Below are 56,197 nucleotides of genomic sequence, written 5' to 3'. Positions count from 1 at the left end.
GGCCGCCGCTGTGTGCGGGCTGCTCTTCCTGGTGACTCTCATCTGGCCCGACTGGATCGAGGAAGTCTTCGGAGTCGACCCCGACCAGCACAGTGGCGCGCTGGAGTGGGCGATCGTCGCCGTGGCACTGCTCGCCACGGTGACGTTCTCCCTGCTCGCACGCGGCGAATACCGCAGGGCCCGGACCCTGTCCACGGGATGAGCCCGGTGGGCCGATGAGGCGGTGTCACGCCGTGGGCGAGAGGTCGCATCACTCGACGGCGGTCCCCTCGATCTCGATCATCTGGCCGGGGATGGCCAGCCGTGTCACCCCGAGCATCGTGGTGGTCGGTGCCACCCCGGCGGCGCCCAACCGCGACGCCAGCACGCCATAGTGCGGGAACAGCAGATCGACGTCGGTGGTGTAGACGTTGAGCCGGACGAGGTTGGCGAGGGACATGCCGGCCGCACCGAGCACAGCCTCCAGGTTGTCGAGGCTCAGCGCCAACTGTGCGGCCATGTCACCGTCGTGCTGTGGCTTGCCGTCGGCGCTCATCGCGGTCTGACCGGAGCAGTACAGGGTCCGGGTGTGCCCGGAGACGATCTCACCCTGGTTGAAGCCCATCTCCACCGACCACGTCACCGGGTTGACTGCCGTTCGTTCCACTGCCACATCAGCTCCATTGGATTCATTGGGAGTGCGTACGCGCATCGGCGCGACAACCGCCATCGTGTTGACGTCGGTGCTCACGAGCCTTCCAACAAATCACGACACCCTTGGTCATGTATTCGATAGGGTTTTCGCATGCGCGCCGATCGGTTGGTCTCGCTGGTGCTGCTGCTGCGTCAGCGCGGTCGGCTGACTGCCGACACGCTGGCCCGCGAGCTGGAGGTATCCACCCGTACCGTGCTGCGCGACATCGAGGCGCTGTCCGCAGCCGGCGTCCCGGTCTATGCCGAACGCGGCCGGCACGGCGGGTTCGCGTTGTTGCCCGGTTTCAGGACCGAGCTCACCGGACTGAACCATGACGAGGCCCTTGCCTTGCTGACCGCCGGATCGGGGCACGGCGAGCGGGTGTTCGGCCTCGGCTCGGCGCTCGCTTCGGCCATGCGCAAGGTGGTTGACGCGCTGCCGGAAAGCAATCGGGCCACCGCGAGCGACGCGGCCCAGCGTTTTCTCGTCGAACCGGAGACCGACCTGCTTTCACGCCGGCCCGCGACTGAGGAGGTGCCCGGCACGACAATGATCGAGATCCGGCGCGCGGTGCTGGCCGGGCGCAAACTCCGTATCCATTACGCGGCCACGGACCAGACACCACAGTGGCGCACGGTGGACCCGATCGGCCTGGTCACCGTACGCGACCGGGGCTACCTGCTGGCCACGAGATCCGGCGCGGACCGCACCTATCGACTGTCACGTGTGGTGGCCGCCGAGGAACTCCCCGAGCCGGCACAGCGACCGAACCGAGTCGATCTGGACCTGCTCTGGCGGGAACGCTGCGCGCAATTCCTTTCCAGCGACCATATCTCTGTGCTGATACGGGTGAACCCGGAGCGCCGCGAAGACCTGCTGAGCACCGCAGTGGCCGTCCGCGCAGCAGCACCCGACGCAGACGGCCGACTGCGGCTGGAGGTGACGTTCCAGGACTTACGACACGCCGAGTGGGCGCTGTGGCAACTCGGCACGGACGCGGAGGCTTTGGACCCGGAGTCGTTGCGCACCTCACTGCGCAATCGCGCCGTCGCGATTGCCACCCTGTACGAAGACTCACCTTGAGAGTTGGCCAGGGCGCGCAACGAGGGCGGCATCGACCAGCACCTCGGCGATGGATCGCGCGCACCCGGCGGTGTGCGTGCTGTTGACCCCGGTGCCGCGTGCCGCCGCGCCGACGAAGAGCAGCGCCAGTTGCTCGCCGAGGACTTTCCGGATCGGCGGCCCCGCCGTCCCGCGCGATGTCCGCAAGCCGACTGGCGGACTCCCTCTTGTACGCCGTGGGCAGTTGATGGGCGGGTGCCCCGGGTCGGGCACTTCGACGCTGACGTTCAGAAACGGACACCCTCGGAACGGATCGATGGTTTCCGGGCGCGCCCAGTCGAAGACGGCGAGGAGCCGGTCCCGCGGGCTCGATGTCGAATCGTCAGGCGACTGAGGGACAGGCAGCAGATCGTCCATCAGTGACTTCAGGTACGCCCCGATGAGCTCGTCCTTGCTGGGGAAGTGCACGTAGAGCGTGCGCTTCGACACGTCCGCGGCGGTCGACAACTGATCCATCCCGGTCGCATTGATCCCCTGGGCCGTGAACAGCTCCGTGGGTCCACTTCCCCGATGACCTCACACCCATGGAGGAAATCCTGCGCGGACTGAACGACTTGGTCAGCTCCGGCAAGATCCTCCATGCCGCCCTGTCCAACTTCCCCGCATGGCGCGTCTCCCGCGCCGCCACCCTCGCGGATCTGAAGAACTGGGCACCGGTCTCGGGCATCCAGATCGAGTACAGCCTCGTCGAGAGGACCGCCGACCTTGAACTGCTGCCGATGGCCGCGAGCCCGGGCCTGGGCGCCGCGCTGTGGTCCCCGCTCGGCGGGGGGCTGCTCACCGGCAAGTTCCGCCGCGGCCCGGAAGGGCGGCTGACCGATTTCAAGACTCTCATGCACACCGAGAGCACCGAACAGAAGACCGCAGTCGTCGACTCCGTCGTGGCTGTCGCCGAGGAAGCCGGCGCGACGCCCGCCCAGGTGTCGGTCGCCCGGCTCCGTGAACGTGCCGCCCAGGCGGCCACCTCATTCGTCCCGATCATCGGCCCGCGCAACCTCTCCCAGCTCGACGACCATCTGGGCGCCCTGGACGTGCAGCTCACTCCTGAGCAGTTCGCGCGCCTGTCCGAGGTCAGTGGAATCCCCCTCGGAGTGCCCACGAGGCGACCGCCGCCGCCCGAAACAACGTTCAGGGCGGTGACGCCTCCCTCGTCAACCAGCCTGCCGTACCCACGGCCTGAGCCACGTAACCCGCCGTCGCGTCGGCCACTTCCCCCGTGCATCGTTGGCCTGGGAGAGTCGCCATGCGGTGCGGACCATCCTGGATGTCGGAGTGCGGCCGGAACGCTTCGCGGCGATGTCCGGGCCCCTTGGCAGGCAAAGGTCACGAGACCGATCCGAGTGCCAAGGGGCCCGGCGCCGTTCGCTACATGTTGATCATGTGGCCCGCGAGGCCGTGGACCGCTTCCTTGACCGCTTCTCCCAGGGTGGGGTGGGCGTGGACGTTGCGGGCGACCTCGTGGACGGTGAGGTCCCACTGCTGGGCCAGTGTCAGCTCCGGCAGCAGTTCGGTGACGTCGGGGCCGATGAGGTGCCCGCCGATCAGCTCTCCGTGCGTGGCATCGCTGATCAGTTTCACGAAACCGGTCGCATCGCCCAGGCCGTGGGCCTTGGCGTTGGCGGTGAACGGGAACTTGGCGACCTTGACGTCGAATCCCTTCGCCCTCGCCTGCTCCTCGGTGTAGCCGAAGCTGGCGATCTGGGGCTGGCAGAAGGTGGACCGCGGGATCATCACATAGTCCAGCTCCATGGTCTCCGCGCCCGCGAGCGTCTCGGCGGCGATGACGCCCATCGCCTCGGCGGCATGCGCGAGCATCAGCTTCGCGGTGACGTCACCGATGGCGTAGATGTGCGGGACGGAGGTACGGCAGCGGCCGTCGACGTCGATCGCGCCGCGCTCGGTGACCTTGACGCCCGTGTTCTCCAGGCCGTAGCCGGTCACGTTCGGCGCGAAGCCGATGGCCTGCAGGACCTTGTCGGCCTCCAGGACCTGCTGGGCGCCGTCCTTGCCGGTGACCGTGACGCGGACCTGTGCGCCCGACTCGTCGATCGACTCGACGCGGGTGGAGGTGAGCACATCGATGCCCGACTTCCGGTACTGCTTGGCCAGTTCGGCGGAGACCTCGGCGTCCTCCAGCGGGGCGACCCGGTCCAGGAACTCGACGATCGTGACCTTCACACCGTAGTTGTGCAGGACGTACGCGAACTCGATGCCGATCGCGCCGGCGCCCGCGATGACAATGGACTGCGGAAGGTCCTCGGCGAGGATCTGCTCCTCGAACGTCACCACCCGGGAGGTGCGGCGGGTGCCGGGCAGCAGCTTGGGAGTCGCGCCGGTGGCGATGATGCACTGGTCGAAGCCGATGGCCCGGGTGTTGCCGTCGTAGTCGGCCACCTGGATCGTGTGCGGGTCGAGGAACGTGCCGCGACCGCTGATTTCCGTGATCTTGTTCTTCTTCATCAGGTAGTGGACGCCCTTGACCCTGCCGTCCGCGACCTTGCGACTGCGGCGGAACGCCTCGCCGTAGTCGAAGGAGACCTCGCCGTCGACCTTGATGCCGAAGGTCTTCGCCTCGCGCGTGAAGATGTGTGCCAGTTCGGCATTGCGCAGCAGGGCCTTGGTGGGGATGCAGCCCACGTTCAGACAGACACCGCCCCAGTACTTCTCCTCGACCACCGCGACACGCTTGCCCAGCTGGGCGGCCCGGATGGCGGCAACATATCCGCCGGGGCCCGCGCCGAGTACGACGACGTCGAAGCGCTCACCCTGCTCGTCCATGGACGGTTCCTTTCCGCTGGGGCGACCGGTCCCCCCGCGAGGGGCGGCTCGCTCCCGATCGAACAACCTGTCATCAACTCAACAACGGTGGCTTGCGCTACCGCCCGCCGCAAGCGACCGCTGCAGGCGAGGGAGGCGACCGCACGGTCGACCGCCTCGGCGGCAGTCACCCGGGGCCTCCGCTTCAGCGTCCCAATGGCGTGATCTATGCCCGTACGGCAGTCATCAGCGGCGGGCCGACGCAGCGTCGACCTCGTGCACCCCGGCCTCCATGGCACCGAGCCTGAGGGTGTCGAGCCCGAAGGCCGCGACCGGGCCGTGCGCGCCGGGCTTGAGGACCGCATCCGGCGCCGCCGCGTGGACGGCGCCCCAGGCCAGGAGGGATCCCGTCATCTCGTACGGATCCGGACCGGTCAGGGCCGTCGTCGCCAGGGGCCTGCCGTCGCTGTCGCGGGCGACGGCGATCACCAGGGAACGGCCGTCGGGGTCCGGTTCGCGGTCCGATGCCGGGAGCCGCTCGGACCACCGCGCCAGCGCTGCCCGGACCTTCGGCGAACGCAGCAGCGGCGCCTGGAGCGTGGCGGCGATCCGTACCGGTCGCGTCCATCGGCCGAACCAGCCCAGCCCCACCTCGACACTCTCCAACTGCGGGAAGATCTCCGGCAGTCCGAGATGCTCCGTACCCGGGACGGTCATGGCGACGCGCTTCACACCGCCGTAGTGGAAGGTACGCACTCGTTTGGCGGGGCGCTCGTCGACCACGCGGGCGGACATGCCGGGGCGCGGGCTGCGATAGGCGAACCCGTCCTCGGCCGCCGCGCCGACCAGCGTCTGTCGCGTGCCCCCCGTGGTGAGGGTGAAGGCGTCGCGCAGAGTGCTGCGGTAGCGCAGGTCGTCCCCGCGCCCGGGACGGGTGATGAAGTAGCCGGTCTCCACGTGGCGGGCCCGCTCGCCCGCCCGCGTCAGGGCGAGCGCGCCGGCGAGGTTGCCCGGCACGTAGTCGTAGCCGAACGCGGGCACGAGGGCCGCTCCCCGGTCCGCCGCGACGGAGTCCAGCTCCAGGAGGACGCGGCGGGCGAAGGTCCCCTCCCCCGTGGAGTCGAAGTAGTGCGCACCGGCTCGCGCGGCTGCCGTGACCGTGGCCATCCCGAGCTGCATGAACGGCCCGATCGTGGAGACGACCACGTCATTGGGCTCCAGGAGGCGCGCGAGTTCCGTTGTCGAGGTGACGTCGACCTCGGCCACGGCCAGGTCCGCCCCGAAGCGCTCGGCCAGGGTCAGCATCCTGGCTCGGCTGCGCCCGACCAGGGTCGGCTTCTCACCTCTGGCCAGCAGCTCCCGGAGCACCCGTTGCCCGGTGTATCCGGTTGCGCCCAGCACCACGATCCTGCGCTTTTCCACGGCTCCGCCAACCTTCCGGAGGACGTCGTCCTGACCGCCATCGACTGACCGAGAGTCATTCACTGACCTCAGGTCATCGAATATACGATGGTGGGCATGAGAGGGCCAAACCGACGGCAGATGTACGCGGAGCAGACCCGGGCGGACCTGGTGACGGCCGCCCGCAAGCTGTTCGTCGACAATGGATTCGCCGACACGTCGGTCGAGGCCGTCACCGGGGCCGCGCTGGTGAGCAAGGGCACCTTCTACCACCACTTCCCGGACAAGAAGGCGATGTTCGCCGAGCTGTACACGGAGCTGCTTGAGCAGGTCGGGGCCCTGAGCGACGAGACGTCGGAGGCGGTCCGCGCCATGCCGGACGGTTCCGCGATGACCGCCGTGTCCAACCTGGCGTACGTCTTCCTGCGGCGGACCATCGACGACCCTCTGCACCGTGAGCTGATGGCCCAGGCGCCCTCGGTCCTGGGAGAGCGGTACCGGCAGATCAACGACGCCGTCGCCCAGCCGCCGATCGAACGACTGCTGACCGCTCTGGCCGAACGCGGCGATCTGAAGCCGGACGTACCCGTCGCCACCACCGCACGCCTGCTGCTGGCCGGTCTGTGCGAGGGCAACCAGATCATCGCCGCCGCGACGGACCGGGAGTCCGCCCTGACCAGGACGTTCCGGGCGATCTCCTTGCTGATGTCCGGCCTGGCGGCCGAAGGCGTCAGCGCCACGGTTGACCTGAACCAGGGCCTCCCGGACAGCGCCGACGCATAGCGGTCCTCCTCGGCGGCGTGATCCGCGCCTACCGTGCCGCCCCGGCCTCGATGTCCCGGACCAGCTCGATGGCCCGGCCCAGGGTGGCGAGCCGGGCTTCGAGGGTGTCGCCGGCGGGGTAGAAGCGGACGGTGTCGACACCTGCGTCGCGCCATACGCGCAGTCGCTCGCGCACCATGTTCTCGGTCCCGATGAGCGTGGTCGCCAGCACCATCTCGTCGGTGACGAGGGCGGCCGCGCCGTCCCGGTCCCCGGCCTGCCAGCGGCTGCGGACGTCGGCCGCGACCTCGGCCCAGCCCTGGCGGCTGTAGGCGTTGTTGTAGAAGTTCGTGGTCGCGGATCCCATGCCGCCGAGGCTGAAGGCCAGCTCCTTCTTGCGTCCGGCCACCATCACGCGAAGCGTGTCCTCGTCATCCGCGAAGGCGACCTCGGCACCCTGGCAGATGTCGAGGTCCGAGCGGCTTCGACCGGCTGCGGTCAGTCCCTCGTCCAAGTGGTCGAAGTACGCCGCCTTGGCGCCCTCGGGTACGAAGCTGGTACCCAGCCAGCCGTCCGCGATCTCACCGGTCAGGTGCAGCATCTTCGGCGAGAGCGTCGCGAGGTAGACCGGGATGTCGTGCTCGGCTCGCATCGACAGACGCATGGGTTTCGCCTCGCCCGGCAGCGGGATCCGGAATTCGCGCCCGCCGTAGGAGATCTTGTCGCCCGAGGCGGCCTGCCGCACGATCTCGACGGTCTCGCGCATCCGGGAAAGCGGCCGGTCGAAGGGCACGCCGTGGAGTCCTTCGACCACCTGCGGTCCCGAGGGGCCGAGTCCGAGGAGGAAGCGCCCCTGGGAGATCTGCGACAACGTGATCGCGGCGCGGGCGATGGCCATCGGGGTGCGGGTGCCGAGTTGGATGATGCCCGAACCGAGAAGCAGGCGTTCGGTCTTGGCGGCGAGGTAGCCCAACGGCGAGGGTGCCTCCGAGCCCCACGCCTCGGCCACCCAGCAGATGTCCAGACCGAGCTTCTCGGCTTCGGTGACGTAGTCGACGATCTCCCGCCAGTCGCCCCCGGACGCTTCGATCGTGGTGGAGGTACGCATCACAGGCCCGCCTTGTCCGAGGCCTGGGCGCTGCTCTCGGCCAGCTTCTTGATCTCTTCGATGGTGAAGGCCATGTTGACTTCGAACTCCCGCATACGCACGAAGACGATCTTCTGCTCCTTCTCCGGCATGCGATCGATGGCGAAGGAGAGGCCCGAGCGGGCGGGACCCATCTGCATCCATTCCCGCAGCAGAGTGCCGCCGTTCTCCGGCTCCAGCGTGAACCCCCATAGCGCGGTGGGGTGTTGGGGATCCTCGACCGCCCAGGCGAGCACTCCGGGCGGCTCGTACTCGACGATGTGGGAGGTGGTGGTCCAGTCCCCCAGCGCCTCGTGCTTGCTCCGGCCGATGAATCGGGCTCCCAGCGCGGGGCCGCTCCGGCCGTCCAGCCATTGCACCGACTGCAGCTCGGAGCTGTTCCGCGGCATCAGCTCGATGTCGCACACCAGCGACCACACCCGTGTCGGCGGGGCGGCGATCCAGGTATGGACCTCCGCTGTCGGCTTGTCCGCATAGCGCGCACCCGTCCACTCCATGACTCCGCGGCCTCCCGTCACCGACAACTCTCAGGTAAGTAACTGACCAGCAAAGTTGCGTAGATAGACTTACTTGTCAAGGGGAGGCGCCCGCTCCGCGCCATGACAAGTCAGCCCGCGAAACGCTCCCGCACATCCGGCCGCTCGGCCAGATGCGGCGGGTAGCCGGGCCCCATCCGGGGGTGAGTGTTGTCCGCCGTCATCGGATCTCCGCAGGCCGCGCACACCACCTCGGCGTGCGTCTCCTGCCCGCACGCATCGTGATGCATGGCCACCGGCGGGCCCGCCTCGCCGGCCAGCCAACGGTCCCCCCACCGGTTCATCACCAGCAGCACGCCGTAGAAGTCGCGGCCCTTCTCGGTGAGCACGTAGTCGTAACGAACGGGCTCCGTCTGGTAGGGCCGCTTCTCCAGCAGCCCCTCCTCCACCAGGCGGCGCAGCCGGTCGGTGAGCGTGTTGCGGGCGATCCCCAGCGAATCCTGGAAGGCGTCGAACCGCCCGATCCCGTAGAACGCCTCCCGCAGCACCAGGGGCGTCCACCAGTCCCCCAGCAGGTCCATGGTCCGGGCGATCGAGCAGGGCCACTGCGCAAAGGATGTCCGCCTCATGACAGCCAGCATAGGTTCGTCCGGTCAGGAGACCCAGCAGGTCAGCACGGCGCCGATGCGAACGACGTCTTGCGCTCCATCAATAACGAAGTTATGTTGCCGCCATGAAACGTGACTTGCTGGGCAGAAAACTGGTTGTCACCGGAGCGGCACGCGGCATCGGCGAGAAAGTGGCCCGCCTCGCCGCCGCCCGAGGGGCACGAGTGACCGTGATCGGCCTGGAGCCCGATCGGTTGCGCGCCCTCGCTGACGACCTGGGCCCGACCGCATCCTGGCGGGAGGCCGACGTACGCGACGGCGCCGCTCTACGGTCGGCGATCGACGAGGCAGCGGAGGTCATGGGCGGCATCGACCTCGTGGTCGCCAACGCCGGCGTGGTGGCGTACGGAACGGTGCGACAGACGGACGAGGCGTCGTTCGAGCGGGTCCTGGACATCAATCTGAACGGCGTCTTCCGCACCCTCAAGTACGCGACGCCGCACCTGGAGCGCAGCCGCGGCCACGTGCTGGTCGTGGCATCCGCACTGTCCTTCATGCCGCTCGCCGCGATGGCCTCCTACGGCGCGAGCAAGGCCGCGGCTGAACTCCTCGCCCTCACCTACCGCCAGGAGGTGGCACACCTAGGGGTCACGGTCGGCCTTGTGCACCCCTCCTGGATCGACACGGACCTCGTCCGCGGCGCCGAAGTGGACCTCCCGTCGTTCCAGAGCCTGCGCCAACGGCTGCCCTACCCGGGCAACGTCACCACGAGCGCCGACCGGGCGGCTGCCGCGATCGTCGACGGGCTCGTGCGCCGACGCAGCCGTGTGTACGTCCCGCGCGCGGTCGTCGTGGCCAACTGGGCGAAGGCGGCGCTGAACTCGCCGCTGGCGTGGCCCTGGGCGAGGCGCTTCGCGGCCCGGTCGGTTCCCTCCCTCGAACGGGAGGTCGCGGCGCTGGGGAGGCATGACCAGCTCATACCGGGCAGCGATGCCCGCGCTGCGGAGACCAAGCCGTAGCCACACACGGCACCACCCGAACACCCTGGCCTCAATCGAGCTTCAACGCCTTCAACGACCTTCAACGAGCGAGTCGTAGAGGAGCGCGCCGGCCTGGTGCGAGGCCTCGGCACGTTCCCGCGAGTCGCCCAGGCCGACGGAGAAGTTCACGCCCAGCGGCTGCAGGACCTGCACCACCGCGTCCTCGAACTCGACGAAGTGATCGGCCAACTCAAGGGTGATGTAACCGTGGACCAGGCTCCACAACTGCGCGGCCACGACCTCGGGTTCCTGCCGCTCGACCCGGCCGGAGTCCACAAGCCGTTCGCACGCAGCGGTGACGTGAGCGTAGGCGTCCCGAAAAGCCGGCGAGCGCCCACTCAGGCGAAGGTCCGCATCCGACAGGGGCCGGTACGTCGCACGAGTGGACAGCCCGAACATCAGGTCGTAGAGGTGAGGGTTCTCGCGAGCCAGCCGACGACAGGACAAGGCCATGACAAAGAGATCCGCAATCGGGTCCTCCGTCACCGGCACCCGGACAAACGCTCTGCCGAGTTCCTTGAACCCATGGTCGACAACGGCGCCCATGAGTTCAGGGATCCCACCGAAGTGGCTGTAGACCACCATCGTCGACAGTCCGCTCGCGGAAGCCACCGCACGCGCCTTGACAGCCGAAGGTCCCTGCTCGGCCAGCAGACCGATGGCCGCCTGCACAAGCCGCTCCGGTGCGTCATCGAGCCTCGCCCGCCCTGCCATGTCTCGCACGCCTCCACCATTGACACGCCTGAAATAACTTGGTTATCTGATTCTTCAGGGCAATAGTACACATCACACGCGACATGCCGACCCGTATACAGGCGCGCACCCCTGGACACGTCATCACGCACTGTCCCAGACGCTGCCGCCGGTGCGGACACGGCCCGCTGGGACCGCCCGATCCCCCTCGCCGGGAACGCGTCCGCGAATGTCCCGACGCATTTTTCACCCTCATGGACTCAGCACGGGAGCAGAATTCATGCCGTACAAAGACAAGGGCCAACTGGAGATCGAGGACCGGGGAGCCGTCCTGGTCGTCCGGGTCGACGGTGGCCCGCACCAGGTATTCGGACTCGACATCGCCAATCAGCTGGACAGGCTGGTGAACCGGGTCGAACGCGATCCGGGCATCCGTGCCGTCGTCTTCACCGGCGCGCATCCGGAGCGGTTCGTCAGTCACGCCGCCGTCCAGTGGCTTCAGGAAGGGGGCGCCGCGAGCCCCACGGTCGGCCGGCGCGGTGCCGCCGCCGTCGTACGCATGGCCAAGCGCGTGGACCGCTCACGTCTCCTCCGGTCCGTGATGCGCAGGACCCCGATGCGGGGAGCCCTCCAACTGGAGCGCCTGCACAGGACCTTCCTCCGGATGAACAGCAGCGGTGTCCTCTTCGTCGCCGCACTCAACGGCTCCGCCCTGGGCCTCGGCGCGGAGTTCGCCTGGGCTTGCGACCTGCGGGTCATGGCCGACACGGACTGTTTCATCGGCCAGCCGGAGATCCTGCTCGGCATCATCCCGGGCGGGGGCGGCACCCAACGGCTGACCCGTCTGATCGGCACCCACCGGTCTCTGGCCGCGATTCTCGAGGGCAAGCCGTTCACGCCCGCGGAGGCCCTCGCCAACGGGGCGGTGGACAAGGTCGTCGCGCAGGACAAGGTGGTCGCGGAGGCGGTCGAACTGGCCGAGCACTTCGGCAAGCGGTCGAAGGGCTCAGTCGCGGCCGCCAAGAGGTCGGTGTACTTCGGCGGATCCATGTCGCTGGAGGACGGCCTGCATGTCGAACGCGCCGAGTTCTTCGCCCGGGCCATGTCGAAGGAAGGCCAGGAACTGATGCTCAACTACATGGCGACGACGGACGTCACCGGCGAACTCCCGCTCTACAAGCCGGGCACCTACGCGCAGGCACTCGCCTCGGGCAGTGTGTCCGGGCGCCACTCGGCGAACGGACGGTGAGCCGACGATGACCACCCCGCACTCCTTCACCCGCCACGACATCACGTTCCCCTCCGGCGACAGCAGATGCGCCGGCTGGCTCTACCTCCCCACAGGCGTCACCTCCCCGCCCGTCGTCGTCCTCGGCCACGGCCTCGGCGCCACCCGCGAAATGCGCCTGGACGCCTTCGCGGAGCGTTTCGCACAGGCCGGAATCGCCGCCGTGGCCTTCACCTATCGGCACTTCGGCGACAGCGGCGGCCACCCCCGCCAGCTCCTGTCGATCAAGCGTCAACTCGCCGACTGGGATGCCGCCCTCGCCTACGTCAAGGCCCGCCCCGACGTCGACCGCTCCCGTGTCGCGGTCTGGGGCAGCTCCTTCGGCGGCGGCCACGCCATCACCGTCGCCTCACGCCATCCCGAACTGCGCGCGGCCGTGGCCCAGTGCCCGTTCACCGACGGTCTCGCCTCCGCACTCGCACTGGGCCCCCTCGCCTCGCTCAGGATCACTCCAGTGCTCGCCCGAGATCTGGCGACACGGATCCGCGGGAAGGCACCCGTGATGGTGCCCATCGCCGGCGCCCCCGGTTCGCCGGCCCTCATGAACGCCCCCGACGCCCTGCCCGGATACCAGGCGCTCCAGCCCACGGGGACGACGTTCCGCAACGAGGTGGCGGCAAGGGTCATCCCGACCATCGCCGCCTACCGGCCCGGGCGTGCGGCCAAGAAGGTCGCCATGCCGATCCTCTTCTGCGTCAGCGACACCGACTCCGTCACCCCTCCCGCCCAGACCCTCCGGTATGCGCGCACCGCGCCCAAGGGAGAGATCAGAAGGTACGAAGCCGGCCACTTCGACTTCTACACCGGCGAGACCTTCGAGGAACTGGTGCGCGACCAGGTCGAGTTCCTCAGCCGTCAGCTGGCCCCGGCAACCGCCGCGTCGGCTCCGTGACCGGATCGCATCACACCGAGACAGGTACGCTCGCCATGAATTTCGCTTCTCTGCCCGACCGCCGCGCGGCTTACGACCCAGAGGGGGCCGCGGTCTCGGACGGCCGCCAAACCCTCACCAACGCTCAGTTGCTGCGTCGCGTCCGAGCGGCGGCTTCTCACCTCCGGGACCTCGGGGTCGGTCCCGGTGACGTCGTGGCCCTCAAGCTGACGAATCGCGTCGAGTTCGTGCTCCTGCTGTTCGCCGCCTGGCGGCTGGGCGCCACCATCACGCCGGTCAACCCGAGCATGACCGACGTCGAGGTCACCCGCCAGATCGCCGACTCCAGCGCACGCCTGCTCGTGGTCGAGGACGGCGGCACCGGTGTCGGGGACGGTCTCGCCACACTCGCCGTCGGCGAACTGTACGAAGAGGAACCCGCGGATGAGGATCAGCCGCCGGGTGCGGACCCGTCCGCGCTGGCCCTCCTCATCTACACCAGCGGCACCACAGGGGTACCCAAGGGCGTGATGCTCGACCACGCCAACATCGACGCCATGGTGGAGATGGGGCGTCAGTCCCTCCAGGTCGGACCGGACGACCGGTGCCTGCTGATCCTGCCGCTCTTCCACGTCAACGGCATCGTGGTCAGCGTCCTCACGCCGTTGCTCGCGATGGCGAGCGTCGTCATCGCCGACAGGTTCAACCCGAAGTCCTTCTTCGACGTCGTCGAGCGTGAGCGCCCGACGTTCTTCAGCGCCGTCCCGACGATCTACAGCATGCTCGCGGCGCTCCCGGACGACGTCCGGCCCGACACCTCGTCCCTGCGCTTCGGAGTCTGCGGCGCGGCACCTGCCTCCGCCGAGTTGCTGACCCGGTTCGAGGCCCGGTACGGCTTTCCGCTCATCGAAGGTTACGGACTCTCCGAGGGGACCTGCGGCTCCACCATCAACCCCGTCGCCGGCCCTCGACGCGCCGGAACCGTGGGACTCCCTTTCCCCGGGCAGGAGATCCGGATCCTTGACGTCGACGGTACGGAGCTGGCCCAGGGCATGGACGGTGAGGTCGTCGTGAGGGGCCCCAACGTCATGCGTGGCTACCTCGGCCGCCCGGACGAAACGGCCAAGGTCATCGTCGACGGCTGGTTGCACACGGGCGACGTGGGCCATCTCGACGCCGAGGGCTATCTGAGCCTGGTCGGGCGCTCGAAGGACATGATCATCCGTGGCGGGGAGAACATCTACCCCAAGGAGATCGAAGACGTACTCGCCGGCCACTCGTCGGTGCTCGAGGCCGCCGTGATCGGCGTGTCCGACGAGAAGTGGGGAGAGGTGGTCGTCGCCTACGTCCAGCCTCGACCGGGTTCGACCGTCGATCCGTCGGCGCTCAACGACCTCTGCACACGAAGCCTCACCGGCTACAAACGCCCGACCGCGTTCTTCGTGGTGGAGGCGATCGCGAAGAACGCGGTCGGCAAGATCGACAAGGCCTCACTGCGGGCTGCCCACGCCGCCGCGGTCTCTGCCGGATCCTGATGTACCCCGACGTCGTTGTGGGCCGTCGCGGTGGCGGCCCGCAATCCCGTCTGAGGGGCGAGTTCCGTTGCGGGGCGGCCCGTGGCTGCGCAGACTTCACCGTGCGGGAATCGACGGGATTGCACGTTGCCTGATCACCCGTCACCCGAGCCGCAGTTCTTGACGATTGCTCAATGCAACAGCGCCGACGGAGCTACGCTTCTGTGTCGTGCAGGAGACGCGCCTCGACACTGCTCGGATCCGGGCTGCTCGCCGGGTGATCGACCCGATTTTTCTCGACACTCCGCTGTACCGCTGCGAGGCGATGGAACCCGACCTCGGGTGCACCGTGAGCATCAAGCTCGAAACGGCGAACCCGGTCCGCAGCTTCAAGGCCCGCGGCACCGAGGTCGTCGCTTGCCTGCTCGCCGACAAAGGTCCACGAGCCGTGGTGTGCGCCAGCGCGGGCAACCTCGGCCAAGCCCTCGCTTGGTCCGGTCGCGACCGGGGGCTCGACGTGACCGTCGTGGCATCCCGCTTTGCGACTGCGGCCAAGCTCGATCGCATCCGCTCGTTGGGCGCCAGGCTGGAACTGGTGGACGGCGACCACGAGATGGCACGCGAGCGGGCGGCAACCATCGCGCGGTACGACGGCATCCGACTGCTCGAAGACAGCCTGGACATCGAGACCTGCGAGGGTGCGGCGACCATCGGCCTGGAACTGGTGGACACCGCGCCGTCGTTCGACACCGTCCTGATTGCCCTCGGCGGCGGGGCACTGGCCACCGGCGTGGGTCATGTCATGAAGTCCTTGGCACCCGAAGTCGAGGTGATCTGCGTCCAGCCGCTGGGCGCACCGGCGCTGACACACTCGTGGCGCAGCCGTCGTGTCATCACCACCGACTCGACCGACACCATTGCTGACGGCGTCGCAGGCCGGCGTCCCATCCCGGCCGTCCTGGACGATCTACTCCTTGTCGCCGACGACGCCGTCCTGGTCCAGGAGGCGTCGATCATCGCCGGTATGCGGATGCTCTTCGACCATGCCGGCCTCGTCGTCGAACCCTCGGCCGCGCTCGGCATCGCGGCGATCCTCGAAGACCGTGACCGCTTCGCCGGCCGACACGTAGTCACCATCGTGTGCGGCAGCAACGTCGACGTGGACGCCTATCACCGCTGGGTAAGTGCGTCCGGGCCCTGAGCCGGCTGCCGGGTCCGGGGACGTCTGCGTCGGGTCGTGTCGGGTCGTGGGATCCGGAGGATTGCGGGCGGCGCGCCGTCCGGCACGTGCCCGTCCCCTTGACGCTTGGTGCGCGGTGCCGACAACGACGAGCCTCGGGCCGCGAGTCGGCCGGTACCCACATCCGCGGCTCGGGACCGTGCGGGGCAGTGTGCGCCATGCTCCCTGCCTGCGTGCAGGCCGGCCCAAGTCACCGCTGCGGCCGGCTGTCGCGCACCCGTACATGCGTCGTCGTCAGTTCCCGCCTCGTACCGAACCTCTCCGTACCTGGCACACACATCGTGCCCCGCATTAACTCCCGGAAAAAGTCAGGCGGGAGCGAGGTGAGGTCGATGCCGACGAGCTCAGCCGGGAGGGGACGATCCGCGGACAGGCCGCAAAAGCCGCTGATGACCCAGGACCGCGCATCCTCCTCGATCTCCTGCTCCGCGACAGCGCCAGGAAGCGCGAAGTACTCCTGGTAGAACAGCACTGATGCGGGGCGAGAACGCCGGAAGGGTGATCGTCAAGCTCTGAGTCCGCATTGAGCTGACGACGTGAGGGGCCTGCCGGACGCGGCAGGCCCCTCACGCGTGCGGCAGACCCCTCGCGCATTTCGGCAGGCCGCTCGCCCAGTGCGCTTGCGATCATCGACTCACCTCCTTTAGTCTTACGGTCATACTTCAATGAAGTCGAGTCCTCTTCTCTCCGATGACTCAGATCCCCCTCCCGGCCCGACCGCCTGTCTTGCGGCCGCCCGGCAACCCCCACTTCACCAGGAGCTCTCCATGGATCTCTCCACCAGCACCGCCCTAGTCACCGGAGCCAACCGGGGCTTCGGCCGAGCCCTCGCCGCTGAACTGCTCAGCCGCGGCGCCACCGTCTACGCCGGCGCCCGCAACCCCGACCAGGTCGACCTGCCCGGCGCCAAGCCGATCGCGCTCGACATCACCGACCCTGCTTCCGTCGCAGCCGCCGCAGCGGCCACCGGCGATGTGACGGTCCTGGTCAACAACGCCGGGTCCTCCACCGGCGCCGATCTGCTCACGGCCGACCTGGACGACGTACATCTGGAGATGGACACCCACTACTTCGGCACACTGTCGGTAGTCCGCGCCTTCGCACCTCAGATCGCGGCGAACGGCGGGGGAACGATCCTGAACATCCTGTCCGGCCTGTCCTGGGTCAGCTTCCCTGAACTCGGTGCCTACAGCGCCGCCAAGTCCGCAGAGTGGTCGCTCACCAACGCTCTGCGCGTGCAGCTCGCCGACCAGGGCATCCGAGTGGCCGGCCTGCACGTCGGCTACATGGACACCGACATGGTCCGGGCGGTCGACGCGGCCAAGTCCGACCCGGTCGACATCGCCCGGATCGCCGTCGACGGCATCGCCTCCGGCGCCTACGAGATCCTCGCCGACAACGCCGCCCGCCAGGCGCAGGCAGCACTGTCCGGGGGCGTCTCCGTGCTCTACCCACACCTTCCTTGAGGATCCCTCTCCCAGGAATCCGCACCGGCCCGTGAACACCGGCGCCCGGTATGGCACGCCGCGCTCTCCCGCCCCGGCGTCCCCTCCATTGATCAATCGCCAGGTACGTCCGACAAGGGATCGACATGAAACAGCACCGCCAGCAACCGAGTCGGGGCGGCAGCGCCTTCTGGGCCGTGGCCATCACCAGCATGGCCGGATTCATCACCGCGCTCGACAACCTGATCGTCACCACCGCCCTCCCCTCCATCCGTGAGGACCTCGGCGGCGGCCTCGAAGATCTCGAATGGACGGTGAGCGCCTACACCCTCACCTTCGCGGTCCTGCTCATGTTCGGTGCGTCTCTCGGCGACCGCTTCGGCCGTCGAAGACTGTTCGTCACGGGTCTCGCGATCTTCACCGGCGCCTCGGCAGCGGCCGCACTCGCCCCAGGGATGGGAGAACTGATCGCCGCCCGTGCGGCTCAGGGCGTCGGGGCTGCGATCGTGACGCCGCTGACGCTCACCCTGCTGGCGGCGGCCGTCCCCGCCGAACGGCGCGGCGCGGCGTTCGGCATCTGGGGCGCGGCCAGCGGCATCGCCGTCGCCACCGGACCGCTCATCGGCGGCACACTCACCGAGCACCTCTCCTGGCAGTGGATCTTCTGGGTGAACGTCCCACTCGGCCTGGCGCTGATTCCGCTGGCACTGTTGCGTCTGGACGAGAGCCACGGTCCGAACCCGAGCCTTGACCTCATCGGCACGGCACTGGCCAGCGGTGGACTGTTCGGAGTCGTGTACGCCCTGGTGCGAGGGAACGCCGACGGCTGGACCAGCACGCCGGTGCTGGGCGGATTCATCGCGGGTACGGCCCTGCTCGTCGGCTTCGTCCTGTACGAACTGCGGGCCAAGCATCCGATGCTGCCGATGCGGCTCTTCCGTCACCGTTCCTTCAGCGCCGTCAACGCCGCCAGCCTGCTGATGTTCCTGGGGATGTTCGGGGCGATCTTCCTGCTCAGCCAGTACCTGCAGACCGTCGGCGGCTACTCACCGATGGAGGCCGGCGTACGGATGCTGCCCTGGACCGCCATGCCCATGATCGCCGGGCCGCTGGCCGGTGCACTGTCCGACCGTATCGGCGGCGCGCCCGTCGTCACGGTGGGCATGGCCCTGAACGCGGTGGGGCTCGGGCTCTGGGCACTGGCCGTCGAGCCGCAGGTGTCGTACACCTCGCTGCTGCCGGCGCTGATCGTCTGCGGAATCGGCATGGGCATGTTCTTCGCGCCCAGTGCGAACCTCGTCATGAGCACGGTCCGCCCGGAGGAGCAGGGCATCGCCTCCGGTGCCAACAACGCGATCCGCGAGGTCGGCGGCGCCATCGGTGTCGCCTCGCTGGCCGCGGTCTTCTCCGCTCAGGGCGGCTACGGGTCCCCCTCGCTCTTCGTGGACGGCCTGGTCCCGGCGCTCTGGGTCGGGGCGGGTGCGGTCGCCCTGGCCGCGGCTCTCGCTTTGCTGATGCCCCGGCAGCGCAAGTCCGATGGTCCCGCAGCGGGCCTTGCCTCGGGGGACACTCAGACCGCCGCCCCGGTCGCCCTCTGAGTCCGCGCTCGGGGTGAGGCCGACCTGGACCGGTCGGTCTCACCCATTGGGGCGCCTGGTCGGCGCTCGGACGCAGTGGCCCGCGTCCCGCGTCGGCAGTCCGACCGCCGTCCACCCTCTGGGGTCACGGCTCGCTGCCGGCCGTGACCGTCATCGCGTGGAAGCCCGCTACGCGGCCGGCTGGTCGGCCAGGAAAGGCCGCAGATGCGCCAGCATCTCGTCCGGACGTTCCTCGGGGATGAAGTGGCCGCATTCGCGGATTTCGGCGCCGATTGCGTTTTCGGCGTACTCGCGCCAGATCTCCAGCGTCGGCAGACGGGCGGGCAGTCCGTGCGAACCCCACAGCGCCAGTACCGGCATCGTGAGGCGCCGGCCCTCGGCGGCATCCAGGTCGTCGAGGGTGACGTCCTGCTCCATGGCGCGGTAGTCGTCGAAGCTCGCACGCAGGGCGCCCGGGCGCGAGAAGGCGCGGACGTAACCATCGACCGCTTCTGGTGTGAGCCCGTGGCGGTTGTAGGTCCACCGCTCGAAGAAGTACTCGAGATACCCGCGGATGTCATGGCTCACGAGGCGCTCGGGAAGGTCGGGCTGCATCTGGAACAGCCAGTGCCAGTACCCGGAGGCGAGCGAGGCGTCCAGCCGGCGGAACATCTCCCGGGTCGGCACGATGTCGAGCACGGCCAGCCGTTCCACCTGCTCCGGGCGGTCCAGCGCCCAACGGTGGCCCACCCGGGCACCACGGTCGTGGCCGACAACGGCGGCACGTTCAAAACCGAGCGCCTCCACGAGGCCGGCCATGTCGGCGGCCATCCGCCTCTTGTCGTAGCCGGTCGTGGGTTTGTCGCTCAGCCCGTAACCACGCAGGTCCGGTGCCACGACGGTGTGGTCGGCGGCGAGATCGGCCAGCACGGGCCGCCAGCAGTCGGAGGTCTGCGGCCAGCCGTGGAGGAGGACGAGCAGGGGCCCGGAGCCTGCTCGAAGGTAGTACAGGCGCACGTCGTCCACCTGCGCGACTCCGGTCGCCACTGTCACAGGGCTCATGGACAGCCTCCTTCACCTCGCGGGGAGCGGATCCCGAGGGGCTGACGCCACCTCGCGAAGCTCACCCGGAGTGCTTCATGCGAAAGGCAGGGCCGGGGAGGCTCTCGATGTCTTCCGCTTTCACGGAATGGCCCTGTTCGCAGCGCAACTGCACATCGACGTGCGCGCCGCATTCGCGGTGCCGCGACAGAACAGCGGGCCCCTCCGGGTCGGCCCGGTATCGGTCGCCCCACTGCAGGAGTCCCATCACGGCCGGGACCAGATCCGCGCCTTTGGGAGTGATCACGTACTTCGGCCGACTACGCGAGCCGGGCTCCTTGTAGATCTCGGTGGCGAGAATCCCTTCCTCCACGAGCATGCGAAGCCGCGTCGCGAGGAGGTTGCGAGGACAGCCGAGGACGCGCTCGAACTCACTGAACCGGGACGAGCCGTACCAGACCTCGCGGAGGATCAGGATCGTCCACTTCTCGCCCACGACCTCAAGGGTCCGTGCGATCGAGCAGTTCGACACGTCCCGGTCGAGACGGGTGTCCATGCCGGTGTCCTGGAGAACTTCGGTCCACGCATCCATGCGGGTGATTCTAACCTCACCTGAGTTTACTTTTCCATACTCAGACAGTAGCGTCATGACCACGGATCAACCCGGCCGCACGCGCGCAGCTTGCCTTGCTGGTTTCCCGCATCACCTCCCCGGTCCACGCCGGCGCAGCGGTTCACATCGACCGCCAAGAACATACCGAGCACAGCACAGAGAAGGGTGGCTGACATGAAGGCATTCGTCGTCGAGAAGTACGGCAAGGACGGCGCACGCGCCGCGGAGGTAGCCGAGCCCACCGTCGGGGACCGCGACGTCCTGGTCAGGGTGAGCGCCGCCAGCATCAACCCGCTGGACAAGATGGTCCGCAACGGGGAGTTCAAGCAACTCCTCAAGTACAAGCGCCCGTTCGTACTCGGCCACGACCTGGCCGGCGTCGTGACGCGGGTCGGCTCCGCCGTACGCGGCCTCGAAGTCGGCGACGAGGTCTACGCCCGCCCGCGCGACCTGCGGATCGGAGGCTTCGCCGAGTTCATCGCGATCGACCAGGACGATGTCGCGCCCAAGCCGGCCTCGCTCTCGCCGCAGGAGGCAGCCGCGGTGCCGCTGGTGGCCCTGGCCGCCTGGCAGATCCTCGTCGACCATGGCCGCGTGAAGCCGGGGCACAAGGTGCTCGTCCACGCCGGCGCCGGCGGCCTCGGGTCGACGGTCATCCAGCTCGCCAAGCACCTCGGTGCCACGGTGGCGACGACCACGGCCCCCGACACGGAGAAGCTGGTCAGGAGCCTCGGCGCCGACGTCGTCGTCGACTACACCAAGGAGGACTTCTCGAAGGTGCTGTCCGGCTACGACCTGGTGCTGGACTCCCTGGGCGGGGCGAACCTCGAGAAGTCGCTGACGGTACTGAAGCCGGGCGGCCTGGCCATCGGCGTCGCCGGGCCGCCGGACTCCGGTTTCGCCAAGCAGCTCGGCGCCCCCTCGTTCATGGGTCTCGTCATGAACACCCTGAGTCGCAAGGTCCGTAAGCAGGCCAAGGCCCTGGGCGTGCGCTACCAGTTCTTCTTCATGCAGGCCAACGGCTCGCAGCTGCGCAAGCTCAGCGCCCTTTACGACAGCGGGAAGCTCCGCCCCGTCATCGACCGGGTCTTCCCGTTCGACGAGACGCTCGACGCAATGGCGTACGTCGAGCAGGGACGCACCAAGGCCGGCAAGGTCGTTGTCTCGATGGTGCCCGACAGCAACTGAGATCAGGCCGGCCGCGGAGTTTGCGTCCGGCACGGTCACCGGAGGAGCCGAGGACCGGTGGCGATCCCATGGCAGTCAGGCGTACGGAGGGCCGCGCCGTCGGCACCTCCGTCGCGTCCACGGGGGATCACGCCTCCGCGTTCAGCAGGTCCGCCAGGACCTCGGGCCTTTCCACAGCGATGAAGTGGCCCGCTCCCGGCACCTGCGTGAACTCGGCGGCGGGCAGGAGCTTCTTGTTGGCTTCGCGGTCCGAGGGCCGGGACCAGTCCTTCTCGCCGTAGACGAGGTGGATGGGGGCCTTGACCTCGGGGTAGCGCGAGCGGGCGGCGATGAGGCTGGGCAGGGCCTGGTACACGCCCCGGGCGACGGCCGGGTAGCCAGGTCGGCCGCCCACCCGGAGGAGCTCGTCCAGGTAGTCCTCCTGCAGTGCGCTCTTGTCACCCAGGCCACCCTGCAGGACCCTGCGGAGGGCGGGCTTGGGCTCGACCCGGGCGACCACCGGGCCCACCCCCGGCGCGAGAACACCGCCGACCACCACACGGGCGAGGAGGCTGGAGCGGGCGATGCCGTCGCGGAAGTCGTAGGTGTTGACCGCGACGACGCGCCGTACCCGCTCCGGCAGATCGGCCGCGGTGGTCAGGGCGAGCACCGCCCCCATGGACTCCCCGACCAACGTGACGTCGTGCAGGTCGAGTTCGGTGAGGAGCCGCTCGACGCCCGCGCGCATCGCCGGCTCGTCGTAGGACGCACCGGGCACGATCTCCGAGTAGCCCATCCCCGGCAGGTCGAGGGCGTACACGGTGTACCGGTCCGAGATCAGCGGGATGAGGGAGCGGAAGTGCTCGGCCTGCGTGCGCACGGTGTGCAGCAGGACCACGGGAGCACCGGTACCCGCTCTGAGGTAGCGCAGTGCGCCTTCGTGGTTGTGACGTCCTGCGCGCGGGGCAATCGTGTGACTGGTGGCCCCGGGAATGTGAATCGCAGGACGGGTCTCGTGGTTGGGCATCTCGCCGACTCCTTGTTTGTGCACTACGGAAAGTTGACTCAGGTTCGGTCCGGTAGGGCGGACTATGCGCCGACGACGCCCGATCCGCCCGTTCGCTCTGGTCTGCGCCTACTGCGCCAGCTGGGCGTACTGTCCTGCCAGATCGCCGGCCAGGCCGGCCTCGACCTGCCAAGAGATGTCGTCGGCGAGAACCTCGTACACGCCCGTCTCGACCCCGTGGAGGCCGAGCGCAGCCACCGGGACGGCGTCGGAATGCGTCACGCTACGCGGGTCGCGGGCGGTGGCGTAGACCTTGCCGGCGCCGCGTGCGTACAGCTCCTCCACCAGGGCCTTGCCGATGCCGCGGTTGCCGCCGGTGACGAACACGCGTGCGCCTTTGAGCGCGGTCATGATTGCCTCCACGACGAGAAACCGATCGGTTTCCACCAACCGTAAACCGATCGGTTTCCATGCGCAAGCCCAAGAGGTGAACCACCCCGGACCATCGGCCGACACAGCGAGAGGCGTTGGCCTTCGATCCCAGCGCGGCGAGGGCCGCGAGTAGCACGGCCGGTCGCGCGTCGAGACGACAGAAGCGGGCGGCGCGGGTTTGGGCGTTGCGGTCCACTCCTCGGCCGTAGGCGATCCGTTCACTTGCGCTACGGAAACCGATCTGTTTTCCTATGTGGAAACAGATCGGTTTCCGACTGGTGTCCAGCCTACGACCAGCAACTAAGGGGAAAAGTGAGTACCACCTTCGACCGTGAGGCGCCCGCCTCCGGGAAAACAGACTCGGGCCGCCGCGGCTCACATGCCATGCGCTGGTGGGTGCTTGTCGTCCTGGGCACGGCTCAGCTCATGGTCACGCTCGATGCGACCGTCGTGAACATCGCGCTGCCCGCGGCGCAACACGACCTCGGCTTCAGTGATGGCAGTCGGCAGTGGGTCATCACGGGTTACGCCCTGGCATTCGGCAGCCTGCTGCTGCTCGGCGGCCGACTCGGTGACCTGTTCGGCCGACGCACCACCTTCGTGACCGGCCTGGTCGGTTTCGCGGGCGCGTCCGTCGTCGGCGGAGCGGCCGGCAGCTTCGAAGTCCTTGTCGGGGCACGCGTGGCACAGGGCCTGTTCGCCGCGCTGCTGGCACCCGCGGCCCTCTCACTGCTCAGCGTGACCTTCACCAAGCCGTCCGAGAGGCCGAAGGCGTTCGGCATCTTCAGCGCGCTGGCCGGTGCGGGTGCCGCGGTCGGGCTGCTGCTCGGCGGCATGCTCACCGAATGGACGTCGTGGCGCTGGGTGATGTACGTGAACGTCATCTTCGCGGGCGTCGCGCTCCTCGGCGCGCTGCTGCTGCTGGCCAAGCCCGCGGTCACCGAACGGCCCCGCATCGACATCCCGGGCACCATCACGGTCAGCGCCGCGCTGTTCGCCATCGTCTACGGTTTCGCGCACGTCGAATCCACCAGCTGGACCAACCCCGTCACCCTCGGGTCCCTGGCGGGCGGCGTGGTGCTGCTCGCGGTGTTCGTGTGGCTGGAGACCCGGGTCGCACATCCGCTGTTGCCGCTGCGACTCGTGCTGGACCGGACCCGCGGTGGCGCGTTCCTGGCGGTGTTCGTCCTGGGCATGGGGATGTTCTCGATCTTCCTGTTCCTGACCTACTACCTGGAGGCCAGCATCGGCTACTCGCCGATCGAGGCCGGTCTGGCGTTCCTGCCGATGGTCTTCGGCATCGTCGCTTCGTCGACCACGACGCCGTCGCTTCTGCTGCCCAGGGTCGGCCCGAAGATCGTGATCACCGCCGGGTTCCTGGTCTCCGCATCCGGCATGGCCCTGCTGACCCGGCTCACCCTGGACAGCACCTACGTCGCCCACATCATGCCTGGCATGATCCTGCTGGGTCTCGGCATTGGTGCGGTGATGACCACCGCGTTCCAGGGCGCGACCTCAGGCGTGCACCATGAGGACACGGGCGTCGCCTCAGCGCTGATCAACACCAGCCAGCAGGTCGGCGGTTCGATCAGCACGGCGCTGCTGACCACCGTCGCATCCTCGGCCACGACCGACTACCTGACCTCCCACAAGCCCGGCGCGCTGACCATGGCGCAGGCCGGGGTCGAGGGCTACACGGCCACCCTGGCCTGGGGCGCCGGCATCTTCGTGATCGGCGCCGTACTCTCGGCGTTCCTGATCCCGAACCGGGCTCTGACGCCGTCGGAGGGCGAGCCTGTGATGGCCCACTGAGCCTGACTCCACCGAGACAGGGCGTATCCGAGATGGCGCCCGCTACCACCCACGCGATCCGTCTTCGGCAAGACCGGTCATCGCGGGTAGCGGGCGCCCACGGCGTGGGCTGAACTTCCGAGGCCGATGGGCACGCCGACCATCAGGGGCGCGGTCACCTGCCGCTGTTGTGGCTGTGCCCGGTGTACGCCCGAGAGGACCGTCACCCCGGCGCAGCGGGAGCCGTATTCATACGCCCGCGCAGCCGGGGGCGGCATCGAAGTGCCGAAGAGCCGAAGAGTCGAAGAGCCGAAGATCGCCCCGACGGACGTTGTAAACCGATCGGTTTTCAATTGGTCGGAATCGAGTTAACCTCGCCGTATGACCACAGAAACGAAGCCAAGTCCCCGAGAGCGGCTGCTGGAGGCAGCGGCCATGCTCACCTACCGAGACGGTGTCGGCATCGGCGTCGACGCGCTGTGCAAGGCGGCGGGGGTGTCGAAGCGTTCCATGTACCAGCTGTTCGACACCAAGGGCGAATTGCTGGCCGCGAGCCTGGAGGAGCGCGCCTCCGCCTTTGTAGCGACGCTCCTGCCCGCGGCGGACGACAGCCGTTCCCCCCGCGAACGCATCCTGCACGTCTTCGAACAGCTGGCATCACAGACGGAGGCGCCCGACTTCCAGGGCTGTCGGTACCTGGCTGTGCAGATCGAGCTCAAAGACCAGAACCACCCTGCGAGCCGGGTGGCCCACCAGGTCAAGGAGAACCTGACCACCTTCTTCCGCGCCGAGGCCGAACAGGGCGGGGCGAGCGACCCGGATCTCCTGGCCCGGCAGTTGATCCTGGTCTTCGACGGCGCCAGCGCCCGTGCGGGAATCAAAGCCGACACATCGACAGGACTCATCGCTCCCACTGTGGCCGTCCTGCTCGACGCGGCGGACATGCACTGACGCATCCCGGCCGGGTGTCAGGCGTAGATCCGCCTGTAGAGATCATGGATTGCGTCCGCGGTGGGCACGACTGGGTTGTTCCTGGGGGATCCGGACGCGAGCGCCTGCTCGGCCATAACGGGCGCCAGGCGGAACCAGTCGTTCTTGTCGATGCCGTGCGCACGAAGAGTGGGCACCTCCCCGTCCGTGGCGGCCCCGAGCGCGCGGGCGCAGTCGGCGTACCGGCTCTTGGCACCGCGCACGGAGAACGCCGTCACCGCAGGGAAGAGCATCGCGTCCGACAAGGCGTGGGCGACGTGGAAGTGAGCGCCGATCGGGCGGCTCATGCCGTGCACGAGCGGCTGGCTACCGCGGGGGCCTCTTTCTGCAGGAACGGCGGGCTGAGCAGCGCCCGCTGCCTGGACTGTGCGGTCCCCCGGTGCCCGACTCCGCTCGTCGGCGTGGCATCTACGCCACAGTTGCGTTGTCGTGAAGCCGAAGTGCCGGACTGGGTGCGGAAGTTCGGGCCCGCGGAAGCCATGGCGCGACTCGACCTGCTTCACGCGCCAAGGCCGTGTCGGCTGCGGCGTTTCAGAGCCGCACTGTCAGGTGACATGTCGCACACAGTTCACAGGCCGTTGACAGGTCATCACGGAGTCAGCGATTCTCCTGATCGCGACTGGCGCATCGTCGGCCACAGCGGCCCGTGAGCACGCGCTCGCTTTTGTGAGGTCGAGCTGGGGCTTGGCTATCTGTGCCTGGCCCAGCGTCCTCGTTCGTTCGCCCGCCACCCGACACAGCACCCTGTACATCGAGTGGCGACCGTTGCGAGCAGCGCGTGCCGCGCCGCGCGCCGTGCTTCCGCTGGGGCCTCACCCTCTCCTCGGCCCTTGCTCGTCATCGCCCTTCCGTCGTAGGCCGGACCCTGCCCTGGCCGTCGGAACGCCGCGCGCTGCGCCGTCACCCACCCTCTCCGGAATCGAGTTTCAACTGGTACCCGTTCCAGACCCCAGGCCTGGTTTCTGTTCCCGCGGCATTCGTCCTTGGGTGGCTCGGCAGCATCACCTCACCCAAAGAACCTGAGCTCGATTTTCGTCACGTGCAGTACGAAATCCTGACGGGAAAGGCTCGTGAGTGAACTGGCGGGACATTCGGCGCCGTCGGCGCAGGAGCGAGCTTCCAGCCGCCTGCCGCTCGCCTGCCGACCGGGTCACGACAGGCTCCGATCCGCATCCACGGCGTGAAGTCGGCCCATCTGAGTTTACTTTTCTATACTCAGCTACTAGCGTCATGCCCAGCACACCCACCCGGCCGCCCACGAAGCGACCGGCACCGGCTCGTGAAGGAGCGCCACCATGGGAGCAAGTCCAGAGGCCAAGCAGTTCGCGGAGTTCCTCGCGAGCGTGAGCGCGAAGTCGTCGGCTCCGGGTCTCGACCTCGCTGTCATCCGCGACATCGTCGACTCGAACCACAAGGCGTCGACCGAACCGGAAGGCGTCACCTACGCCGAAGTGGACGCGAACGGCGTCCCCGCCCTCTGGTGCATCCCCGAGGGCGCACGCCCCGACCAGGCCCTGCTCCACTTCCACTTCGGCGGATCGGTCACCGCCTCGATGCACTCCGACCGCAAGGCGGCCGGTCACATCGCCAAGGCGGCCGGCGTCCGCTCCCTCGTCGTGGACTTCCGACTGGCGCCCGAACACCCCTACCCGGCCCAGCTCGACGACGCCGAGGCGGCCTACCGGTGGCTGCTCTCGCAGGGCTACGAGCCCCAGAACATCGGCAGCACGGGCCACTCGATCGGCGGCACCCTCGCAGTGCTGCTGCCCCTGCGCCTGCTCGCCAAGGGGGAGGCGACTCCCGGCGCGATCGTCAGCGTGTCGCCCTGGACCGACCTCACCATCCAGAACGCGTCGGTCGACGCGAACGAGGACAACGACAAGATGCTCAGCAGGGCGACCCTCGAACTCTTCCGAGGTGCCTGGCTGCAGGACCCCGCGGTGGACTTCGCCGACCCGCAAGTCAGCATCGCCAACGCCGATCTGACGGGCCTGCCGCCCACGATCGTCTACTACGGCGAGTACGAGACCCTCGCCGACGACGGCGCCCAGCTCGGCCGTCGGCTTGCCGAGTTCAAGATCACGTCCGAGGTCCACTCGGTACCGGAGGGCCAGCACTCGTTCATCCTGGGCGCGGGCCGGGTACCCGAGGTGGACGAAGCGATCGGGCAGATGGGTCAGTGGCTGCGCACGCACCTCGGCGCCTGAACAGCAAGAACTCTCGTTGACACGGGGCTTCGGCGAACAGGGCCGCAGCCTTGTCCAACAGCTGCCGACCGGGCCGCCGGAGCCACCGCGAGGCCGGTGACCGGCGGCCGGCCGCAGCTGTGGTGCTGCACACCGAAGGCGACACGCGGTATACGTGTCCCACACCGCTCTGTACGCCGCCGCCGTAACCCGGCCTCGAAGCGGCGGAACCCGAAGCCACAAAGGAGTGCGCGATGGGAACGTACGAGGATGTCTTCCGCGCCAGCATCGAAGACCCGGAGAGCTTCTGGTTGAAGGCGGCCGAGAGCATCGACTGGGATGTCACTCCGCGACGCGCCCTGGACTCCTCGGGGGCTCCCTTCTACCGCTGGTTTCCCGATGGACGCCTCAACGTCTGCTTCAACGCGCTCGACCGTCACGTCGAAGCCGGCCGCGGCGAACAGCCCGCGCTCGTCTACGACTCGCCCGTGACCGGCAGCCGTCGTACCTACACCTACACGCAGCTGACGAACGAGGTCGCGGCCTTCGCCGGAGCGCTGGCGGGGCTTGGCGTGGGACACGGCGACCGGGTGGTCATCTACATGCCGATGGTGCCCGAGGCCGCCGTCGCGATGCTGGCCTGTGCGCGCATCGGTGCGGTCCACTCGGTCGTCTTCGGGGGCTTCGCCCCACGCGAACTCGCCCTCCGCATCGACGACGCGGCCCCCAAGGTGATCGTCTCCGCCTCCTGCGGCATCGAGGGCAAGCGTGTCATCGCTTACAAACCGCTCCTCGACCGGGCGATCGAACTCGCGGCGCACAAGCCCGAGACGAGCGTGATCCTGCAACGCGCCCAGCAGCCCGCCGAGTTGGGCCCGGACGATCTCGACTGGCACGACCTGGTCGCCGCGGCCCCGCAGGCCGACTGTGTTCCCGTGCCCGCCACCGACCCGCTCTACATCCTCTACACGTCCGGAACGACCGGAAAGCCCAAGGGAGTCGTCCGCGACTGCGGCGGCTACGCGGTCGCCCTGCGTTGGTCGATGGAAGCCGTCTACGACGTCGGCCCGGGCGAAACCATGTTCACCGGCTCCGACGTCGGCTGGGTCGTCGGGCACTCGTACATCGTCTACGCGCCTCTGCTGGCCGGCGCCACGACCGTTCTGTACGAAGGAAAGCCGGTCGGCACCCCGGACGCGGGCCAGTTCTGGCGTGTCGCAGCCGAGCACCGGGTCAAGACCATGTTCACGGCTCCGACCGCTTTCCGGGCCATCCGCAAGGAGGACCCGAAGGGAACACTCACGGCCGACTACGACCTGACCGGCCTGCGTCATCTCTTCCTCGCGGGCGAGCGACTCGACCCCGAGACCTATCACTGGGCGAAGAACCTCCTGGGCATCCCGGTGATCGACCACTGGTGGCAGACCGAGACCGGCTGGCCCATCGTCGCCAACCCGATGGGCATCGAGCCCGCGCCCCTCAAACCCGGATCCCCCACCCGCCCGCTGCCGGGCTGGGACGTCCGCGTCCTCGACGCTGCGGGCCGGCCGGTGCCTTCGGGCGTGGACGGCGCGATCGTCGTGCGGCTCCCGCTGCCGCCCGGCGCGCTCCCCACCCTCTGGAAAGACGACGAACGCTACATCGCCTCCTATCTCTCCGCCTACGACGGGTACTACCTCACAGGCGACAGCGGCCACATCGACGACGACGGCTACGTCTTCGTCATGGGCCGCACCGACGATGTCATCAACGTCGCCGGACACCGGCTGTCCACCGGCAGCATGGAAGAGGCCCTGGCCGCCCATCCCGATGTCGCCGAATGCGCTGTCATTGGCGTCGCCGACGCCATGAAGGGGCAGATCCCGCGCGGTTTCGTCGTCCTGAAAGCCGGAGTCGACCGCGAACCGAGCGAGGTCGAGGCCGAACTCGTCCTGCTGGTCCGGGAGCGCATCGGCGCCGTCGCGTCGCTCAAGGATGTCTCGGTCGTGGCCGCCCTGCCCAAGACCCGCTCGGGAAAGATCCTGCGCAAGACAATGCGCGGCATCGCCGACGGCCACGACGAACCCATCCCCTCCACCGTGGACGACCCCGACGTCATCGAAGCCCTGCGCCCTGTTCTCCGCCGCACAGGTCACACCCCGTGATCGCACGGCCTCGTCCGGAACCGTCCGGTGGGCAGGCGTGACCACCGGACGTCCGCTCGGCACGGCCCGTCGAACAGGGTGCGAGTACATTTTGACTATGGGAACCGACGCCCATGTCTTCCTCAGCGATCTCGCCCGGGGCCTCACACCCCGAGCGGACCAGTTGGTCGAGGTGATGCTGCGGCACCTGCGCGACGAGCTGCCCGAGGTGTGGAACTACGACGACATCGCCGCCGTGGCACCCGTGGCGCTGGCCGAACACATCGCCGCCGGTCTCGACTTCCTCGAGCGCGACCGGGACATGGCCGAAGCCAGCGCACCACCTGGCGCCATCGAGTTCGCCCGCCGACTCGCCGAGCACGGGGTGCCGATCAGCCAGCTCCTTCGCGTCTACCGGCTCGTCCACGCGGATCTGCTCCAGCAGCTCTACGCGGAAACGGCCCGCGTCGCCGATTCCCAGGAACTGATCAACGCCACGACGACCAAGCTGAGCGAAATGGCCTTCGATTACGTCGATCGCACGGCGGAACAGAGCGTCGCGGCGTACCAGGGGGAACGAGACCGCTGGCTCCAGCGGCGGTTGATCACGATCAGCGACGCCGGGACACGCATCGGGACCACTCTGGACATCACCCGCACCGCACAGGAACTGGCGGACGTCGGCGCCGACCATCTCGCTGACCTCGTCACCGTCGACATCCTGTCCTCTGCCCTGCAACACGACAGGACGTACCCGGTGGCCGGTTCCGCCACGCTCTGCCGTGTCGCTCAGGCGCTCTCGGCCGGGTGCCCGGACCCGACCATCGACACAGGGCAGACGCACGCCTACCAGGAAGGGTCGGCGCCTGCTCGCGTACTGGCGACCGGAAAGCCCGTCCGGCTCCCCCTCTCCGCCGACAACGTCCCACCGTGGCTTGCCATATCAGCGGAACACGCGCTCGCCCTGGGCGCGTTGGGCCTGCACTCCATGCTCCTGGTCCCGTTGTGGGCTCGCGGAAAGCCGCTGGGACTCGCGCAGTTCGTTCGCCGTCACACCGCGGACGTCTTCGACGACGACGAACTGCTGTTGGCCCAGGAGATCGCGTCCAGAGCCGCGGTGAACATCGACAACGCCCGTCGCTACACCCGGGAGCGTTCCACCGCACTCGCCCTCCAGCGCAGTCTGCTGCCGCAAACCGTGCCGGAGGAGTCCGTCGTCGAGACGGCTTCGCGCTATCTGCCCAGCGGATCGCGAGCGGGTGTGGGAGGCGACTGGTTCGACGTGATCCCGCTCTCCGGAGCCCGCGTCGCACTCGTCGTGGGCGACGTGATCGGCCACGGTCTGCATGCCGCGGCCACCATGGGACAGCTGCGCACGGCCGTTCGCACTCTCGCGGACATCGACCTGACTCCCGACGAACTGCTGACCCACCTCGACGACGTCGTCATCCGCCTGCAGCGCCAAGCAGAACCGGGCACGGACGAGATGAGCGCGACCTGCTTGTACGCGGTCTACGACCCTGTCTCCCGCACCTGCTCGCTGGCCAGCGCAGGACACCTTCCGCCGGCAGTGGTGACCTCCTCGACCGCAGACGACGAGGCCACCACGTCCCGCACGGTCGACTTCCCGAAGCTGCCGATCGGCCCGCCCCTTGGCCTTGGCGGACTGCCCTTCGAGACCGCCGAGTTCGAGTTGCCCCCGGGCAGTCGACTCGTGCTGTACACCGACGGCCTCGTACAGAGCCGCTCGCGTGACATCGAGACCGCCCTCGGACTGCTGCGCGAGGTGCTCGCCCGAGCACCGGCGTCGCTCGAGGAGACCTGCGACGAACTGCTGGCCACGCTGCTGCCCAGCCACCCCGCAGATGACGTAGCTCTTCTTGTCGCACGAACCGGGGCTCTCGACGCCGGTCACGTCGCCACATGGGACATCCCCTGCGACCCTGCGGTCGTCTCCAAGGCCCGCGCCCACGCATCCGATCAACTGGCCGCCTGGGGCCTGGAAGAGATGGCTTTCACCACCGAGCTGGTCGTCAGCGAACTGGTGACGAACGCCATCCGCTACGGCAAGGGCCCCATCCAACTGCGCATGATCCTTCAATCCGCTCTGACATGCGAGGTCTCCGACGCCAGCAGCACCGCACCGCACCTGCGCCGCGCCCGGGCCTTCGACGAGGGCGGCCGCGGTCTGCTCCTGGTCGCCCAACTCACCGAACACTGGGGCACACGGCACAACCGCGAGGGCAAGGTCATCTGGGCGGAGCAGCTGATTCCCACCGCACTCACCGAAGCCGTACCAGCTCTGGCGTGAGGTTCTGGACGCGCCACGGCGCGGCGCACCGGCACGCTCGAGCTACTTGCGACAGCTCGCCACCAGGCCTGTGGACATCACCCGCAGCCGAGCCACCTCGGACGGCGGTGTCGCGGTCAGGAGAGTTCGCGCTTGAGGATCTTGCCGGTGGACGTCAGGGGCAGTGCGTCGACGAACTGGACGATGCGCGGGTACTTGTACGCGGCGAGCCGCTCCTTCGCCCAGGCGGCGAGCTCTTCCTCGGTCGTGTCACTCCCGGCCGTCCTCACCACGACGGCTTTGATCTCCTCGCCGTGGGATTCGTGCGGTACGCCGATGACGGCGACGAGCGAGACCGCGGGGTGCTCCATGAGCACCTCCTCCAACTCGCGTGGGTAGACGTTGAATCCGCCGCGGATGATCATGTCCTTGGAGCGGTCGACGATGTAGTAGAAGCCGTCCTCGTCCCTGCGCGCGAGGTCGCCGGAGCGGAACCAGCCCTCCCTGATGGCCTCGGCCGTGGCTTCGGGCCGCTTGTAGTAGCCCTTCATGACGTTGTGGCCCTTGATCGCGATCTCCCCGATCTCGTCGGGGCCCCCTTTGACCTCGGACCAGTCGTCGTGGATGAGCTTCATCTCCACGCCCGGAACGGGCACCCCGATCGACCCGAGGATGCCGAAGCAGATGATGGAGAAGTGGGGCAGGTTGGGGCATGACAGTGCGACCTTGTCCCCCGGCTGGATCCCGCGCGAGACGAGCAGGTTCGCGACGCGGTTGGCAGCGGCGTCGAGGTCGGCGTAGGAGATCTGGTCATCGCCGAAGGCGATCGCCGTGCGCTCCGGGTGGCGGGACACGGAGTCCGTCAGCAGTCGTGACACGTTGCGGCTCGGGTTGTGCATCGTCGTGTCCTGCTCTCGCGGCGGACGGTCGGGGCTGACACTCCGGGACTGGCGGTCGGGATCAGGCGGTCCGGGTCTGGACGAAGGCCGGAGGCGGCACGAAGCCGTCCACTTCCCGGCCCAGCAGTGCGGCGAACTCGATGGTGGTCAGATCGCCTCCGCTCGGGCCCATGGCCTGCAGGCCGATGGGCAGTCCGCTGCTGCTTCTGCGCACCGGGATGGTCGTCGCCGGCCCGCCGGAGACGTTGGCGACGGCGTTCCACTTGACCTGGTCCCAATAGGGCCGTCGCACACCGTCGACCTCGAAGGGCCGACCGAACCAGTCGATCGGCTTGTTGTGGTGGGCGGGGGCGGCCGTCGGGGTGACCGGCATGAGCACGACGTCGTAGTCCTGGAAGAACGCGAACCACCGCTGCCGGATCTCGTTGCGCAGCATGTGGGCCTGCAGCCAGTGGTAGTGGGACTGGAAGGTTCCGAGCAGGGCGGGACCGGCGTCGCCGCGCGGATGCTGGACGAACCGGGCCAGCGTCGCGGCGCTGGAGGCAGGAGCGAGGCCGGTGCGGTCTCCCGCGCCGTAGAGCAGGGGCAGGAAGGCCTTACGGTGATTTGTCGCGATGTCGATGGGGAGACACGCGGGCTGGACGCTGACCTTCGCACCGGCCGCCCTCAGCACGCCGACCGCGTCGTCCATGGCTGTCGCGATGTCGCTGTCCACCGGACACGCGGGATCCTCACTCCATACAGCGACCCGGAAGTCGGCGAGCCTGGTCGCGCGCGCCGGTGCGAGTGCATAGCTGAAACCGCCGTCGTAGTCGGCTGTCCCGACCGTTGCCCGCAGGATCGGGACGAGGTCTCGGGCGTCGCGGACCTGCGCGCCGCCGCAACCCATGTCGGCGTCCGTCCACCGTCCCGGACCCGGGCCGTAGGGCACATGCCCGATGAGGGGTATCGACCGCCACGTCGACTTGTGGCCGTACAGACCGTTGAAATGAGACGGGATCCTGGTCGACCCGCCGATCTCCGAGCCGAAGTCGAACGACGTCAGGCCCGCGGCGGTCGCGACGGCACCGCCTCCCGCAGACCCGCCCGACGTGCGGGTCGTGTCCCACGGATTCGACGAAGGACCGAACACCGGGTTGTCGGCCTGAACGTCCTGGTTGCCCGGAGGCATGTTGCTCTTCCCCATGATCACGGCGCCTGCCGCACGCAGCCGCTTGACCGCCTCGGCGTCCTGGTCGGGCACGTAGTCCTTGAGATCCGTGCGCCCGCAGACGGTGCGCATCCCGGCCGTTTCGAAGCTGTCCTTCACCGTGATCGGTACGCCGTGCAGCGGACCGAGGTCCTGCCCCGCCGCCCGCGCTGCGTCCGCTGCCGCGGCCTCGCGGCGGGCGCGCTCGGGGTCGAGCGTCACCACCGCGTTCAACGCGGGGTTGTGAGTGGCGATTCGCCCGAGATAGAGCTCGACGAGCTCCTCGCTCGAGACCTCGCCGGCGGCCAGCGCACGTGACTGATCCACGACGGATCGGAAGGGAACGTCAGTCACGGCGTGCCTCATCTCTGACAGCGGCAGACCAGCCACACGGTTATCTGCCGCTCGTAATATTACGTGCGTCAGACCATAGATTACGATGGGGCGCGAGGCAATGGATCCACGGAGTGAACGGAGGAAGCCAGTGGTGCGCTACACCAAGGAACACAAGCAGGTGACGCGGCAACGGATCATCGAGAAGGCCGGTCATCGGTTCAAGCAGGACGGGCTGGACGGCTCCGGCATCTCCACTCTGATGTCGGACGCCGGGCTCACCAACGGAGCTTTCTACGCCCACTTCGAGTCCAAGGACGACCTCGTCGCCCATGTCGTCACCGACCAGCTGCGCACGCAGATCGCGAGTTACGGCACTCTGCGAGCGGGCCGCCCGGGACTCGAGGACCTTGTGCGCCAGTATCTGTCGCCCGAGCATCGGGACCACCCCGGCGACGGATGCCCCTCCGCCGCCCTGCTCGACGAGATCGGCCGCTGCGGGGACGGGACCAAACAGGCCTACACCGACGGCGCGCGGGCCATCCTGGAAGAGATCGCCACCCGCCTGTCACCCGGGGATCCGCAGTCCGCTCGCGGAACCGCCATCGGGCTCTACACGATGATGGTGGGAACGCTGCAGTTGGCCCGCGCGCTCTCCGACCGCAAGTTCGCCGACGAGGTGCTTGAGCAGGGAATTGAGAACGGCCTCACGTTCATCCGCTGACGGGGCGATCAATCCGCGGCCCAGGCCGCACACCTCCGCCGCGCTCTGCTTCAGCACGCCGAGGCCGGAGCAGCGACGCCCCGGACGCGAGGGTCGCGGCTGTCCACGCAGTCGCGGGAAGGGGTTCTGCGTCGAGCCGCTGGACGCGCCGACGCCCCGGTTGTCGAACGTGATGACCCGGCGCTTGGCGACGATGCCGTCGACGACCCCGGGGTCCCAGTTGGGAGCACCGCGGCAAGGTGCGAGATGAAGACAACCGGCGTACCGGACTTGAGACCCAGCTCACGGTAGGCGAAAGTCACTCCCCCGGCGGCGAGGGTGCGAGTTGGGGCGTTGCACGGAGGCCGGTACATCTCTCGCCACTGGGCCAGGGAGACGGCGTCGACGGCTCGACGTGCACAGCGGCCCGAAGCGGGCCTGACAGCCAGGCCCTTCCAGGAAGTCACGCAACCGCGAACAGCGCGGACTGCCGGCCAGAGCTCTCGATGGTGACGTCGGACAAACTCGCAGGCGCCGCCTCACAGTCGCGCAAGGCGGCGCCTGTGCGACACGCCACCGCCCTTCATCGGTCAGGAGCGGTGCGCGGTCGGCGAGTTCAGGAGGCGAGGAAGTCGGTCACCTGCCTGGTGAAGGCCTTGGTGTACTGGAAGAGGCGGGGATCATCACATGGTGCAGGCCGTTGACGTAGAGGGCAGGCTGCTTGATCGCCTCCAGCTCCGCCCGCACCTCGCTGAAGGGGGCTGCCGGCAGAGCGCCCGCCGCGGTGAGCATGCCCTGCGCCGCCGTCCCGGAGACCGCGGGAGCGTCGCCAGCGAGCCGGGGCGAGACATGGGGCGGAGTGCTCCTCCCCGGAGCACGGGCCGCCTCCGTCGCGCGGCAGAACAGGAGCAGCATGCCCTCCAGATCGGCGTCGGGCTTGGCCATGACACCCAGGACCTTCTCACTGAAGGGCCGAGAGTCGGGCGCCCAGTCGGCCATGCATCCCCACCGGCGGGTACACCCAGACAGCCCCGAGTCCACTTGCGGTCTCCCGACCGAGGACATACGATTACGAGCGTAATGTAATTAGGCTGGCCATCGACCCACTTCGGGTACTGCTCCCGGCCGACACCCCCACGAATCGCTGCCGCCCCCGAGGGAAGCCTGGCAGCGCACCACCCTCGTCCCCTGGCGGACGAGGTAAGGAGACGACCATGAGGGCCTTCACGGTAGAGCGCTACGGAGACAAGGCCGGCGTGCGTGCCGGCGACGTCCCGGACCCGACGGTGGGCTCGCACGACGTACTGGTCCGGATCCAGGCCGCGAGCGTCAATCCGCTCGACCGCATGATCAGGGACGGGGAGATGAAGACGATCCTGCCGTACCGCGTCCCGTTCATCCTGGGCAACGACCTCGCCGGCGTAGTGGTCGAGGTGGGCACGACCGTCACGCAATTCGCTGTGGGCGACGAGGTTTTCGCGCGGCCCGACAAGGACCGGATCGGTACGTTCGCCGAACTCATCGCGGTGCACCAGGACGACGTTGCGGTCAAGCCTGCCACGCTGACCATGGAGGAGGCGGCGTCCCTTCCCCTGGTCGCCCTGACTTCGTGGCAGGTGCTGGTCGAGCGGGCGGACATTCAGCCTGGTCAGAAGGTCCTCGTCCACGCGGGTTCCGGCGGTCTGGGCACCATCGCCATCCAACTTGCGAAGCAGCTGGGTGCACACGTGGCGACCACCGCAAGCACGGCCAACGTCGACCTGGTGAAGCGGCTGGGCGCGGACGTCGTCGTCGACTACAAGAAGCAAGCTTTCGAGACGGTGCTGCACGACTACGACGTCGTCCTGGACTCCCTCGGTGGCGAGACGCTTCTGAAGTCCCTGGACGTACTCAAGCCGGGCGGCAAGGTCATCAGTGTCGCGGGCCCGCCGGACGCTGCTTTCGCGAGGGAGCTGGGAGCGAATCCGGTCGTCCGGCTGGTGATGTCCGCGCTGAGTTTCCGGATCCGCCGACGCGCCCGACGCCGCAACGTGACGTACTCGTTCCTCTTCATGAAGGCCAGCGGTGACCAGCTGCGCGAGCTCAACCATCTCATCGAGGCGGGCAAGATCCGGCCCGTGGTCGACACGGTGTTCCCCTTCGAGTCGACCCGAGAAGCGCTGGAGTACGTCGAAGCGGGCCGCGCGAAGGCCGGCAAGGTCGTCATCAAGATGAGCTGAGCAACAGTCCTGGCCCGGCGATCGAGATCCGCCACGAACGCCGGGACCAGCAACGCCCGGGACGACGAGAAGCGCCCTGACACCCCTGCTGCCAGAAGGACCCGATATGTGCTGCCAGAAGGACCCGACATGACCGCTCCGCGGAATCTCCCCTCCCCCTCGGCATCGTCGTACAAGAACGCGCCGACCCGCTCCGTGTCCGTTCGCGGCGAGGACTTCGTCTACCGGGAACTCGGCCCCGATGACGGCGTTCCGCTGATCCTGCTGGTTCACCTGGCCGGCGTCCTGGACAACTGGGATCCACGTGTCGTCGACGGACTCGCCGCACGACGGCGGGTCATCGCGTTCGACAACCGAGGAGTGGGCAGGTCGAGCGGTTCCACGCCGCACACGATCGAGGCAATGGCTCGCGACGCGGTGCTCTTCATCCGAGCTCTCGGGTTCGAGCGGGTCGATCTGCTCGGCCTGTCGATGGGCGGGTTCGTCGCGCAGGTCATCGCAGAGGAAGAACCGAGCCTCGTGCGCAAGGTCATCCTCGCGGGCACGGGCCCCGCCGGAGGGCACGGCATCGACAAGGTCCCGGCCCTCACCATCCAAGCCACGCTCAAGGGCACTCTGACCCGCCAGGATCCCAAACTCTCCCTCTTCTTCACCGGGACCACCGGCGGCAGACAGGCCGGGCGTGCCTTCCTGGAACGACTGCAGGAGCGCACCCGCAACCGCGACAAGGACATCTCACTCCCGTCCTTCCGCGCCCAGTTGAAGGCCATCAAGCAATGGGGTCGCCAGACACCGTCCGATCTGGCGCGGATTCGCCAACCGGTCCTCGTGGCCAACGGTGAGAACGACCGGATGGTACCCAGCCACAACACACTCGACCTGGCGGCCCGCCTGCCCCGAAGCGAACTGGTCCCCCTCTACCCCGATGCCGGACATGGTGGAATCTTCCAGTACCACGATGAATTCGTGACAAGGGCACTTGAGTTCCTCGAGTCCTGAGCCGCGCGAAGCGATGTACCCGCGGGTCGCTTGGCGTTGCCGTCCTGACCAGGCTGGGCACCGACACCCGCTTCCAGGCGGAGGCAGGCCACAGCCCGGGGACTGATCTGAGCCGCCGGCCCCGACTCAAGAATCGTGAGCGCGTCAACTCGCCTGCAGCGGCCTCGCGAAGGACTTGCGCAGGGACGCGAGTGCGGCGAGGGGAAGGAGGACGGCGAGCATCTTGCCCTTGACCGTGCTCGGCTGCCGTGTCAGCTCGACGTCGACCCGCGTGCCTGCGCCCTCGGGCGTCATCCGGAAGACCCAGCCACCGCCGGCTCCGAAGAGCTTGGAGTCGAGCGTGGTGATGGTGACCGTGTCACCGGCCGGCTCCCACTCGTAGCGAGCGCGCTCCCAGGCCGCGGCGGTCCCCTCGGTGACCTCTGCCCAGGTGTCGCCGAGTTCGTGAACCTCGAAGTGCTCGGCGTCGATGGTGGGCCAGACCTCGGCGCGAGCGGGGCTGAAGTCGGTCAGCACCTCCAGGACATCCTTCGGACCGAGCTGGGAGACGAGATGGAACCGTACGACTGCCATGGGATTTCCTCACGAGAAGTAACCGTTCTGACCGGTGACGAGACATTCCCACGCGGTCTCGTCACTTGTCAAGGTGGTTACCGAGGAGGGGTGTGACTCCTGGTTCGTCGGGGCTGGGTTTGCTCGACGAGAGGCTCAGATCCGACCAGGCGGACCTCCGCGCTGCGAGGAAGCTGCGGGCAACAGTCCGTCTCGACGGCCGTGCCGTGGTGTGTCAGTCCAGTACCCGCAGGCCCGTAGGCCTCGGCTACGCGTTACCGGGGTGATCACGAGCCGGCCGCAGGACCTGCGACCGGAGGCCCAGGTCGAACGGCTCCTGCGTCATGTTCTGTGTACGCGGTCTCGGTCGGTCATTTGCCGAGAGTGGTGGTGAAGTAGTCGGTGAGCTTGTCGACGGCGGGGTCGATGTATTCCCGCTTGTCGTAGAGGTCGACGTGGCTGGCGCCGGGGATGCGGTGGAGTTCTTTGGGTCCGGTGGCGGCCTGGTGGGCCTCGACGGCCATCCATACGGTGACGGCGCGTTCGCCGATGATCTGCAGAATGGGGCGAGGGGCGATGAGAGGGACGGCGCGGAAGACATCGCTGGAGGCCATCTTGTCGATGCTGTCCCAGGCGAGGTATTTCGCGGAGCGCTCGTGGTGGCCGCGGGGACCGCAGTAGTACTCCCAGCCCTCGACGCCGTGTTCACCCGCGAGGACACCCGCTTGTTCGGCCGTGTCGGGGAACATCGTCATCACACCGGGGTCCTCGCCGCGAGCGGCGCGGCTGCGGGCCTGGGCGGCGGCGTCCAGGAGAGTCTGGAAGACGGCCGGGTCCTGGGAGCCGTCAGCGCCGTGGCGGAACTGGCGGGCAGGTTCGGCGGTGGACACGGTGGCGACGGCCCTGACGCGGTGGTCGCCGCCGGTGGCAGCCAGCGAGTAGCCGCCGGAGGCACAGATGCCGAGCAGGCCGATGCGGTCGGGATCGACCTCGTCGCGGGTGATGAGATACGAGACGGCTGCCTTGAAGTCCTCCACGCGCTGGGCGGGGTCTTCCAGTCCGCGGGGCAGGCCGCCGGACTCACCCTGGTAGGCGGCGTCGAAGGCGAGGGTGACGAACCCGCGCTCGGCCATCAACTGCGCGTAGGTGCCGGAGGTCTGTTCCTTCACCCCGGTCCCAGGGTGTCCAACCACCAGCGCCGGACGGCGCCCGGCGACAGGGCTGTCGGGGGTATAGAGGTGCGCAGCGATCTCGATGCCGGCGCTGTCGAAACTGACACGGGTCCTGGCCATGGAAACAACACTTCCTGAGAGACGGTGACGGAGGATGTCTTGGGGCACCCGGTCCGTGCCGGGCACACATCCACCATCCGTCACCGGTCTCGTCCGCGGGAGAGTCAGGTTTCTGCCTGGGAAAGAACCTGCCCCCTCACACCTGAACCGCGCCCAGCCCGACCGGATGACACCGGAGAACGTGGGGCCGCGACGAAGGTGCCGTCGGCGTGGGCGGCGGCGAGGGTCACCAGTTCGCGTGAGCGGGCAAGCAGTTCGAGCGCGGTGAAGAGTCTCCTGGCGAAGCCGACGAACGGCTCCACGGTGCACGCCGAGTGGGACATCATCCTGACCATCGGGTCGGGCGACAGCTTGCCGAGAAGCGTGGTGACCTCGTTCGGGAACGAGGCGGGGCCCGGGTCGGTGAGACGGGGCATGGTGGCCCTCCGATCGTGGATGGCTCAGACGGTCCGGACGGGCTCGAAGTCGAAACCTGTCCCGCTCAGGTGCTGGAATCGGCCGTCCTCGGCGAAGGTGCCGAAGATCGGGATGTCGACTTTCACCCGCCGCAGCCAATTGACTTACGTCACCTTCCGCGCAGCGCGTTCGACGCCCTCCCGGAGCCGCCCCTCGGTCGCCTGGATGCCGCCAGGCCCCTCGCGGGCGACGTCGTTTGACCGTCAAGTGACCGATGTGTGGGTTCTGTTCGCGGCGAAGACTTGTAGGCGCAGACTTCGTCCGACGGAGGGGAACTCCTGTCATGCACCGCGATCAGTCACCCCTGCAGGCGCGTTCGGCGCCCGAGCTTGTGCCTTCGTTGTTCTTGGACCTCGACCAGATGCTCGACGAGTTCACCCCGTTGTCGATACGTGCGGAGTTCCGTTTCGATCCGGACATGCCCGCCGTGATCACGGTCGAGTTCCTGTCGGAGCGAGGACCGAGCCTCATCTGGCGCGTCGGTCGCGAACTCCTGCATCACGGACTGACGTCGATGAGCGGCTGCGGCGACGTACGGATGTGGCCGGCGCTGCCGAGGGAACGGCCCTCGTCCTGGCTGCTTCTCGAATCACAGGAGGTTGAAGCCCTGTTCGAGGTGCCGGCGGCACCGCTGGCGCTGTGGCTCGACGCGACGTACCGGATCACCTCGGCCGAGACGGAGATGGAGAGCCTGAACTGGGACGACTTCCTCACAGAGCTGCTCGACCGTCCGGGAGCAGCGTCCGAATGACCCCTTACCCGGTGCACACACGGATGACTTGCTCCGCATTGCATCACCTGTCAGAGTGGTGACGCACAGGGTTGCCGTCGTCGGCCCGGTGCACGGCCCGGGGCACACGTGTGCCGCCCCCGGCACCCCGACGGCAACGCTTTGCCGCAGGCCGCGAGTGTGCGGCGAACGAGGAGGAATGACATGAGATCCAGCAACCCGATCTTTTCCCGCTGGGGTGCCGCCCGTGACGCCGGGCCGGCAGACACCTACGCGCGCCGACCGGTAGGTGCCGCGGTCGGAGGCCTGCCGACGGACGACCAGGCGACCAATCCGTACGCCCCCGGCGCCGACACGTCACCGCGGACCGACGGGGCCGCGGTGACTATGGACGACGTCATCGTCCGCACGGGGACGACGCTCGGCACCGTGGTCCTGACAGCGGTGCTGTCCTGGCTCCTGCTGCCCGTCGACGGGACGAACATCGGCCGGTCCTACGGCATCGCAGTGGGCGCTGCTCTCGTCGCCTTCTTCCTGTCGCTGGTCCAGGCATTCAGGCGGACACCGTCCCCGGCACTGATCCTCGGGTACGCAGCGTTCGAGGGTGTCTTTCTCGGCGTCCTCTCGAGCACGATCTCCACCTACGTCGCGCCGGGTGTGGTCGTACAAGCGGTGCTCGGCACCTTCGCGGTGTCCGCGGGCGTGCTCGTCGCGTACCGGATGCGCTGGATCCGGGTGACCCAGAGGTTCACCGGGTTCGTCGCCGCCGCCGCGACCGGCTTCCTTCTGCTGCTGGTCGCCGACCTCCTGTTCTCCGCCTTCGGCGCGGGCAACGGTCTCGGCTTCCACAGCGGCGGCCTCGGCATCCTCTTCGGCGTCATCGGCATCCTGCTCGGCGCGGCCTTCCTCGCCATGGACTTCAAGCAGGTCGAGGACGCCGTCGCCTACGGTGCCCCGCGCGAGGAGGCGTGGCTGGCCGCCTTCGGCCTCACCACGACGCTGGTGTGGATCTATCTGGAAGTGCTGCGTGTGCTGACCATCTTCAACAGTGACAACTGAGTTCTTTCGACCTCTCAGGGGCATGCGCACCGCGCATGCCCCTGAGGCGTGTCCGGCTCCGCACCCTTCACCTGAACCTGCGCGGAGACCGGCTCGTTCTCATGCAGTGCGGCGACCTGCGGATGAGGACGACCTGACCGCACCGTCCCGCCCCGGACGTATCAGGACCGCCAGAAGGGAAGAGACGCACCATGAGCCCGCATCAGAAGTGCCCCTATCAGGACGGCAGGGTGGTCATCGACCCCGCCTTCAAAGCGGACGCCCCCGCGCGGTACACCCTGCTTCGGGAGTTCGGGCCCATCCATCCGGCCGAGTTCCACCTGGGCCTGAAAGGGTGGGTGATCGTCGGCCACGACCTGGCCCGGGAGGCGCTGACCCACCCCGCCCTGCTCAAGGACGCCACGCCCGCCGCCGAGGCCCTGGCCGCCGCCGGCTACGTCCTCAACAAGCCCTCGGTCGGGCTCGGTGCGCAGATGATGGAGGCCGACCCGCCCGAGCACACCCGGCTGCGCCGGCTGGCCGCGGCCGCCTTCACCCCACGCCGTACGGCCGAACTGGCGCCGCGCATCGAGCAGATCGCCCATGACCTGATCGACGCACTGCCCCTGGCGGGCGAGGCCGACCTCGTCGAGGCGTTCAACGCCCCGCTGCCGGGCACCGTCATCGCCGAACTCCTCGGCATCCCCGAGGAGCACCACCTCGACTTCCGCCGCTGGTCGGGACAGGCCCTGCGGGTGGCCTCGCCCGAACACCGCCCGGCGCTGGCCGGTCTGCACACACTGCTGGCCGACCTCATCGAGGACAAACGCCGCCGCCCCCATGACGACCTGCTTTCCGCCCTGGTCGCCGTGCACGACGAGGAGGACGGCCGGCTGACCGAGGAGGAGCTCGTGGGCACGGCCATGATGCTGGTCGTCGCCGGTCATGAGAGCACCGTGAACTTGTTGGGCAACGCCGTGCTGGCCTTGCTGCAACACCCCGATCAGCTACGGCTGTTGCGCGCACGGCCCGAGCTGATGCCCGGCGCGGTGGAGGAGTTCCTGCGCTACGACACCTCCGTCGAGCGCTCCACCAGTCGCTACGCGGCGCAGGACATCGAACTGGGCGGCGTGCCGATCCCGCGGGGCAGCATGGTCGTCGTCGCTCTCGGTGCGGCAGGGCGCGACGCCCCGCAAGCCGAGGACGGCGACCCGGCCGCTCTCGACGTGGCCCGGCCCGGCGCCCGTCATCTGGCTTTCGGGCACGGCATCCACTACTGCCTGGGCGCCCCGCTCGCCCGCCTGGAGACGACCATCGCTCTGCGCACCCTGCTCTCCCGCGTCCCCGACCTGGAACTCGCAGCCCCGGCGGACTCCTTGGAGTGGATCAGCTCCGGAATCATTCGCGGCGTGCTGTCGCTACCGGTGCGCTACCGCGTCGGCTGACGACACTGCGCACCGGCACACCACCACACCGAGCGGGACGAGCCCGCACGGCAGACGTCCCGACCCGCGCCGTGGGAGCGCGGGCCGGGACGGAGCAGAAGGGATACGGCGGTCAGACGGTCCGCGTGCGCAGCAGGACACCGCGGTCCAGGTGCAGCCTCGGCAGGGAGACGCGTTCGTCCGCGGCGGCTGCCGGATGCACCGGCGTCGATGTCTGCGTGCTCATGTGGGTTCGGCCCTTCTCAGGTCAGGGAGTCGTCCTCGGCCCCGGTCAGCGCCGGGACAGGGAGACGCAGCGGAAGCTGGAGGCGAGGGCCAGGTCGCCGTGGCCCTTGTAGCGGGACACCTGCGGGTAGCTGCACAGGTCGCGTGTGACCTTCTGCTGGGATGCGTTGATCAGGGTGGCGGGCAGCGTCCTGGGCGCCTTGCCGTGCTCGACCCAGGCGGTCAGCGCGGCGAGACCGTCGGCCGAGCCGTCAGCGCCGTTGAGACCGCAGTGGTTGGTGCCCGGGGCGAGGAAGAGACGGTAGAAGTCGTCGACCCGCTTGGCTCCGCCCATCTCGCGCTCGACCCGCTCGCGGTACTTCACGGTGCCCTGGGTGGGGATGTACTGGTCGGCCTGGCCGTGCCAGCTCAGCAGCTTGCCGCCGGACTTGCGGAATCCGGACAGGTCCGGGTCGTCCGTGCCGATGACCTTGTCGTACTCGGCCTGGGACTGCTTGAACAACTGCGCGAACCGGTCGTAGGTGATCTTCGAGAGGTCGAGGGCCGGGTCCTTCGCCACCCAGAGCTTGACCCAGGCGGCGGGCACCGGGAACGGCGCTCCGGTGACGCTACCGTCGGACGCGGGCGGAGTGAGGCCGGCCAGAGCCGTCAGGTCGGCCCCGATGGGGACGCCGGACCACAGCTTCTCGCCGGAGGCGGTGCGCGGACCGTCCCAGATCTTGCCCACGACTGTAGCGTCGGCCGCCGTGATGGTCAGCTCCTTGCCCTCGCACACGACCTTGGTGCCGATCAGCCGGCGCGGCTCGAAGTCGCAGCGGGACGGGTCGTCGACCAGGCCGTCCTTGACGCCGTCCAGGGAGTCGCAGGCCTTGACCGCGGCGTTGGTGAAGGCGTCGAACTCACACCTGGACGGGTAGGTCTTCTCGTAGTTCATGACCACCTGCGGCCACAGGGTGGCGACCTCGAACTCGTCCCAGTTGACGGCGGGAGCATCGGCGAGGATGCCGTCGTAGTCGTCGGGGTAACGCTGGGCCTCCATGTAGCCCTGGCGTCCGCCGGTGGAGCAGCCGGTGAAGTAGGAGTAGGCGGGACCCTTGCCGTAGACCCCGTCGACGACCTCCTTGCCGACGACCGCCCCCTCGTGCTGGGAACGGGAGGCGAAGTTCTTCAGCAGTGCCGTGTTGACCCGGCCTTCGCTGTTCAGCGCCCAGCTGGTGTCCAGGGCGTCGCCGACACCGGCGTCGGTGCTGACGGCGGCGTAGCCGTTCTTGACGGCGGTGCCCAGAGCGACGCCGTTGTCGCCTGCCAGGTAGGCGGCGCCGCCGAGCCCCTGGAAACGGCCGTTCCAACCGCTGACGGGCAGCCAGGTCCGCACCTTGGCGTGGTCGCCGGCGCCCGGGTGAGTGAGGGTGACCGTCACCTCGCAGTACGCGGGGACGCCCGAGACGGTACCGCCCAGGACGCCGGTACCGGTGATGGTGCCGCCCGTCTGGCTGACCGCGGTCACGGCCTCCACCCTGGTCCCGGCCGGCGCTTTCACGGACGGCGCCGAGCAGACGAACGGCGTGGAGGCGGAACCGTCCTGGGACTCCGCCGAGGCGGTCGGCAGATACACCGCCGCGGCCAGCGGCACACCGGCCGCAAGGACAGTCAGAAGTCGTCTCATTGGTTTCCCATCGAAGAAGAAGGTGTGGGCCTGGCCCACGGCAACACATATGTACGGCACATGTGGCGGAGGCCCGACCCGAACGCTATCACCGGTTAAACAGGTGACGGAAGAGGTGGGTCGAACTCCGATGAACAAGCGGGCCGGTAACTCTCGCCCGGTCCCACTCTGGCCACGCATCACACATCCCGACAACAGTCACTTGACGGTTCACACCCAGGAACACCGACCGGGCCGGACAGACAGCGGTGTTAGGTCATTCGACGGTCCGCCGCTCGGACAGGTCGCTGACCTGCTCCTCCTGCAGCCACCGCGAGTGATACCGCTGAGCCCACGACCGGCTGACGTATCCGGTGCGCATCCCCAGCCTCGCCTCGGGGTCCTCGAACGCCTTGCGCATGTGGCCGAGCAGGACAAACGTGATCGCCCAGGCCAGGACGTCGTGGACGAAGATCGCGCTGGTACGGGAGATGAAGGGCAGCAGCCCCATGAACCACATCAACAGGCCGGTGAACATCATCACCGGCACGGCACCGGCGATCCAGCCCGCATAGAGCTTCTGGCCCGCGTTGAACTTGCCGGCCGGGCGGTCCTCGGGAGACTTCCGGCGCCTGCGGACGGCACGCAGCCACTGACGGTCGTACACCGCGGAGCGGTTGAGCCTGCGCAGGTCCTCACGGAAGGCGGGAGAGAGGAGCCCCAGCAGGGTGGGCAGCGGAAGCGCGATGCCGGACCACTCGTGGACCGTGACCATCAGATGCCGTCGTCCGACGAGCTGGGCCACCGGCGCGAGATAGAGACAGGCGGCGGAGACCAGGCACAGCAGCATCAGATGGCCCGTGGCCCGGTGGATCAGGCGCTCGGCGGTGCTGAACCGGCGGACCCTGCCGCCTCGCTCAGGCCGCGTGCCGGTCGGCGTCGTCGAGCCAGCCGTCGACCGCATAACCGCGCTCCTCCCAATAGCCGGGAACGACCTTGTCGGTGACCGAGATACCGGAGAGCCACTTGGCCGACTTGTAGAAGTACATGGGGGCCACGTAGAGGCGGACCGGTCCGCCGTGCTCGTGCGTGATGGGTTTGTCCTGCATGTTCAGCGCGACCAGGACGTCCGAACGCCGCGCCTGCTCCAGAGTGAGGCTTTCGCTGTAGGCGCCGTCGAAGCAGGTGAACCGGATTGCCGCACCCGGAAGGCGCACCCCTGCGTCGTCGAGGATGTCCGCCAGCTTCACACCCTCGAACGGCGTCTTCTCCACGCGCCATCCGTCGGTGCACAGGACGTCGTGGACGACCCGGGTCTGCGGCATAGCGCGCAACGCGTCGAGCGTGTAGGTCTTCGGCCGCTCCACCAGTCCGCCGACCGTGAGTTCGTAGTTCTTCTCGTTCTTGTGCGGCACCGAGCCGACGACGCTGTAGTACCGGAAGCCGCCCGGATTGGGCAGCAGACCGGTCAGTCCCGTGGCATCGATCTGCGAGGCCGCGCCGAGAAACCCCTCCCAGCCACGCTGGAGGTAGGGCGCGGTGGCGAGTCCTGCCGCGCCCGCGCCGAGCATGCCCAGCATCGCGCGCCGGCCCACGGGTGCGCCCCCGATCCTCGGTCTTTCCGCCATGGTGTGCGCCCCTTCCGACATGTGTGAACTTTGCCGAGCCATCCCGACATCGTCACCGGTTTAACGGGTGACGATGCTGGCATGGCGTTCTCCGGGTTGTCAACAGGGAGCCACTGGCGCACACGTATGTGGCAGGCTGCGGCCCGGACATCCGGCCCAGCAGGACGGCGGCTGTTAGGCTGTGCGAGACCTTGAACGTGTATCGAGGAGGCACAGACGTGGTGGGTGAAGACGACATCTCCGGATGAGATCCGGATCTGACGGCCACCGGCCGGCGCTCAGCAGCGCCGCCGACGTGGCCCGTCTCGTCGTACCCCCTTTCCCATGTCTGCCCAGGGCAGAGCTCTGAATTCCTGCCCTCAAACCGCCCGAGGTCATCCCCATGTCCGACGCGTCCGTCGTCTGCTCGAACCTCTCCTTCGCCTGGCCCGACGACACCCCGGTCTTTCAGGACCTGTCCTTCACCGTGACCCCCGGCCGCACCGGCCTGGTCGCCCCCAACGGCTCCGGCAAGAGCACCCTGCTCAAACTGATCGCCGGCGAACTCAAGCCCGTCACCGGCACGTTGACCGTCGACGGCACCCTCGGCCACCTCCCGCAGAGCCTGCCCCTGGCCGGGAACCTCACGGTCGCCGAGGTACTCGGCATCGCCGCCGTGATCCGCGCTCTGGACGCCGTCGAGTCCGGCGACGTCGACGAGGAGCACTTCACCACCATCGGCGACGACTGGGACATCGAGGAACGCACCCGCGCCCAGCTCGACCGGCTGGGCCTCGCCGACCTCACCCTGGACCGCAGCCTGAGCACGCTCAGCGGCGGCCAGGCCGTCTCGCTCGGCCTGGCCGCCCAGCTCCTCCGGCGCCCTGACGTGCTGCTGCTCGACGAGCCCACCAACAACCTCGACCTCCAGGCCCGGCACAAGCTGTACGACGTGCTGGGGGACTTCCCCGGGACCCTGCTCCTGGTCAGCCACGACCGCGCCCTGCTCGACCGCATGGAACGCATCGCCGAGCTGAGCAGCGACGAACTGCGCCTCTACGGCGGCAACTTCACCGCGTACGAGGAGGCCGTGCGCGCCGAGCAGGAGACGGCCGAGAAGAACGTCCGCAACGCCGAGCAGGAACTGAAGCGCGAGAAGCGGGAGATGCAGCAGGCCCGCGAACGCGCTGAGCGCCGCGCGAGCAACGCCGCCCGAAATCTCAAGAACGCCGGCCTGCCAAAGATCTTCGCCGGCAACATGAAGCGAGGCGCGCAGGAGTCCGCAGGCCGGGCCGGCCAGATGCACGCGTCACGGATCGGCGAAGCCAAGGCCCGCCTCGACGAGGCCGGCCGCGCGCTGCGCGACGAGCAGCGCATCACCCTGGACCTGCCCGACACCCAGGTGCCCGCCGGACGCAACCTGTTCCTCGGCGAGGGAATGCGGGTCCGCCTCGGGGACCAGGACGTGTTCACCGCGGGCGGTGTCGACCTGACCGTCCGCGGCCCCGAACGCATCGCGCTGACCGGGCCCAACGGCGCCGGAAAGACCACCCTGATGCGACTTGTCACAGGCGAACTCGCCCCGGACGCAGGGGAGATCAAGCGCAACGACGGCCGCATCGCCTACCTCTCGCAGCGCCTGGACCTACTGGACCTGGACCGCACGGTGGCGGAGAACTTCGCCGCGTTCGCCCCCGACCGGCCCGAGGCGGAGCGCATGAACCTGCTCGCCCGCTTCCTCTTCCGGGGCACGCGGGCGCACCTGCCGGTCGGAGTGCTCTCCGGCGGAGAACGACTGCGCGCCACCCTGGCCTGCGTGCTGTGCGCCGAACCGGCCCCGCAGCTGCTCCTGCTCGACGAGCCGACCAACAACCTCGATCTGGTCAGTGCGGGCCAGCTGGAGAGCGCGCTCAACTCCTATCAGGGCGCGTTCATGGTGGTCAGCCACGACGAGCGGTTCCTCGCCGAGATCGGCGTGAACCGCTGGCTGCGGCTGGCCGACGGCACACTCAAGGAAACGGGAGCCCCCGCGGTGTGACCCGCCGACGTGTGAAGCGGCCCGCGTCCGAGGCGACACGCCCCGCGGGCCGAACACCTACACGTCGGAAGGTTCCCCATGCCCCAGCCCGCCCTGCTCGCCCACGATCTCGTCCGCCACCTCGGCGGACGACGCGTCCTCGACGGCATCTCCCTGACCGCCTCCCCCGGCCACCGCATCGGCCTGATCGGGGAGAACGGCGTCGGCAAGTCCACCCTGCTGCGTGTGCTCGCCGGCGTTGACCGGCCCGACGCGGGAAGCGTCACCCGCCCCGCCGACCTGGGCTTCCTCCACCAGGAGATGCCGTACGACGCCGACGCCACCATCGCCGTAGTGCTGGACGAGGCACTGCGCGAGGCCCGCGAGGACCTCGCCGAGTTGGACCGGCTCGGCGGGGAACTCGCCCGCGTCCCCGAGGACGCCGCCGACCACCAGGAACTCCTCGACGCCTACGGCAGGTGCCTGGAGCAGGCCCAGGACCGGGAATCCTGGGACGCCGACCGCCGCGCGGCCCTGGTCCTGGACGGCCTGGGCCTCGGCGCTTTCGGGCACGACCGCACGCTCGGCTCGCTCTCCGGCGGACAGCGCGGCCGCCTTGCCCTGGCCGCCCTGCTCGTACGACGGCCGTCGGCGCTGCTGCTGGACGAGCCGACCAACCACCTCGACGACAGCGCCGCCGCCTTCCTGGAGGAGCAGATCCGCGGTCTGCCCGGAACCGTGGTCGTCGCCGGCCATGACCGCGCGTTCCTCGACGCCGTCTGCACGGACATCGTGGACCTCGACGCGGCGGTCGACGGCCCCGTCCGCCACGGCGGCAACTACAGCGCCTACCTCTCCGAAAAGCGCGCCGAACGGGAGCGGTGGGAACGGCGGTACGCCGAGGAACAGGAGGAACTGGCGGAGCTGCGGCAGACGGCGGGCGTGACCGCTCATCGGGTCGCGCCGGACCGCGGTCGCACCGACAACGAGAAGATGGGTTATGGCCACCGGGCGGGCCGGGTGCAGAACCAGATCTCCCGTCGGGTTCGCAACGCCACCCGGCGGCTGGAGGATCTGGAGCGCACGCAGGTCGGCGAACCGCCGCGCGCGCTGCGGTTCGCGGTCGGGGAACTGGCCGCGCGCGCCGAGGAGGGCCCGCTGCCCCTGGTGTCCCTGCACGAGGTGCGGGTGCCCGACCGGCTCGCACCGGTCGGCCTGGAGGTTTCGGCGACGGACCGCCTCCTGATCACGGGCGGCAACGGGACGGGCAAGTCGACACTGCTTGCCGTACTCGCCGGACGCCTCCCGGCCGAGGGGGAGGTGCACCGACGCCACCGGGTGACGGTCGGGCTGCTCACCCAGGACACCGTGTTCGCTCGGCCCGACCGCACGGTCCGGGACACCTACGACCAGTCGCTGGGTACGGCACGGGCCGCGAAAGTGCCGCTGGGCTCACTCGGCCTGATGCACCGGGCGGACCTGGACAAACCGGTCGGGCAGGTGTCTGTCGGCCAGCGCCGGCGCCTGGCACTGGCCCTGCTGGTGGCCCACCCACCCCAGCTGTTGCTGCTCGACGAGCCGACCAACCACCTCTCCCCCGTGCTGTGCGACGAACTGGAGGCCGCACTGGGCCCGGGCCCCGGTGCGATCGTGGTGGCGAGCCACGACCGCTGGCTGCGCCGACGCTGGCAGGGCCGCGAGCACCGCTTGGAGCGGTGACACTGCTTGCGTCCGACAGGAGTCACCTGTCAAGATGGTGATGTGAATCTTGACCATGTATTCGTATGCGGACACCCGGCCCTCGACTTCGCCGCCACGCTCCGAGCCCGGCGCTCCACCCGGTTCGAGATGTTCGTGACGCCGGAGCGGCTGAACGCCTGGTACGTGGAGTCCGGGCTGGTGGACACGATCACTCCCGGCGAGGATAGCGACGTCCGGCAGGCTACGGCCGTACGCGAGGCCCTCTACCGCCTCGTCACCGACCGCCGGCTGGGCGAGGAGTTCGACCGGGAGGCGCTCGCCGTGGTCAACGCCGCCGCGCGCAAGACCCCCGTGACGCCCCAGCTCACGCTCACGGGCCGGCACACCGAGGCGACGCCCGAGCAGGCGCTGGCGACCGTCGCCCGGCAGGCCGTTGAACTGCTCAGCGGCCCGGACGTCCCCCTGATCAAGGAATGCGGCAACCCCGAGTGCACGCGCGTCTACATCGACCGCTCCCGGGGCATGCGGCGCCAGTGGTGCGGCATGGAGTCCTGCGGCAACAAGATCAAGGCCGCCGCCTACCGCGCGCGCAAGAAGACCACGCCGGCCATGACCGCACACTGAAGCCCTCACTTGGGCGGCGTTGAACGCGGCTCGAAGTTGGTCCGCTTTTTCGCAGACCAGCGGACGTGAAAAGGCGGCCTTCATCTGATCGGTGTACCCCGGCACAGGATCAGCGCGAAGGCCGTGCTCGTGAGTTTGGTGCGTCGCGGCGTCCTGCGGGATGCGGCCGGCGATTGCGACTTTGGTCGACGATTCCGCTACCTCAGGACGACTGTGCACCATCTCGTGCTGCTCCAGGGTGGAACTCCGTCCATCGAGGAGGCAGCATGGCGATCTTCCGTACACGGACAAGGGCAGGCGCCGTGACGCAGGCGGCGGTGGCGATCGGGCTCGCGGTGGCGGCCGTACCGTCCCCGACGTCGGCCTTACCGGGCCCAACGGCGACTCCCACGCAGCTGTACGTTGCTCCCTGGGGCAAGGACTTCTGGCCCGGCACCCTCGACCGACCCTTCGCCACACCGGCACGCGCGCAACAGGCCGTACGCGCCCAAACGCCGGGGATGACGTCGGACCTGGTGGTGAACCTGCGCGGGGGGACGTACCAACTCAGGGCGCCGTTGCGTCTGTCGGAGGCCGCGGGGGACTCCGGCCGGGGCGGCCACCGGGTGATCTACCAGGCCTACGGCCACGGGACGCCGCGACAGGAGCGGGTGACGATCAGTGGCGGCCGTCAGATCTCCGCGTGGCGGCCGGACCAGCGGCTCAGGGGATCCTGGCGCGCGGACGTGGGCGGGCTCGAAACCCGCCAGCTCTACATCGAGGGCCGACGCGCCACGCGGCTCACGCGCGACGGTACGGGCTTCCCGGGCACGCTGAAGGCAACCAGGACCGGTTACGTCACCACCAGTACCGTCCCCCGAACCTGGCGGAACCCCGGCGACATCGAGTTCGTCTACCGATCCGGCTATGTCGAGGGCCGCTGCGGAGTCGCGGGGGTCTCCGGAAGCGCCCACCGGACCACCATCACCATGGACCAGCCGTGCTGGGATCTGGCCCAAGAGCTGTACGGGGGCACGGAGTTGCTCGAAGCGCCGAACAGTGTGGAGAACTCCCCCAGCTTCACACGCAAGCCCGGCAGCTGGTATCTCGACCGCTCCCGGCCCGGACACCACGAGTTGCTCTACTTCCCGCGGCCCGGGGAGGACATGCGCCGGGTCAGGGCGGTCGCCCCGGTCCTGGAGACCCTGGTCACCGGCACCGGCCGGCCCGGCCGTCCCCTCCACGACATCGGCTTCCGCGGCCTGACGTTCGCGTACGCCACCTGGCTGGCGCCCAGCGAACCCGCCGGGTTTCCCTCCGCATGGAGCATGTACCTGCGGCCGGGGAAGGGCAAAGACGCGGGGTTGCTCACCGTGCCAGGCACGATCGCCTTCCACACCGCCGAGCGGATCGCCTTCGAGGGCAACCGTTTCACCCACCTTGGCGCCCAGGCACTGGAGTTGTCCGACAGCAGCTCGTACAACGTCGTCGACGGCAACGTCATCAGTGACGTCTCCGACGGCGGCATCCTGATGGGTGTGGTCCCGCCCGACCAGAAGGGGACCAACCGCGGCAACCGGATCACCAACAACTGGATCCACCACATCGGCGCGGAGTACCACGCGGCCTCCGGTATCTGGGACACCGCGACCCAGGAGACCGCCATCGCCCACAACCAGGTCGACAACGTGCCCTACACCGGCATCCTCTCCGGGCCCGGTGACGACCTGCGGGGCATCATGCGCCGCAACCGCATCCTCGACAACCGCGTCTTCGCGACGAACCGGCTCCTCCAGGACGGAGGGGGCATCTACCTGCGCGGCGAACAGGGCAGCTCCTTCGCCGACGGGGCCGTCATCAGCGGCAACGCGGTCACCGACAGCAAGTACGGCGACTGGAACGTAGGGATCTACACCGACGACAGCACCAACTGGGTCACCGTGGACCGCAACGCGGTCTACAACTACGTTGCCTCCATCGGCGGTTGCAGCGAGGAATGGGGCAACCGCCCTGTTCAGAACGTGCGTTACCGAGGCAACTTCTGGGACGACGCCGTGCCCGCCTGGCTCGAACGACAGGAGTTCCCCGGAGCCTGGCCCCCGGCCGACAAGCAGAACCCGGAGGAGGGCTGCGGGGACCCCCACCAACTCACATTCAACGACAACACCCTGCTGCCTCCCCGCAACCCCGGCCCGGCCTGCGCCACCAACACCGCCTGCGCCGCCGTCCTGGCGAACGCCGGTCCTCTCCCGTCCTACCACCGGCGCTTGAACATGCCCTGACGGAACGGCGAGTCGAGTGCGTGCTGCTGCCTGTGCCGCCGTCGCCGGCGGGCCTTACCGGGGCGGGACAGTCGGGCATCGCGAACGCCGCGTCTGCCGCTGCCACTTGCTCGGCCAAGGCTGGGGTGAGGGCGGGGGCGGAGGCGGCGGCAACCATCCGACATCCATCGCCTGCATCGGCCGGCTCGAAGCGGAGAGTCTTCGAGTTGGCATCTCTCCCAGGTAGCGCTCACCCAGCCGCAGTCGACGTCGCCCAAGCCGCTTCAGGCGGCCTCGGGCCGCACGGCGCTCCGCAGCTTGCGCAGGGCGTTGCGGTGACGGCTCTTGACGGTGCCAACCGGGATGCCGAGGATGTCGGCGGTTGCCTGAATGGTGTGGGTCTCCTGGACGATGTCCTCGGCAAGTCCGTGGTCGCCCAGCATCTTCCCGGCGTACGAGACAAGGCCGCTCCGGCGTTCCCTCATGATGGTGCCGGGCAGATCGGACCGGGACATTGCCGTGAGGGGCGTAGCCATTGCGTTCTGAACCATCCTGGTTCTGTGTCGTGCGGCGACCGGGACCGGGGACCGGGCTGTAGGTATCCCCCCGCGTTCACACTTTGGGCAACGGAGGTGTCAGAATCATGCTGCACTTGTGCCGCCGTGGCATCGCGACCTTCAATCAGCGAACACACGTGCTCACGAGGTGGTCGTCCGACGCCGGAACACGCCATCGCACCAGGGGCTTTCCGGGCCGTTCACTTCGCTGATCTCCGACTTGAACCACCCGGCACGGAGCCCGCGCCGAGATACATGGTGCGCGGGTCACACGCTCCGCTCGTAGCTGGCCCGCGCGATGTGCGACTCGTGCCGTGTCACGACCACCTCGCGGATCCCCCGGGCACCCTCCCCCAGGGTGCCCGCGCGGAGCCACTCCGGGCGATCTCCAGCGCGACGGCAAGCAGGAAGGACTCCCCCTCACCGCGCGACCGGCACCGCCTCAAGGGGCCGGCGCCGAGAGGACCAGAAACAACCACGCCGACGCATCTGCCTGAGGGCGGCCACCTCGACTTCCTCGACCAGGTGTCCGTCCCGCACTCGTCCCTGGAAGAGGGCAACACCGCCCGACACATACAACGCGTACCCAGGGTCGTCAGCGCGGTGGTTCTACGACACACTTACCGGGCAGTATGTCCGGAGGGAACCTCGTACGAGTGATGTTGTCGCCTCCTCAGGAGGTCAAAAAGGTCCACACTTCCGACATGCGCAGGCACATCAGCGCCTATCGTGAACAGTGGGCATGCCGGACGAACCATCTGGCGCTGACACTTTTCCGCACGGGCCCCTCGGCGTGGGTACCATGCGCAACGTCATTCATATCGAGGGAGTGAACGGTGTGACCAGCCAATCAGCCTCCACGCTCCGATCGCGGTACGTAGCACAAGCCGCATCGGATCTGGAGGAGAACCGCCGGAAACAGCAGGAGCTGGCGGAGAGGATCACGGTGTTGAAACAGGAGGAAGGCCTCCTGGCGGACATCCTCAACCTCGCCGAGCGGTACGAGGGTTTCGCGGACGCGTCCCGCCTGCCCGAACAGTCGCAGGACGAGCCCGTCGCCGCAAAGACGAAGCGAGCTCCGGCCCGAGCCGCTGCACGACGCTCCGCGTCGACCAAATCCACTCCGGCCTCCAGGACGACGAAGGCCCACCCGGAGGGGAAGTCGCGGCAGCCTCTGCTCGGCGACCTGCTGGCAGACCTGCTCAGCTACGAGGAACCGCGTCTGGCGAAGGAGCTGCGGGACGAGCTCCTTGAGAAACACCCGGACCGCAACCCCACACCGCAGGTGGTTCGGAACACCCTCGAAGCCCTGGTCGCCAAGGGACGTATCCGACGCCACAAGCGGCAGCGCTCCGTCATGTACACCCTGGTGAAGCAGGGCTAGGGGGTGTTTTGAAAGTCCCGCACAGCACCCACGGCGCCCGGCACGCACCCTCGCCGCACCGGCCGAAGCCCCAAGTACGTCCAGTACGA

General features: G+C 68.6%; 50 protein-coding genes and 3 pseudogenes (1 of these 53 cut by a window edge). 28 read left to right on the top strand and 25 right to left on the bottom strand.

From position 1 onward, the window contains the following. On the top strand, positions 1-202 hold the 3' portion of the coding sequence (locus tag ABZS97_RS18665; RefSeq protein ID WP_356139124.1) for an ABC transporter permease. Its footprint begins 41 nt before the window's first position; the window shows 202 of its 243 coding nt (coding positions 42-243); the start codon falls outside the window, past its left edge; its stop codon occupies positions 200-202. A 48-nt stretch (positions 203-250) separates the two neighbouring features. Here ABZS97_RS18665 and ABZS97_RS18660 read toward each other — a convergent pair whose 3' ends face one another. Continuing rightward, positions 251-646 (bottom strand): RidA family protein, encoded by a 396-nt coding sequence (locus ABZS97_RS18660; RefSeq protein ID WP_356139122.1) that lies wholly within the window; start codon positions 644-646, stop codon positions 251-253. Positions 647-784: 138 nt separating this feature from the next. On the opposite strand from ABZS97_RS18660, the gene ABZS97_RS18655 reads away from it, so the two are divergent. Further along, positions 785-1,756, top strand: a complete 972-nt coding sequence (locus ABZS97_RS18655; protein WP_356139120.1) for a WYL domain-containing protein — start codon at positions 785-787, stop codon at positions 1,754-1,756. Here the strand turns inward: ABZS97_RS18655 and ABZS97_RS18650 are convergent. Continuing rightward, on the bottom strand, positions 1,748-2,284 hold the full coding sequence (locus tag ABZS97_RS18650; protein ID WP_356139128.1) for a TetR/AcrR family transcriptional regulator: 537 nt from the start codon (positions 2,282-2,284) through the stop codon (positions 1,748-1,750). The two genes, ABZS97_RS18655 and ABZS97_RS18650, sit on opposite strands and share 9 nt — an antisense overlap. A 35-nt stretch (positions 2,285-2,319) precedes the next feature. Here ABZS97_RS18650 and ABZS97_RS18645 point away from each other — a divergent pair, with 35 nt between their 5' ends. Beyond that, positions 2,320-3,171: an aldo/keto reductase gene (locus ABZS97_RS18645; protein WP_356139118.1), complete on the top strand. Its 852-nt coding sequence runs from the start codon at positions 2,320-2,322 to the stop codon at positions 3,169-3,171. Here the strand turns inward: ABZS97_RS18645 and lpdA are convergent. Then, positions 3,161-4,573 carry a dihydrolipoyl dehydrogenase gene (gene lpdA / locus ABZS97_RS18640; protein ID WP_356139116.1) on the bottom strand — a complete coding sequence of 471 codons (1,413 nt, stop codon included), beginning with the start codon at positions 4,571-4,573 and terminating at the stop codon, positions 3,161-3,163. The two genes, ABZS97_RS18645 and lpdA, sit on opposite strands and share 11 nt — an antisense overlap. 225 nt (positions 4,574-4,798) lie before the next feature. After that, a complete protein-coding gene (locus ABZS97_RS18635; RefSeq protein ID WP_356139114.1) occupies positions 4,799-6,037 on the bottom strand; it encodes a saccharopine dehydrogenase NADP-binding domain-containing protein in 1,239 nt (412 codons plus the stop codon). A gap of 33 nt (positions 6,038-6,070) precedes the next feature. Between ABZS97_RS18635 and ABZS97_RS18630 the strand changes: the two genes are divergently transcribed. Beyond that, positions 6,071-6,736 carry a TetR/AcrR family transcriptional regulator gene (locus tag ABZS97_RS18630; RefSeq protein WP_356139112.1) on the top strand — a complete coding sequence of 222 codons (666 nt, stop codon included), beginning with the start codon at positions 6,071-6,073 and terminating at the stop codon, positions 6,734-6,736. A 28-nt stretch (positions 6,737-6,764) separates the two neighbouring features. Here ABZS97_RS18630 and ABZS97_RS18625 read toward each other — a convergent pair whose 3' ends face one another. From ABZS97_RS18625 to ABZS97_RS18615, 3 genes are all read right to left on the bottom strand, one after another. After that, a complete protein-coding gene (locus ABZS97_RS18625) occupies positions 6,765-7,823 on the bottom strand; it encodes an LLM class flavin-dependent oxidoreductase (RefSeq protein ID WP_356139110.1) in 1,059 nt (352 codons plus the stop codon). Continuing rightward, a complete protein-coding gene (locus tag ABZS97_RS18620) occupies positions 7,823-8,359 on the bottom strand; it encodes an SRPBCC family protein (protein WP_356139108.1) in 537 nt (178 codons plus the stop codon). Before ABZS97_RS18620 ends, ABZS97_RS18625 begins: the two co-directional genes overlap by 1 nt. Positions 8,360-8,469: 110 nt before the next feature. Continuing rightward, positions 8,470-8,967, bottom strand: a complete 498-nt coding sequence (locus ABZS97_RS18615) for a helix-turn-helix domain-containing protein (protein WP_356139106.1) — start codon at positions 8,965-8,967, stop codon at positions 8,470-8,472. 104 nt (positions 8,968-9,071) lie between these two features. Between ABZS97_RS18615 and ABZS97_RS18610 the strand changes: the two genes are divergently transcribed. After that, positions 9,072-9,965 carry a short-chain dehydrogenase/reductase gene (locus ABZS97_RS18610; RefSeq protein ID WP_356139104.1) on the top strand — a complete coding sequence of 298 codons (894 nt, stop codon included), beginning with the start codon at positions 9,072-9,074 and terminating at the stop codon, positions 9,963-9,965. Between the two features lie 51 nt (positions 9,966-10,016). On the opposite strand, the gene ABZS97_RS18605 is transcribed toward ABZS97_RS18610, so the two are convergent. Further along, on the bottom strand, positions 10,017-10,700 hold the full coding sequence (locus tag ABZS97_RS18605) for a TetR/AcrR family transcriptional regulator (protein ID WP_356139102.1): 684 nt from the start codon (positions 10,698-10,700) through the stop codon (positions 10,017-10,019). Between the two features lie 259 nt (positions 10,701-10,959). Between ABZS97_RS18605 and ABZS97_RS18600 the strand changes: the two genes are divergently transcribed. The 6 genes from ABZS97_RS18600 (at position 10,960) to ABZS97_RS18575 (ending at position 18,635) form a co-directional block, all read left to right on the top strand. Then, complete coding sequence (locus tag ABZS97_RS18600; protein ID WP_356139100.1) at positions 10,960-11,928, top strand: enoyl-CoA hydratase/isomerase family protein; 969 nt, start codon at positions 10,960-10,962, stop codon at positions 11,926-11,928. Between the two features lie 7 nt (positions 11,929-11,935). Next, positions 11,936-12,859: an alpha/beta fold hydrolase gene (locus ABZS97_RS18595; protein WP_356139098.1), complete on the top strand. Its 924-nt coding sequence runs from the start codon at positions 11,936-11,938 to the stop codon at positions 12,857-12,859. Between the two features lie 35 nt (positions 12,860-12,894). Next, on the top strand, positions 12,895-14,373 hold the full coding sequence (locus ABZS97_RS18590; protein ID WP_356139096.1) for an AMP-binding protein: 1,479 nt from the start codon (positions 12,895-12,897) through the stop codon (positions 14,371-14,373). Between the two features lie 208 nt (positions 14,374-14,581). Further along, entirely contained in the window at positions 14,582-15,553 is a 972-nt protein-coding gene (locus ABZS97_RS18585; RefSeq protein WP_356139094.1) for a pyridoxal-phosphate dependent enzyme, read from the top strand. A gap of 806 nt (positions 15,554-16,359) precedes the next feature. Then, the gene (locus ABZS97_RS18580; RefSeq protein WP_356139092.1) at positions 16,360-17,058 is read left to right on the top strand and encodes an SDR family oxidoreductase; all 699 of its coding nucleotides are present in this window, start codon (positions 16,360-16,362) and stop codon (positions 17,056-17,058) included. A 125-nt stretch (positions 17,059-17,183) separates the two neighbouring features. Beyond that, entirely contained in the window at positions 17,184-18,635 is a 1,452-nt protein-coding gene (locus tag ABZS97_RS18575; RefSeq protein ID WP_356139090.1) for a DHA2 family efflux MFS transporter permease subunit, read from the top strand. Positions 18,636-18,803: 168 nt separating this feature from the next. Here ABZS97_RS18575 and ABZS97_RS18570 read toward each other — a convergent pair whose 3' ends face one another. Together ABZS97_RS18570 and ABZS97_RS18565 are read right to left on the bottom strand one after the other, a co-directional pair. Further along, on the bottom strand, positions 18,804-19,676 hold the full coding sequence (locus ABZS97_RS18570) for an alpha/beta hydrolase (protein WP_356139088.1): 873 nt from the start codon (positions 19,674-19,676) through the stop codon (positions 18,804-18,806). 61 nt (positions 19,677-19,737) lie between these two features. After that, positions 19,738-20,247 (bottom strand): helix-turn-helix domain-containing protein, encoded by a 510-nt coding sequence (locus ABZS97_RS18565; RefSeq protein ID WP_356139086.1) that lies wholly within the window; start codon positions 20,245-20,247, stop codon positions 19,738-19,740. Between the two features lie 195 nt (positions 20,248-20,442). Between ABZS97_RS18565 and ABZS97_RS18560 the strand changes: the two genes are divergently transcribed. Beyond that, the gene (locus ABZS97_RS18560) at positions 20,443-21,456 is read left to right on the top strand and encodes an NADP-dependent oxidoreductase (RefSeq protein ID WP_356139084.1); all 1,014 of its coding nucleotides are present in this window, start codon (positions 20,443-20,445) and stop codon (positions 21,454-21,456) included. A 127-nt stretch (positions 21,457-21,583) separates the two neighbouring features. On the opposite strand, the gene ABZS97_RS18555 is transcribed toward ABZS97_RS18560, so the two are convergent. Continuing rightward, positions 21,584-22,462, bottom strand: a complete 879-nt coding sequence (locus ABZS97_RS18555; RefSeq protein ID WP_356139082.1) for an alpha/beta hydrolase — start codon at positions 22,460-22,462, stop codon at positions 21,584-21,586. A 108-nt stretch (positions 22,463-22,570) separates the two neighbouring features. Next, positions 22,571-22,852, bottom strand: a complete 282-nt coding sequence (locus ABZS97_RS18550) for a hypothetical protein (protein ID WP_356139080.1) — start codon at positions 22,850-22,852, stop codon at positions 22,571-22,573. 333 nt (positions 22,853-23,185) lie between these two features. Between ABZS97_RS18550 and ABZS97_RS18545 the strand changes: the two genes are divergently transcribed. Both ABZS97_RS18545 and ABZS97_RS18540 read left to right on the top strand, forming a co-directional pair. Beyond that, on the top strand, positions 23,186-24,685 hold the full coding sequence (locus ABZS97_RS18545; RefSeq protein ID WP_356139078.1) for an MFS transporter: 1,500 nt from the start codon (positions 23,186-23,188) through the stop codon (positions 24,683-24,685). Between the two features lie 360 nt (positions 24,686-25,045). Then, complete coding sequence (locus tag ABZS97_RS18540; protein ID WP_356139076.1) at positions 25,046-25,615, top strand: TetR/AcrR family transcriptional regulator; 570 nt, start codon at positions 25,046-25,048, stop codon at positions 25,613-25,615. A gap of 17 nt (positions 25,616-25,632) precedes the next feature. Here ABZS97_RS18540 and ABZS97_RS18535 read toward each other — a convergent pair whose 3' ends face one another. Next, positions 25,633-25,950, bottom strand: coding sequence for an iron-containing alcohol dehydrogenase (locus tag ABZS97_RS18535; protein WP_356139074.1), 318 nt, complete (start codon positions 25,948-25,950; stop codon positions 25,633-25,635). Positions 25,951-26,949: 999 nt separating this feature from the next. On the opposite strand from ABZS97_RS18535, the gene ABZS97_RS18530 reads away from it, so the two are divergent. From ABZS97_RS18530 to ABZS97_RS18520, 3 genes are all read left to right on the top strand, one after another. Beyond that, positions 26,950-27,861 (top strand): alpha/beta hydrolase fold domain-containing protein, encoded by a 912-nt coding sequence (locus ABZS97_RS18530; RefSeq protein ID WP_356139072.1) that lies wholly within the window; start codon positions 26,950-26,952, stop codon positions 27,859-27,861. A gap of 233 nt (positions 27,862-28,094) precedes the next feature. Continuing rightward, positions 28,095-29,984 (top strand): AMP-binding protein, encoded by a 1,890-nt coding sequence (locus ABZS97_RS18525; protein WP_356139070.1) that lies wholly within the window; start codon positions 28,095-28,097, stop codon positions 29,982-29,984. Positions 29,985-30,081: 97 nt separating this feature from the next. After that, on the top strand, positions 30,082-32,274 hold the full coding sequence (locus ABZS97_RS18520) for a SpoIIE family protein phosphatase (RefSeq protein WP_356139068.1): 2,193 nt from the start codon (positions 30,082-30,084) through the stop codon (positions 32,272-32,274). A gap of 116 nt (positions 32,275-32,390) precedes the next feature. On the opposite strand, the pseudogene ABZS97_RS18515 reads toward ABZS97_RS18520, so the two are convergent. The 3 genes and pseudogenes from ABZS97_RS18515 to ABZS97_RS18505 all read right to left on the bottom strand — a co-directional run. Continuing rightward, positions 32,391-32,921 (bottom strand): annotated as a pseudogene (locus tag ABZS97_RS18515) (AMP-binding protein); the annotation flags it as partial. 12 nt (positions 32,922-32,933) lie between these two features. Beyond that, positions 32,934-33,152: pseudogene (locus ABZS97_RS18510) on the bottom strand (AMP-binding protein); the annotation flags it as partial. Positions 33,153-33,213: 61 nt separating this feature from the next. Continuing rightward, on the bottom strand, positions 33,214-34,707 hold the full coding sequence (locus tag ABZS97_RS18505) for an amidase (RefSeq protein ID WP_356139066.1): 1,494 nt from the start codon (positions 34,705-34,707) through the stop codon (positions 33,214-33,216). A 118-nt stretch (positions 34,708-34,825) separates the two neighbouring features. Here ABZS97_RS18505 and ABZS97_RS18500 point away from each other — a divergent pair, with 118 nt between their 5' ends. Further along, positions 34,826-35,398: a TetR/AcrR family transcriptional regulator gene (locus ABZS97_RS18500; RefSeq protein WP_356139064.1), complete on the top strand. Its 573-nt coding sequence runs from the start codon at positions 34,826-34,828 to the stop codon at positions 35,396-35,398. Positions 35,399-36,013: 615 nt separating this feature from the next. Here the strand turns inward: ABZS97_RS18500 and ABZS97_RS18495 are convergent. Continuing rightward, complete coding sequence (locus ABZS97_RS18495; protein ID WP_356139062.1) at positions 36,014-36,322, bottom strand: hypothetical protein; 309 nt, start codon at positions 36,320-36,322, stop codon at positions 36,014-36,016. A gap of 269 nt (positions 36,323-36,591) precedes the next feature. On the opposite strand from ABZS97_RS18495, the gene ABZS97_RS18490 reads away from it, so the two are divergent. Both ABZS97_RS18490 and ABZS97_RS18485 read left to right on the top strand, forming a co-directional pair. Next, the gene (locus tag ABZS97_RS18490) at positions 36,592-37,596 is read left to right on the top strand and encodes an NADP-dependent oxidoreductase (RefSeq protein ID WP_356139059.1); all 1,005 of its coding nucleotides are present in this window, start codon (positions 36,592-36,594) and stop codon (positions 37,594-37,596) included. A gap of 129 nt (positions 37,597-37,725) precedes the next feature. Beyond that, positions 37,726-38,595 (top strand): alpha/beta hydrolase, encoded by an 870-nt coding sequence (locus ABZS97_RS18485; RefSeq protein WP_356139057.1) that lies wholly within the window; start codon positions 37,726-37,728, stop codon positions 38,593-38,595. Positions 38,596-38,739: 144 nt separating this feature from the next. On the opposite strand, the gene ABZS97_RS18480 is transcribed toward ABZS97_RS18485, so the two are convergent. The 3 genes from ABZS97_RS18480 to ABZS97_RS18470 all read right to left on the bottom strand — a co-directional run bounded on the left by ABZS97_RS18480 (position 38,740) and on the right by ABZS97_RS18470 (position 40,855). Beyond that, positions 38,740-39,168: a hypothetical protein gene (locus tag ABZS97_RS18480; RefSeq protein WP_356139055.1), complete on the bottom strand. Its 429-nt coding sequence runs from the start codon at positions 39,166-39,168 to the stop codon at positions 38,740-38,742. A 350-nt stretch (positions 39,169-39,518) separates the two neighbouring features. Then, positions 39,519-40,439, bottom strand: a complete 921-nt coding sequence (locus tag ABZS97_RS18475; protein WP_356139053.1) for an alpha/beta hydrolase — start codon at positions 40,437-40,439, stop codon at positions 39,519-39,521. Between the two features lie 104 nt (positions 40,440-40,543). Then, on the bottom strand, positions 40,544-40,855 hold the full coding sequence (locus tag ABZS97_RS18470; RefSeq protein ID WP_356139051.1) for a hypothetical protein: 312 nt from the start codon (positions 40,853-40,855) through the stop codon (positions 40,544-40,546). A gap of 323 nt (positions 40,856-41,178) precedes the next feature. Here ABZS97_RS18470 and ABZS97_RS18465 point away from each other — a divergent pair, with 323 nt between their 5' ends. The 3 genes from ABZS97_RS18465 to ABZS97_RS18455 all read left to right on the top strand — a co-directional run bounded on the left by ABZS97_RS18465 (position 41,179) and on the right by ABZS97_RS18455 (position 44,108). After that, positions 41,179-41,646 (top strand): SsgA family sporulation/cell division regulator, encoded by a 468-nt coding sequence (locus ABZS97_RS18465; RefSeq protein ID WP_356139049.1) that lies wholly within the window; start codon positions 41,179-41,181, stop codon positions 41,644-41,646. A 183-nt stretch (positions 41,647-41,829) separates the two neighbouring features. After that, positions 41,830-42,684 (top strand): Bax inhibitor-1/YccA family protein, encoded by an 855-nt coding sequence (locus ABZS97_RS18460; RefSeq protein ID WP_356139047.1) that lies wholly within the window; start codon positions 41,830-41,832, stop codon positions 42,682-42,684. 191 nt (positions 42,685-42,875) lie between these two features. Continuing rightward, positions 42,876-44,108 carry a cytochrome P450 gene (locus ABZS97_RS18455; protein WP_356139045.1) on the top strand — a complete coding sequence of 411 codons (1,233 nt, stop codon included), beginning with the start codon at positions 42,876-42,878 and terminating at the stop codon, positions 44,106-44,108. Between the two features lie 271 nt (positions 44,109-44,379). On the opposite strand, the gene ABZS97_RS18450 is transcribed toward ABZS97_RS18455, so the two are convergent. From ABZS97_RS18450 to ABZS97_RS18440, 3 genes are all read right to left on the bottom strand, one after another. Further along, positions 44,380-45,999, bottom strand: a complete 1,620-nt coding sequence (locus ABZS97_RS18450) for a tannase/feruloyl esterase family alpha/beta hydrolase (RefSeq protein WP_356139043.1) — start codon at positions 45,997-45,999, stop codon at positions 44,380-44,382. Positions 46,000-46,255: 256 nt separating this feature from the next. Then, positions 46,256-46,942, bottom strand: coding sequence for a cytochrome b/b6 domain-containing protein (locus tag ABZS97_RS18445; protein WP_356139041.1), 687 nt, complete (start codon positions 46,940-46,942; stop codon positions 46,256-46,258). Continuing rightward, a complete protein-coding gene (locus tag ABZS97_RS18440) occupies positions 46,896-47,606 on the bottom strand; it encodes a molybdopterin-dependent oxidoreductase (RefSeq protein ID WP_356139039.1) in 711 nt (236 codons plus the stop codon). Before ABZS97_RS18440 ends, ABZS97_RS18445 begins: the two co-directional genes overlap by 47 nt. A gap of 382 nt (positions 47,607-47,988) precedes the next feature. Here ABZS97_RS18440 and abc-f point away from each other — a divergent pair, with 382 nt between their 5' ends. The 4 genes from abc-f (at position 47,989) to ABZS97_RS18420 (ending at position 54,188) form a co-directional block, all read left to right on the top strand. Then, positions 47,989-49,623 (top strand): ribosomal protection-like ABC-F family protein, encoded by a 1,635-nt coding sequence (abc-f, locus tag ABZS97_RS18435; RefSeq protein ID WP_356139037.1) that lies wholly within the window; start codon positions 47,989-47,991, stop codon positions 49,621-49,623. Positions 49,624-49,701: 78 nt separating this feature from the next. Then, entirely contained in the window at positions 49,702-51,321 is a 1,620-nt protein-coding gene (locus ABZS97_RS18430; protein ID WP_356139035.1) for an ABC-F family ATP-binding cassette domain-containing protein, read from the top strand. Positions 51,322-51,363: 42 nt separating this feature from the next. Next, positions 51,364-51,927 (top strand): CGNR zinc finger domain-containing protein, encoded by a 564-nt coding sequence (locus tag ABZS97_RS18425; protein ID WP_356139033.1) that lies wholly within the window; start codon positions 51,364-51,366, stop codon positions 51,925-51,927. A 266-nt stretch (positions 51,928-52,193) separates the two neighbouring features. Beyond that, positions 52,194-54,188, top strand: a complete 1,995-nt coding sequence (locus ABZS97_RS18420) for a right-handed parallel beta-helix repeat-containing protein (RefSeq protein ID WP_356139031.1) — start codon at positions 52,194-52,196, stop codon at positions 54,186-54,188. A 263-nt stretch (positions 54,189-54,451) separates the two neighbouring features. On the opposite strand, the gene ABZS97_RS18415 is transcribed toward ABZS97_RS18420, so the two are convergent. Further along, the gene (locus ABZS97_RS18415; RefSeq protein ID WP_356139029.1) at positions 54,452-54,682 is read right to left on the bottom strand and encodes a sigma factor-like helix-turn-helix DNA-binding protein; all 231 of its coding nucleotides are present in this window, start codon (positions 54,680-54,682) and stop codon (positions 54,452-54,454) included. Positions 54,683-54,991: 309 nt separating this feature from the next. Then, positions 54,992-55,087, bottom strand: a pseudogene (locus ABZS97_RS18410) (6-carboxytetrahydropterin synthase); the annotation flags it as partial. A gap of 475 nt (positions 55,088-55,562) precedes the next feature. Between ABZS97_RS18410 and ABZS97_RS18405 the strand changes: the two are divergent. Continuing rightward, complete coding sequence (locus ABZS97_RS18405) at positions 55,563-56,108, top strand: hypothetical protein (protein ID WP_356139027.1); 546 nt, start codon at positions 55,563-55,565, stop codon at positions 56,106-56,108. The last annotated feature ends 89 nt before the right edge of the window (positions 56,109-56,197 follow it).

It is taken from the genome of Streptomyces sp. NPDC005485 (genome assembly GCF_040606085.1).
In the GTDB taxonomy this organism is placed as follows: Bacteria; Actinomycetota; Actinomycetes; order Streptomycetales; family Streptomycetaceae; genus Streptomyces.
This window is presented reverse-complemented; position numbering and strand designations above follow the sequence as displayed.

Coding starts and splice junctions, on each gene's coding strand:
- ABZS97_RS18570 (WP_356139088.1), bottom strand. CDS start 19,676: ATGAGCCCTGTGACAGTGGCGACCGGAGTCGCGCAGGTGGACGACGTG.
- ABZS97_RS18580 (WP_356139092.1), top strand. CDS start 16,360: ATGGATCTCTCCACCAGCACCGCCCTAGTCACCGGAGCCAACCGGGGC.
- lpdA (WP_356139116.1), bottom strand. CDS start 4,573: ATGGACGAGCAGGGTGAGCGCTTCGACGTCGTCGTACTCGGCGCGGGC.
- ABZS97_RS18655 (WP_356139120.1), top strand. CDS start 785: ATGCGCGCCGATCGGTTGGTCTCGCTGGTGCTGCTGCTGCGTCAGCGC.
- ABZS97_RS18495 (WP_356139062.1), bottom strand. CDS start 36,322: ATGGCCAAGCCCGACGCCGATCTGGAGGGCATGCTGCTCCTGTTCTGC.
- ABZS97_RS18470 (WP_356139051.1), bottom strand. CDS start 40,855: ATGCCCCGTCTCACCGACCCGGGCCCCGCCTCGTTCCCGAACGAGGTC.
- ABZS97_RS18555 (WP_356139082.1), bottom strand. CDS start 22,462: ATGCCCAACCACGAGACCCGTCCTGCGATTCACATTCCCGGGGCCACC.
- ABZS97_RS18460 (WP_356139047.1), top strand. CDS start 41,830: ATGAGATCCAGCAACCCGATCTTTTCCCGCTGGGGTGCCGCCCGTGAC.
- ABZS97_RS18565 (WP_356139086.1), bottom strand. CDS start 20,247: ATGGATGCGTGGACCGAAGTTCTCCAGGACACCGGCATGGACACCCGT.
- ABZS97_RS18520 (WP_356139068.1), top strand. CDS start 30,082: ATGGGAACCGACGCCCATGTCTTCCTCAGCGATCTCGCCCGGGGCCTC.
- ABZS97_RS18485 (WP_356139057.1), top strand. CDS start 37,726: ATGACCGCTCCGCGGAATCTCCCCTCCCCCTCGGCATCGTCGTACAAG.
- ABZS97_RS18445 (WP_356139041.1), bottom strand. CDS start 46,942: ATGCGGTCGACGGCTGGCTCGACGACGCCGACCGGCACGCGGCCTGAG.
- ABZS97_RS18450 (WP_356139043.1), bottom strand. CDS start 45,999: ATGAGACGACTTCTGACTGTCCTTGCGGCCGGTGTGCCGCTGGCCGCG.
- ABZS97_RS18415 (WP_356139029.1), bottom strand. CDS start 54,682: ATGTCCCGGTCCGATCTGCCCGGCACCATCATGAGGGAACGCCGGAGC.
- ABZS97_RS18525 (WP_356139070.1), top strand. CDS start 28,095: ATGGGAACGTACGAGGATGTCTTCCGCGCCAGCATCGAAGACCCGGAG.
- ABZS97_RS18600 (WP_356139100.1), top strand. CDS start 10,960: ATGCCGTACAAAGACAAGGGCCAACTGGAGATCGAGGACCGGGGAGCC.
- ABZS97_RS18455 (WP_356139045.1), top strand. CDS start 42,876: ATGAGCCCGCATCAGAAGTGCCCCTATCAGGACGGCAGGGTGGTCATC.
- ABZS97_RS18630 (WP_356139112.1), top strand. CDS start 6,071: ATGAGAGGGCCAAACCGACGGCAGATGTACGCGGAGCAGACCCGGGCG.
- ABZS97_RS18590 (WP_356139096.1), top strand. CDS start 12,895: ATGAATTTCGCTTCTCTGCCCGACCGCCGCGCGGCTTACGACCCAGAG.
- ABZS97_RS18475 (WP_356139053.1), bottom strand. CDS start 40,439: ATGGCCAGGACCCGTGTCAGTTTCGACAGCGCCGGCATCGAGATCGCT.
- ABZS97_RS18595 (WP_356139098.1), top strand. CDS start 11,936: ATGACCACCCCGCACTCCTTCACCCGCCACGACATCACGTTCCCCTCC.
- ABZS97_RS18480 (WP_356139055.1), bottom strand. CDS start 39,168: ATGGCAGTCGTACGGTTCCATCTCGTCTCCCAGCTCGGTCCGAAGGAT.
- ABZS97_RS18575 (WP_356139090.1), top strand. CDS start 17,184: ATGAAACAGCACCGCCAGCAACCGAGTCGGGGCGGCAGCGCCTTCTGG.
- ABZS97_RS18560 (WP_356139084.1), top strand. CDS start 20,443: ATGAAGGCATTCGTCGTCGAGAAGTACGGCAAGGACGGCGCACGCGCC.
- ABZS97_RS18465 (WP_356139049.1), top strand. CDS start 41,179: ATGCACCGCGATCAGTCACCCCTGCAGGCGCGTTCGGCGCCCGAGCTT.
- ABZS97_RS18610 (WP_356139104.1), top strand. CDS start 9,072: ATGAAACGTGACTTGCTGGGCAGAAAACTGGTTGTCACCGGAGCGGCA.
- ABZS97_RS18505 (WP_356139066.1), bottom strand. CDS start 34,707: ATGAGGCACGCCGTGACTGACGTTCCCTTCCGATCCGTCGTGGATCAG.
- ABZS97_RS18530 (WP_356139072.1), top strand. CDS start 26,950: ATGGGAGCAAGTCCAGAGGCCAAGCAGTTCGCGGAGTTCCTCGCGAGC.
- ABZS97_RS18625 (WP_356139110.1), bottom strand. CDS start 7,823: ATGCGTACCTCCACCACGATCGAAGCGTCCGGGGGCGACTGGCGGGAG.
- ABZS97_RS18420 (WP_356139031.1), top strand. CDS start 52,194: ATGGCGATCTTCCGTACACGGACAAGGGCAGGCGCCGTGACGCAGGCG.
- ABZS97_RS18490 (WP_356139059.1), top strand. CDS start 36,592: ATGAGGGCCTTCACGGTAGAGCGCTACGGAGACAAGGCCGGCGTGCGT.
- ABZS97_RS18620 (WP_356139108.1), bottom strand. CDS start 8,359: ATGGAGTGGACGGGTGCGCGCTATGCGGACAAGCCGACAGCGGAGGTC.
- ABZS97_RS18605 (WP_356139102.1), bottom strand. CDS start 10,700: ATGGCAGGGCGGGCGAGGCTCGATGACGCACCGGAGCGGCTTGTGCAG.
- ABZS97_RS18540 (WP_356139076.1), top strand. CDS start 25,046: ATGACCACAGAAACGAAGCCAAGTCCCCGAGAGCGGCTGCTGGAGGCA.
- ABZS97_RS18615 (WP_356139106.1), bottom strand. CDS start 8,967: ATGAGGCGGACATCCTTTGCGCAGTGGCCCTGCTCGATCGCCCGGACC.
- abc-f (WP_356139037.1), top strand. CDS start 47,989: ATGTCCGACGCGTCCGTCGTCTGCTCGAACCTCTCCTTCGCCTGGCCC.
- ABZS97_RS18440 (WP_356139039.1), bottom strand. CDS start 47,606: ATGGCGGAAAGACCGAGGATCGGGGGCGCACCCGTGGGCCGGCGCGCG.
- ABZS97_RS18550 (WP_356139080.1), bottom strand. CDS start 22,852: ATGACCGCGCTCAAAGGCGCACGCGTGTTCGTCACCGGCGGCAACCGC.
- ABZS97_RS18645 (WP_356139118.1), top strand. CDS start 2,320: ATGGAGGAAATCCTGCGCGGACTGAACGACTTGGTCAGCTCCGGCAAG.
- ABZS97_RS18430 (WP_356139035.1), top strand. CDS start 49,702: ATGCCCCAGCCCGCCCTGCTCGCCCACGATCTCGTCCGCCACCTCGGC.